A 56605-nucleotide genomic window follows, 5' to 3' on the forward strand; every position below is an offset into this window, starting at 1 on the left:
TGATCAACTTCTTCTCCGAGGCCCTCGGCAACGCCGCGCGGTCGATCGTCAACAACGGCAGCCTCATCAAGAAGATCTACCTGCCCCGGGAGCTCTTCCCGGTCGCGTCGGTGTGGGTCTCCGGGGTGCACCTTGTGCCCCAGCTCGTGATCCTCCTGGCGGCCTGCCTGATTGTCGGGTGGCGTCCGGACGTCATGCAGCTTGTCGCCGCCCTCTCGGGCTTCGTCATCGTGGCGCTGCTGGCCCTCGGCCTGGGGCTGCTGTTCGGCGCGGCCAACGTCTACTTCCGCGACGCCGAGAACTTCGTCGACATGCTCCTGATGATCGCCACGTGGGCTTCCCCTGTCATGTACTCGTGGCAGATGGTGCGCGAGCGGATGGGGGAGACGTTCTACTTCTTCTACCAGATGAACCCGATCAGCGTCGGGGTCGAGGCATTCCACTATGCCTTCTGGCTCCCGACCACTGACGGATCGTCGGCTGTGCCCGATCAACTGCTGACCCTCTGGGTCCCCATCGGGCTCGCCGTCTCGCTCGCCGTCGTCATTGTCGGCCAGCTGACCTTCAGCCGGCTCGAGGGCCGGTTCGCCCAGGAGCTCTGAATGTCCGTCGCCGTTGAAATCCGCGGAATCACCAAGAAGTTCGTGCTGCGCCACTCGCGTTCGATCAAGGAAGCCATCGTTTGGCTCGTCAAGGGGCGCAAAGGGGAGCTGACCGAGACCTTCGATGCGCTCAAGGACGTCAACCTGACGATCAGACAGGGTGAGACGGTAGCGCTCCTCGGCTTCAACGGCTCCGGAAAGTCCACCCTGCTGAAGCACATCTCTGGCGTCATGCTTCCGGACGAAGGCGTGGTGCTCACGAGAGGCCGCGTTGCCGGCCTCATCGAAGTCGGCGCCGGGTTCCACCACGACCTGACCGGGCGCGACAACGTCTACCTCAACGGGGCGATCCTCGGCATGGACGAGCAGCAGATCAAGGAGCGCTTCGACGACATCGTCGCCTTCTCCGAAATCGGGCAGTTCATCGACACCGAGGTGAAGTTCTACTCCTCGGGCATGTACCTGAGGCTGGCCTTCTCGGTTGCCGTCCACACGGACCCCGAAGTTTTCCTCGTGGACGAGATCCTTGCCGTGGGTGACGAGCCCTTCCAACGCAAATGCCTGGAGAAGATCCATGACCTCGCGGCCCAGGGCAAGACCCTCGTGGTCGTCAGCCATGACCTCGACCTTGTCTCCCGGGTCTGCGACAGGGGCGTGGTCCTCGAGCACGGACGCGTCATCTTCGACGGTCCGATCTCCGAGGCCGTGGCGGTGCAGCGGGCCCGGTAGGTGCCGCGCGCGTCGCCTTCCGGCGGATTGAACCCCGTCTGAGAAGGACGGCGTGGCCCCCCGCCGGCGGCGGGGGGCCACGCTCCGGTCTAGCGGCAGGCCGTGATCTCGTACAGCCGTGCCTCGGGGCCTTCCTCGTCGAGCAGTTCCAGCCCGGGGTTCCGATCCAGATCCTTGAGGCCACTCGGCTGGTGCGCCCCGCCGTGGACTTCCCGGGTTCCGAAGTCAAGGACGTAGAACGCGTTGAGCGAACGCACGGCCTCGCACACGGCTGGGTCGGTGTTCACCGCGTCCAGATGGTCGTAGATCTCGGACAATTTCGGCGGCACAGGGCTGAGGATATGGAGCTGGACGTTCTCGCGGTCGCCCAGCGCATAGGACAGGGGGCTGCCGTTGTAGGTGTTGCCCACGATCTTCGCGCCGTCGGGAACCTCTGCGCTCAGCCGGCGCAGCAGCTGGTACTCGTCAGAGCTGACCAAGGGCGCGTCATCCGTCAGCGCGTACGTGGTCTTGCCCGCATCGACAGCAGCCCCCACGTTGGAGCGCTGCGTGGCTCCGGTGAGCAACAGCAGCAGCACGATCAGCCCGATGGCCTGGACGCGGCCGCCGGACGCGAGGAGATCCAGCTTGGGGGTTCGGTTCCATCGGCGCGCCTTGTCTCCGATCCATCGGACAGAAGCGTCGAGGCCTGCGGGGACGAGGAGGAGAGCTCCGAGGGGAAGCAATGCGGCGATGCGGTAGCTGTCGTTGTACCAGACGCCGGTGAGGATCGATCGGAAGTCTCCCCGGGGGAAGCCTGCGACAACGACGTACAAGGCCGCGAGCAGGGCGAAGATCAGGAGATAGGTCCTCGGATACCGGCCCAGGAAGCAGCTGACCGCCCCGAGAACCAGCAGGAGGCCCAGAACCCACGCTGACGGGAGGTTGAGAGGGGCCAGCATGACGGCCTCGCCGACGGCCTGGGCCGAGGTGCTGTAGGGGCCCCAGAACGCCGCCGCCGGGTCCGGGCGAAGGGCCCGCCACGTGACGGCGAGGACCACAGCCACGATGAGCGCCTCTGCCAACAGGATCATGGCCGGCCGGAGGCGATGGCCGCTTGAGGCCCTCAGGACCTGCACGCGCCGGAGGACATGGGGGAGCCATACGGCGAAGCCGCAGGCAAGCGCCACGACGAAGACCGATGGGTGCGCGCCCAGAACGGCTCCGGATGCCAGCAGCAGTGCGGGGACGACAGTCCAGAGCTGCTGCTTGCGCACGCTCCCCCTGACGGCCCGTGAGGCATGGATGGCCAGCGCGAGGACGATGGGCAGAAGCGAGATGGCGAAGAAGTTGGGGTACAGCACCCCGAAGTCCATGAGCCGATAGGGGAAGGCCCCCAATCCGCACGCCACGGCCGCGGCGGCGACGGGGGCCACGGCGCTCTCGGGGAAGGCGGTTCTCGAGAGGTAGATCGCCCCGAGAGGCCAGACGACGGAGGCGATCACCAAGGTGACCACGTTGGTGGCCTCGGGAACGGAGAGCTGGAAGGTCCCGACGACCAGGCTGCCGAGGGCGTGCCATGCGGCTGGGTAGTACGGGAGGCCGGCGATCTTCCCGACGGTGAGCGAGGACGCTTGCCCGGTCTCAGTGGCGTATTTCAGTGCATTGAGATGGAAGACATTGTCGTATGTCTGCGAGATGTTCTCGGGGGAGCCGATCATGTCGCAGCTGCGCCACAGCAGCACCGCACCGGAAACGACCGCGGCGACGACAGTTGCCATGCGTATGGCAGGCACTGCCCGGTGGGCCTTCGACGACTCCAGTTCCCCGCCCAAGGTGAACCGCCGGACGAAGTACGCCGCAGCCGCCACGACTGCGGCAGCAACGAGATAGGCGATCAGGGACCAGGGAACGCCAATGAAGGGCGTGGCGGTGGAGGCCAGCACCACTGACGCCGTGGCGAATGCGGGTGCTGTCCCCCACATCGCCAGTCCACGGAACCCGAGGCACCAGCCGATGCCAGCACCGGGGATCAGCAGGGCAGCAGCGGTGGCCAGCGCAGCGGGCGCGACCGACATCCAGGTCAATACTGTTCCTCTAGCTAGGTCGAGCGGTGTCCCTCGGATGCGGACCCGCGGGCATGAGCATTCAGGCCATGTGGGGGAGACCCTTGCCGGGGGAACGGCGAATGCGTCCCGCCCGTCCTCGGGGCCATGCGGCCGGGCCTGCTGGGCAAGGTCGTCGGCGGCTCCGCTCGAGCGGTCGTCTCACCCCTGCTGATCTTATACGAGGTCCGGCTGGGCCCGGGCCCAGCCGGCTCCCGGCAGCACTCGCACGTCGATCCCGGAAGCGCCCCCGAAGGCGCGAAATGGAGGGTTTGGTAGCTTGTTGTGGAGGCCAATCAGGAGGTAACACGGTGACTGTCGCGGCGATCGTCGTTTCGTACAACCGCAAGGACCTGCTGCGGCGGTGCCTCGCATCCTTGGAGGCACAGGGCGATGTCCTGGACGAGATCATCCTGGTCGAGAATGGGTCGACTGATGGCAGCCCGGACATGGTTCGCGAGGAATTCCCTTCGGTCACCCTGTGTGAGACGGGGGCGAACCTCGGCGGTGCCGGCGGCTTTGCCTTCGGCCTCCAGCTCGCGATCGAACGCGGGCACGCTTTCGGGTGGCTCATGGACGACGACGCCGACCCCGCCCCCGGAAGCCTCGCCCGACTCGTTGAGGTGGCACAGGACAGCGAACTGCGGCCGGGCTTCATCGCCGCAAGTGTCACTGACGACACAGGAACGGCACCGAACCCCGGGCATCCCGCCATCTTCGACCCCGATGCCGAGAAGCAGGTGCGGGCTACAGCGGTGGGCGGCGTTGCGGTCACTCAGGCCACGTTCGTCGGCGTCCTCGTGGACCTTGGGCTCGCCCGGACGATGCCGCTTCCCTACGCCGACTTCTTCATTTGGCTCGACGACGCCGAGTACACCCGCCGTCTCGCCAGTCGCTCGATCGGCGTCTACGTCCCGACAAGCATCGTCCGACATCCGGCCAAGCCCGCCAGCGCCGCCAACCCCGACATGGCGGGCCGCCTGTTCTACTACGTCCGCAACCACATCTGGCTCAGCAAGCTCTATGAGGGAGCAGGGGCCTGGGAGGGCAGCGCGGTGGTCAAGGCGCTTCGCGTGATCGGCTTCGCACTCAGGATGTTCCCGGACTCCCGGTCCAAGAAGACATGGGCCTCTGCCCTCGTCCGCGGGCTGTGGGAGGGGCTGGCCCGGAACCCGCGGCCGGTCATGCCAGGCGAGTTCACCCCAACGGGGTCAATCTCCGGACGCGGCTGATTCCCGGGGCGGCCGATGGCCGCGGCTGAGACTGCCCTGGCCCTGCCTGCCTGCTGCCCTATGGGAGAGGATCTTCACCTGATAGGCGAGGACAACGACCTCCGACACCACGACTGCCCAGGCAACGCTCCATACATCGAGGAACAGTGCGGCGCCCACGATGAGCGGGACGCCTGCGACGGCCCCCATGACCGTCGAGACTGCCAGCGCCTTGGACGCATTCATCGCGACGAGGCAGGCGAGCCCGATGATCTGCGTGCAGGCGACGACGGTGAACATGAGGCCGAAGGGAAGTGCCTGCAGAAGGGACAGACGGATCTCGCCATGCGAGAGCACGTCCGCGATCCTCGGAGATGCCACGGTGATGCCCGCTCCACCCGCAAGGCCGAAGAGGGGCCCGAAGAGGGCCGCGCGACGCACGCGATGCGTGATGAACTCTGCTCCTCCTTCGGGAACCCAGCTTTGGATCGCCTGGAGAACCGGGGAGAAGGCGACAAGGCCGAATCTGAAGAGCTTGTCCCCCATGGCGTACAGCGGGGTCGACGCTGGGATGGCCGCCGAGACGGCAAGAAGTGGAAGTGAGACATACAGGCTCGTCGTGGCGGCAGTGATGACGCCATGCCGCTGTGCTGCGAGGCGTCTCCATGCTGCGCCCAGACTGAGATCGACGCGGTCCCCCGGACGGAGTCCTCGCAGGATCACGCGGCCCGAGACGCCCACGCCAACGAGCGTCATGACGGCCAGGAGTAGCAGGAAGTGTGTGAGGTCCCCCGTCTGATTGAGGACGAGGAAGCCCATGAGAACGCCGATCATCTGCGGGAGGGCGTCGAAGAAGAAGAGCCGGGCTGGCCTCGCTTCACCGATGAAGTACCAGGAGGCGCCCGCATACGGGAGCAGATAGGCGATCGACCCGGTCACGACGACGCCGGGATTCGCCGGCGAGACGACGAGCATGACCCCGATCATGACGGGAAGCGTGAAAGCGAAGAGGTAGCCGCGGGTCACGAGCGATTCGACGTAGAGCCGAGGCCTGCTGGCTGCGGGCGTGCCTGCCACTGTGGCTGCTCCAGTGGTACCCCAGCCGAAGGCCACGAGAACCCCGAAGAGGATCGCCCCAGTCTGCACGACGGCAAGTTCGCCCCACGCCTGCGCGCTGGTCCTTCCGATGATCAGCGGGACGGTCACCAAGCTGACGACGGTTGAAGCGCCGACCGTGGCCGCGAAGCTAGCGAGACGGCGGGCGAGAGCTGATCCTGCTCGTATCGACACGGCACTCCTCTTCTGGCGTCCCCCAGATTCTAGTGGACCGGGAGGACGGGTCATGGTCCTATAGACTGGCCGAACTGCCCCGCACCAAGGAGTTGCATTGTCATTTGCGGCCGTCGTCGTGTCCTACAACAGACTGGACTTCCTCAAGAAGTGTCTGACGGCACTCGAGTCCCAGACTGAGCCCCTTGACGAGATCATCGTCGTTGAGAACGGATCAACGGACGGGAGCCCGGACTACATCCGCGACAACCATCCGAACATCACCCTCTTCGAGACGGGCAAGAACCTGGGAGGGGCCGGCGGATTCGCCTGGGGCCTGGACATCGCGATGGCCAAGGGCCACGAGGCTGCTTGGCTGATGGACGACGACGCGGAGCCCGAGCTGGACGCGTTCGCCCCCCTCAAGGAGGCGTACCTGCGCATCGAGCCCAAGCCGTCTGTCCTGGCCTCCCTCGTCACGCACGGCCGCGACGTCTTCAACACGAGGAATCCTCCCGTCATCACGGCGGACGCCAAGCGGCACATGGATGCGAACGCCCTGGGCGGCGTGGCCATCGACACTGCGACGTTCGTCGGCGTCCTGGTCAACCTCGACCTTGCCCGCCAGACGCATCTTCCGTTTGTGGACTTCTTCATCTGGATCGATGACTCCGAGTACACGCACCGGCTGTCCCGCAAGGCACTGGCCATGACGGTTCCGGCCAGCATGGTCAACCATCCGGTGGCCAAGGGGACGACGGCGGACATGGGGGCCCGACTGTACTACCACATCCGCAATAGCCTGTGGTATCTGCGCGAGAAGGACGTTGACCGCAACGCCAAGCTCATCGGACTCGCTGGCCTGGCTGTTCAGACGCTCGAGCAGGCCGTCAAAGCCGAGAACAAGGCCGGATGGGTCTCAGCATCGTCTCGCGGGTGGCTTCACGGGCTCGTTCGCCGGCCCACTCGGATCATGCCCGGCGGTCTCGTCGCCACCCTGCCGGCCGAGCAGCTCAAGGCCATAGGCCTCTGAGCCAGACCGACCCGAAAGGATGAGGGCGTGGACTGCCGTGCAGTCCACGCCCTCATGTGGCACTCGGCACCCGAAGCTGGGCTCTGACGTCCTCGGGAATCCGTCCTGTCCGGCCGAGGATGCCGTCGCGCGTGCCCAGGATGAAGGCCTTGAGGAAGGTCAGCCGGTGAGGGCCGAACGTGAAGCGGATCAGGTGGAAGATCGTTTCCAAGGCCACCCGCTTCCCAATCCACGCGGGCTGGCCCAGCACGTACTTCCGGGTGAGCCTGATGCTGTTCCGTGCCATGTAGTACACGCGGAACGGGGCGTGGTAGTACACATTGAGCTCGCGCCCCGCAAGCTTCACCCTCCACCCGAGAATTGTCATCGGCCGCGCCTGCCCGAGGGTGTGGGAGAGGTCGCACCCCTCTCCGGCGATCACCCGGTACCCTCGCTGGCGCAGCCGGGCGGTGTATTCGGAGTCGACGGCATCGATGAAGAGCCCCTCATCGAGGAGCCCGGCCTCGTCGAGTGCGGCGGCGGAGATCAGGGTCCCCGACTGCATGGGATCGAAGCCCTCCCGGAAGCCATCGTGGGGCCGCATCATGTCGATCGGGAATCCGTTGTGGGATTCCGGGGTCACCGCTCCGACCCTGATCCCGGATCCGGAGGCCCGACGCGCGGTCGCGAGGGCCCTGACCACGAAGTCGCTGCCGATCTCCGAGTCCTGGTCGAGCGTCAGGAGCCAGGCAGGATCGGATGTCCGGCGGGCGTGGACGATGCCCGCGTTGAGGGCCGCGGCAATCCCCTTGTTCTCGCGCAGGCGCACGACGTCGGCAACCTCGCCCAGGGCAACGAGGACGCCCTCGTCGGGCGCTGGAGAGCCGTCGTCGACGACGACGACAGCGTCGACGTGGGGACGGAGGCGGCGCACGCGGTCGACGACACCCGGAGGCGGATTGAACAGCGACAGTACGGCAATCACCGAGTCTTGCTCGGGCAACGGTGTTCCTTCCCACGGATCCTCAGGGGTGGCATGGCCCAGTCTATCCACGAGGAATGCACGCCGGGCGTCCGGTAGCATCGAGGGGACAGTGCCATCCGGTGCAATACGTTGGTTGGAGGATCTCCCTATGGCCGTAGTCGATGTCATGCTGCCCTACTACGGGGACGTCGAGCAGATGAAGGCGGCTGCCCGTAGCGTGATGGCCCAGCACTTCCAGGACTGGCGCCTCAGGGTTTTCGACGACGGCTACCCGAGCCCAGAGCCGGAGCAGTTCTTCGCCGGCATCGACGATCCCCGTGTGTCGTACCAGAAGAACGAGCAGAACCTGGGTGCGAACGGGAACTACCGCAAGGCCCTCGCGCAGGCCGAGGCCCCCTTCGTCGTCATCATGGGCGCTGACGACATCATGCTGCCAAACTACCTCGACGTCGTCGTCCGGTCCTTCGAGGCCCGCCCCCAGGCCGTCATCGTCCAGCCCGGCGTCCAGGTGATCGACGAGAACGGCGCGGCAGTGACTCCTCTCGTCGACCGCGTGAAGAAGGCCTGCGCTCCCCGCTCGTCCGCCCCGGTCGTCCTCTCCCACGAGGCCATGGCCGCGAGCCTCCTGCGGGCCAACTGGACCTACTTCCCGTCCCTCGCGTGGCGCACGGAGACTGTGCAGCAGATCGGCTTCACCGAGGGCCTCGACGTCGTTCAGGATCTCGCGATGCTCCTCGATGTCGCCGACCGCGGCGGCGAGCTCGTCGTCGACCCCGAGCTCGCGTTCCTCTACAGGCGCCACTCAGCGTCGGACTCCTCGGTCCGTGCCCTCGACGGCCGCCGTTTCGAGGAGGAGCGCCGCTTCTTCGAGACCCAGGCGAACCGCTTCCGGGCTCGCGGCTGGGAGAAGGCGGCGCGCGCCGCGAGCACTCACCTCATGAGCCGGCTCAACGCCGGCTCCCTCGTGGTCAAGGCGATCACGTCCGGCCAGGGCGCCTCGGTGCAGAAGCTCCTCAAGCACGTCGTGGGCTGACCCCTGCGGGGGCCCGAAGCGAAGGGGCAGGCCGGTCCGACCGGCCTGCCCCTTCGCGTTCGCGAGTCCGCTAGGCGCTGCGGCGGCGCAGCGCCACGACGAACGCCTTCGCGAGCATCCAGCGGGACTTGAGGATCGCCGGGAAGCCGCGGAACGTCTTCGGCGTCGTGTTGTTCGCGTGCAGGCGGCGGCTGAGCGTCTCGCGCTCGAGGTGTGCCATGCCTCCGCGGACGTTGGCGAGCATCGCGAGCCACTGGTCGTGCGTCTCGAAGAGGAAGGACGGGAACGGCAGGCTCGCCTCGACGAACGAGCGGCGGAAGGCCATCGAGCATCCGTAGTACGGGATGATGCCGATCCACAGCTGCAGCAGGTTCCGGACGGTGTGGCCGCCTGTGCCCTCCTTGAGGCGGAGCTGCTCGATCCTGCGCGGGGTGCCCTCGAAGTAGCTGAAGTTCGAGGCGACGGCCTCGGCGCCGCCGAGCGCCGCGACGAGCGCGTCCACGCGGCCGGGCAGCCACAGGTCGTCCTGGTCCGAGAGCATGACGACGTCCCCTCGGCTGAGGCGCAGCGCCTTCTCGAAGTTGCGGACGTATCCGAGGTTCGACTCATTGAAGTGGGCCTTCACGCGCGGGTCCTCGAGGGACGCGAGCCATTCGCGCGTGCCGTCGGTTGAGCCGTCGTCGACGATGACAACCTCGTCGCCCTCCGAGAGCTGGGCGAGGATGGATTCCAGCTGCTCCTGGATGTGCTGGGCGCCGTTGTAGGCGGCCATGCAGACGGAGACGGCCGGGCGTGCGGGCATGGGGAATCCTCCGGCGGTTGGCGGGTGGCGGCCCCCACAGCATACCAACCGCGGCGGGACACGCCGGACGATTGAACGGTGCCCGCGGCCTCCCGATAGCCTGAGGGCATGAGGATCATGGTTACGGGCGGCGCGGGCTACATCGGCTCGCACACCGTCCTGCAGCTGCTCGAGAACGGGCATGACGTGGCGGTCTACGACAACCTGAGGAACTCGAGTCCCGTCTCGATCGAGCGCGTGCAGGAGCTCGCGGGCCGCACCGTGGAGACCTGCTGGGCGGACCTGTTGGACGTCGACGCCCTCGAGGGATTCATCGCAGACTTCCGGCCTGACGCCGTCATCCACTTCGCCGGCCTCAAGGCCGTCGGGGAATCGGCGGAGATCCCGCACGAGTACTACGTCAACAATGTCGTGGGCACGCTCAACCTGCTCGGCGCCATGAAGAAGCACGGCGTGGCCCCCCTCGTCTTCAGCTCCTCCGCGACCGTCTATGACCCGGAGAACCCGCTCCCGCTGCTCGAGGACATGCGCCGCGGCGCGACGAACCCGTACGGGCGGACCAAGCAGCAGGTCGAGGAGATCCTCGAGGACATCGGCGCCTCGGATCCGTCGTGGCGCATCGCGATCCTGCGCTATTTCAACCCCGTGGGCGCGCACGAGTCCGGCGCCATCGGCGAGGACCCGGTCGGCACGCCCAACAACCTGCTGCCATTCGTTGCCCAGGTCGCCGTCGGGCTCCGCCCGATGGTCCGCGTCTTCGGCGACGACTACGACACCCCGGACGGGACCGGCGTGCGGGACTACATCCACGTCGTCGACCTCGCGGCGGGCCACCTCGCAGCGCTGAGCTACCTCGAGGCGAATGACGGCGTCTTCACGTGGAACCTCGGCACCGGCCAGGGCACGTCGGTGCTCGAGGTGATCAAGGCCTTCGAGAACGCCTCCGGCCGCCCGGTTCCCTACGAGATCGTCGGACGCCGGCCCGGGGACGTCGCGGTGAGCCTCGCCGACCCGTCCAAGGCGCTCCGGGAGCTCGGCTGGAAGGCCGAGCGCTCCTTCGACGTCATGTGCGCCGACCACTGGCGGTGGCAGGCGTCCAACCCGGAGGGTTACCCGCCGGCGGGCTGAGCTCCGCAGGGCGGAAAGGCAGGGGAGGCTCCCGCAGGGATTCTGCGGGAGCCTCCGTTTGTCTCCGCTCTGGCTAGGTGCTGCCTGCCTACGCGTCCCGCCCGGTCTCGGCCGAGACCGGCGGGGCGGGCGGAGCCACGCGCGCTCGCCCATCCCCGAGCCAAGGACGCGGCGCCTCGTCGAGGGCGATGCGCCTGGCAAGCCGCGTGACGGACGATTCCGACTGGCGGAACCGCTGGTATGTCGTCGACATGAAGATGAAGAAGGAGATGATGAGGGCGTAGAGCACGAGGTCCGTGCCACGGCCGATCCCGAGGAATTGCGCGACACGGGTCAGGATCTCCGGGATGAAGATCGAGACGGCCGCGGCCAGGGCGAAGACCACGAGCATGAGCCGGCGGATGGCCAGGTGCCTCGCGTTCGACCCGCCCCGCATGAGGGCCAGCGAGACGAGGATCACCGCGACGACGAGGACGAGCTGGACGATGAAGATCACGTCAGGGGTCTCCTACTTGAAGAACAGATCGGCGATGATGTTCACCGAGTTGAGCAGGGACTGGCCCTTGGCCTTGGAGTAGTCGGTGTAGATGATGTGCACCGGGTGCTCGGCATAGCGTGCGTTGAGCGACGCGAGCTGGTGGACGAGCTCGGACGCGTGGGCCATGCGGTTCTGGGTCAGGTTGATCCTGCTCGCGAGGTCGCGTCCGAGGACCCGAAGGCCGTTGTGGGCGTCCGTGAGGTCGAGCCCGGTCGAGAGCTTCATCTGCACGGCGGCGGTCTTGAGCACAAGCCGCTTGAGCGCCGTGAGCTCGGTCCGGCTGTCGAGGAAGCGGGAGCCGAGGACCACATCGAGGGATTCGGCCCGCAGCCGGTCCACCATCGCGGCGGCATCCTCGACGCGGTGCTGCCCGTCGGCGTCGAACGTTACGATCGAATCCGTCTCCGGATCCTGCAGCGCATATTCGATGCCCGTCTGGAGGGCAGCTCCCTGACCGAGGTTCACGGGGTGCTCGACGACGACGGCACCGGCCTTGCGCGCGACCGCGACGGAGCCGTCACGGCTCCCGTCGTCGACGCAGACGACGTTCGGAAAGGTCCCGAGAAGTCCCTCGACGACCCGTCCGACGACGGTCGCCTCGTTGTACATCGGGATGACAACCCAAGTCTTAGTCACCGGAACATTCTCTCATAGGCATAGTGGCGGACACCGTCAGAGGGGTGGGGCGCGGGGGTCACCGATGGCCCGCCGGGACGGTCGCCATGGGCCCGAGCCGCTCGTCCTGACCGGCTGCCCTGAACCCGGTCGAGCGCAGCTTGTCCAGCGCCAGAGTGCTCGTGAGCGGCCGTGGCGCTGCCTCCGGCTTGTCCGCGAAGTACTCTGCGGTCGACACCGACGAGACGTCGCCGGCGGGCCGGCCCGCGTGCTCGTAGACCGTGCGGGCGACGTCGGCCCACGAGCGGGGATCGCCGTCGTTCGTGAGGTTGTACGTGCCATACGGCGCCCCGGAATCAAGGAGGTGCCGGATGCCAGCGGCAATGTCCTCGGTGAAGGAGAGCCGGCCGACCTGGTCGTCGACGACCGCGGGCTTGACGCCCCTGGCCGCGAGGTTCGCCATGGTGCGCACGAAGTTGTTCCCGTCGCCGATCACCCACGAGGTCCGCACGATGTAGTGCTGCGGGACCACGGAGACGACGGCGTCGCCGGCCGCCTTGGTCTGGCCGTAGACCCCGAGCGGGCACACGGCGTCGTCTTCGGTGTAGGGGGAGTCCTTCGTCCCGTCGAACACGTAGTCGCTCGAGACGTGCACGAGGGTGAGCCGGTGCTCGACGGCGATGCGCGCCAAGGCTGCCACGGCGGTGACGTTGGCGGCCCACGCGTCGCGGCGGCCCTCCGGGGTCTCGGCCCTGTCGACGGCGGTGTACGCGGCGGCGTTGATGATCGCCCCGTACTGGCTCCAGTTCCGCGAGCCGTACGCGGCCGGGTCGGCGAGGTCGAACTCGGCGCGGGTCGCGAACTCGACGGGGGCGCCGTCGGGGTCCGCCTCGTACGCCGCCCGGAGCGCGCGGCCGAGCTGTCCGTTCGCGCCGAGGAGAAGCGTCTTCTTCGGCCGCATGGGGGTGACGTCCGCCAGGCGCGGGTGCATGCGGTCCTTGTCGGAGAGCTCGGCCCGCCCGAGGGGGATCGGCCACGGGATCGAGACCGTCTCGTCGGCGAGGTTGAGGAACGTGTACTGGCCCTGGGCGTCCGCCGACCAGTGGTCGTTCACGAGGTACGTGTAGGCGGTGCCGTCCTCGAGCGTCTGGAACGCGTTGCCCACGCCGCGGGGGATGAAGATGGCCTTCGACGGGTCGAGCTCGGCCGTGAAGACCGCGCCGAAGCTCGGGCCCTCGCGCAGGTCGACCCACGCCCCGAAGATCCGGCCCGTCGCGACGGAGACGTACTTGTCCCACGGCTCGGCGTGGATGCCGCGCGTCGTGCCGGCCGTCTCGTTGAAGGAGATGTTGTTCTGCACCGGCCCGAAGTCGGGCAGGCCGAGCGCGAGCATCTTCTCGCGCTGCCAGTTCTCCTTGAACCAGCCGCGGTTGTCGCCGTGGACGGGGAGGTCGTAGAGGACGACGCCGGGGATGGGCGTCTCGGTCGCTGCGAGGAGCTTCGAAAACTCGATGCTCACTGGCCGAGCTCCTTGTACTTCGCCTCCGTGGCGGCCTTCTGCGGGCGCCACCAGGCCTCGTTCTCGCGGTACCACTGGATCGTCGCGGCGAGGCCGGCCTCGAAGTCCGAGTACTCGGGCTTCCAGCCGAGCTCGGTGCGCAGCTTCGTCGAGTCGATCGCGTAGCGCAGGTCATGGCCCGCGCGGTCCACGACGTGGTCGTAGGCGTCGGCGGCCTGGCCCATCTCGGTGAGGATGAGTTCGACGACGTCCTTGTTGTTCTTCTCGCCGTCGGCGCCGATGAGGTAGGTCTCGCCGATCGCGCCCTTCTCGAGGATCGTCAGGACCGCGGAGGAGTGGTCGTTGGCGTGGATCCAGTCGCGCACGTTCTCGCCCTTGCCGTAGAGCTTGGGGCGGACGCCGTCGATCACGTTGGTGATCTGGCGCGGGATGAACTTCTCGACGTGCTGGTACGGGCCGTAGTTGTTCGAGCAGTTGCTGATCGTCGCCTGCAGACCGAACGAGCGGACCCAGGCGCGCACGAGCAGGTCGGAGCCGGCCTTCGTCGAGGAGTAGGGGCTCGAGGGGTTGTACGGCGTCTGCTCGGTGAAGCGCTCGGGGTCGTCGAGCTCGAGGTCGCCGTAGACCTCGTCCGTCGAGATGTGGTGGAAGCGCTTCCCCTGCTTCCGCGCGGCCTCGATGAGCGTGTACGTGCCGATGATGTTCGTGTCGAGGAACGGGCGCGGGTCGTGCAGCGAGTTGTCGTTGTGGCTCTCGGCCGCGTAGTGGACGACGGCGTCGGCCTCCGCCACGAGCGGCTCGACCGTGGCGGGGTCCGCGATGTCGCCCTGGACGAAGGCGAAGCGGTCGGCCGGCAGGCCCTCGAGCGAGGCGCGGTTCCCGGCGTAGGTCAACTTGTCCAGTACCGTCACGTGGTAGTCGGTGTTGTCCAGCGCGTAGTGGACGAAGTTGGAACCGATGAACCCGGCTCCGCCGGTCACGAGGAGTCGTTGCATGATTCCACAGCCTAGCCGATAGGCTTGCTGAGGTGCCGGATGAAAGGCTAACTCGTTGACGATCGGGTCTGGGTCTTCTGCTGTGCCCCGTCCTGAGGCGGGGAGCGCCCCGGGGGCCGGTGGGCTGCGGGGGTCGCTCTGACGTCCCCGCGGGACCGCGTCCGTGCCCAGCTCGCGGTCGTCGGCGCGAGCCTGCTGGCCGCCGTCGGCATCGCGGCCCTCGCCCTCCTGCGGCTGCCCGCACGCACCGTCGAGACCGTTTGGGCCGAGGACGGCGCCATCTTCCTCCGCCAGGCCCTCTCGTCGCCGTTCCTGGCGGGCATCTTCGACCCGTACGACGGATACCTCCATGTCGTGCCCCGGGCCATCGCGCACGTGGCCCTGCGACTGGGCCCTCTCGACGACTACGCGGTGCGCGTCGCCTGGATCTCGTGCCTCTGCGTGGGGATCATCTCGGTGGCGGTCTATCACCTGAGCTCGTCGCTCATTCCGTCGAGGGTGACGCGGATCCTTCTCGCCGCGATCCCCGCGCTCCTGCCCGCCGCTCCCTTTGAAGTCCTCGGCAACACCGCGAACCTTCACTGGTACATGCTGTGGCTGGCCCCCTGGCTCCTGCTTCGTCGTCCGCACGGCTGGCCTGCGGCCGTTGGGCTGGCCGTGGCCGCTTTCGTCGCAGCGACGACTGAGATCCAGACGGCTGCCTTCCTCCCGGTCGCCGTCTGGGCCGCCGTGCGGGACCGCCGGCGCATCGCAGCGGGGATTGGCCTCACGGCCGGGGTCTCCCTGCAGTTCGCGACATTCGTCATCTTCCCGCGCACGACGTCGCCGGATGTCGTGCCGTGGGACCCCTGGAGCGTGGTCATAGGCTGGCTCCTCCAGGGCGGCATGTCACTCGTCCAGCCGTCCTCGGTTGCCGTCGGAGCAATCTGGAACTTCTTCGGCGGGTGGGTGCTCGTGGTTCCGGCGCTGGTCGTCGTGACGGTTCTGGCCGTGGCCTGGCGAGCGGGCCGGGAATACCGCTGGGGCGCGCTCGGCTGTGTCGTCGCCTCGGGCGTCTTCTGGGCCGCCGCACAGATCCTGAACAACAGGGCTTTCCTGAACTTTTCGCTCCTGACCTCCGAGGAGTGGTCCCGCTTCGGCTACGTGCGCTACGCAGTGGTTCCGGGGATGTTCCTCCTCGGTGCTGCGGCATTCGCGGCAGGCGGCGCGGCGCCGGGCCGGCCGTCCTCGGAGGATGCCGTGGGTACCCGAGCACTCCGCTCTGCGGCGGTCACCGGGGCCGCGGCTGTTGTCATGCTCGCGCATTATTTCCCCACCTACAGCGCGAGGTCCGATGGGCCCGTCTGGTCCTCCCAGATCGCCGTCGCGAGGGCTCTTTGCGAGGCGGAACCCGGCCGCGAATTCGCGAGCGCACTGGTGGCTCCGGCAGGATGGGATCTCGAGGAAGTCCCCCTTCCCTGTTTCCGTCTCTGACGGACAAGAAGCTATTAGGAGCGTGACCATGCGTGGAATCATCCTGGCGGGCGGAACCGGCTCGCGCCTGCACCCGATTACCCTCGGGGTGAGCAAGCAGCTGGTTCCGGTCTATGACAAGCCGATGATCTACTACCCCCTGTCGACCCTCATCCTGGCCGGCATCCGGGACATCCTCATCATCACGACGCCCCACGACGCCGAACAGTTCCAGCGGCTCCTTGGCGACGGCTCGCGCTTCGGCATCAGCCTCACCTACGTCCAGCAGCCCTCGCCGGACGGCCTGGCCCAGGCGTTCATCCTCGGCGAGGAGCATGTGGGCAGCGACACCGTCGCGCTGGTCCTCGGCGACAACATCTTCTACGGGCAGGGGATGGGCACCCAGCTCCGAAAGCACCAGGACATCGACGGCGCCGCCGTGTTCGGGTACTGGGTCAAGGACCCGTCTGCCTATGGCGTCGTCGAGTTCGACGCCGCCGGCCGCGCCATCTCGCTCGAGGAGAAGCCAGCCAAGCCGAAGAGCCACTACGCCGTGCCCGGTCTGTACTTCTACGACAACGACGTCGTGGAGATCGCCAAGTCGCTCAAGCCGTCGGCACGGGGGGAACTCGAGATCACGGACGTGAACCGCACGTACCTCGAGGCCGGCACCCTTCAGGTCGAGGTGCTGCCCAGGGGCACGGCGTGGCTCGACACGGGGACGTTCTCCGACCTGAACGACGCCTCGAACTTCATCCGAACGGTCGAGAACCGCCAGGGCCTCAAGATCGGCGCCCCGGAGGAGATCGCCTGGCGGCAGGGCTTCCTCAGCGACGACGAGCTGCGCGAACGCGCCGAGCCGCTGGTCAAGAGCGGATACGGACAGTACCTGCTCGAACTCCTCACCTGAGCAGCCTCACCGCCTACGACACACCCCCGTTGCTCGTCCAGGTGAGGATGCCCCCCTGGAACGCCTGGGAGCACGAAGTCTGCGTGCTGTTGCAGGTGTGGCCCGAGATTGGATAGCCGTAGCGACCGCCCTCGGCTCCGGAGGCGAGCCACGCGGTCCGGATCGGTCCATTCGGGGAGAGCTGGGCTCCGGTGGACGGTGACCAGACAATCGCGCCCTTCTGGAAGTTCTGGTACGCGCCGCCGTTGATGAGCCCCGTCACGACACCGGACGTAGGATAGGCGAGCGGGCCGTTCTCGGCGCCCGAGGTGAGCCACGCGGTGCGGATCGGGCCGCTCGGCGAGACGAACGTGCCGGCTGGCGAGGACACGATGGCGCCGCCCTGGAAGTTCTGATAACAGCCGCTCTCCCGGAGCCCGCATACGACGCCCGAGGTGGGATAGCCCAGGGGGCCCCTCTCTGCGCCGGACGTGAGCCATGCGGCGCGGATCGGGCCGGTGGGCGAGATGAATGTTCCGGCCGTCGAGGAGATGACGGCCCCGTTCTGGAAGTTCTGGTAGGAGCCGCCGTTGGCCAGGCCGGTGACGACGCCGCTGGTCGGGTAGCCCAGGGGGCCCCTCTCTGCGCCGGAGGTGAGCCATGCGGTGCGGATCGGGCCGGTGGGCGAGATGAATGTTCCGGCCGTCGAGGAGATGACGGCCCCGTTCTGGAAGTTCTGGTAGGAGCCGCCGTTGGCCAGGCCGGTGACGACGCCGCTGGTCGGGTAGGCGAGGATGCCCGTCTCGAACCCGGACGCCTTCCACGCGTCCCGGATCGGGCCGTTCGGGGAAGCCTGGGCGCCGGACGCCGGGGACCAGATGATGGCTCCGTTCTGGAAGTTCTGGTAGGAGCCGCCGTTGACGAGCCCTGTGACGACGCCGCTGGTCGGGTAGGCGAGGATGCCCGTCTCGAACCCGGACGCCTTCCACGCGTCGCGGATGGGACCGTTGGGCGAGGTCTGGGCGCCCGTCGCCGGCGACCAGATGATGGCCCCGCGCTGGAAGTTCTGGTACGAGCCGCCGTTGACGAGCCCTGTGACGACGCCGCTGGTCGGGTAGGCGAGGACGCCCGTCTCGAACCCGGACGCCTTCCACGCGTCGCGGATGGGACCGTTGGGCGAGATCTGGGCTCCGGACGCCGGGGACCAGACGATGGCGCCCCGCTGGAAGTTCTGGTAGCAGCCGCCGTCCTTGAGGCCGCACACTTGAGTGCTCACCGGGTACCGGAGTGGACCACCCTCGAAGCCGGAGGCCTTGTAGGCATCGCGCAGCGGCCCGGCGAAGCTCGGATGGCCACCCGTGGCTGGGGACCAGAGGACGGCCCCGCGCTCGAAGTTCTGGTAGCACCCGCCGTCGATCAGTCCGCAGGTGATGCCGCCCATCGGGCCACCGAGTGCTGAGGAGTTGTCGGCGGCGACCCTGCCGATCGACCAGCTGGGGTTCCGCTCGCCGTACGTTGCGAACCGCTGGAGGCTGCTGTAGTCGCCGTTCCACGTGTTCGAGTCGCCGGCGAAGGGCCCCGTCGAGCTGTACTGCCACATGCTGAAGGTGTCCCAGCCGGCGGGCAGCGTGCCCGGGCCCGACTCGTTGTACGCGGCGATCCACAGGGGGTTCGCGCCGAAGGCTCCCGAGTTGCCGGTACACCGCGTCCACCAGTCGGTGGTCGTGTAGATGACCGGGTTGCGCCCGGTCAGGTTCAGCACCGTGTTGCTGAATTCCGCGATCCATGCCGTCATCCGGCTGCCCGCCATGCCGTAGCACGTGTCCCCCATGTAGACCCCGCTGATGGTCCTGCCAGCGTAGGGGTTGTACTCGATGTCGAGCACGGGCGGCAGGGTCACGCCGTCGGGCGACCACCCACCCCCGTTGGCGACGAAATAGTGCGCCTGATCCGCCGCGGAGGACCAATTCGGAATCGCAAAGTGGTAGGCGCCGCGAATCATCCCCACACGGCGCGAATTGTCGTACTGCTGGCCGAATGCCTGATTCGTGTAGTAATTGCCTTCGCTTGCTTTGACGTAGGCGAACCGGGCCCCCATATTCCATTGGGCCCGCCAGTCGACGGCGTCGGCGTACTGGTTGCTCCCCGCCGGCGACTCGATGGCCTGCCACGCGCTCACGTCGAGCCCGGCGATACCCCACCCGGGTTGCCACGAGCCGAAGAGGGGGACGTGCACAGCCTTCCCGCGGGCGGGTCCGAAGGCCTGGCTCACGATCGCCTTCGGGTTCGCTTGGCCCATCTTCGCGCCGCGGCCGACGGCGAGCCGCATCGCCTCGTTGAGTGCGGCGTCGTCGCCGGGCTCGGCGGGCAGGTTCACGGGCGCGGCGGGCGCCGCGGACGGGGCAATCGGTGCAGGCGACGCCGGAGACGAGATACCGCCGTCCCCCGCGCCAGGACCGGGAGAGACGGCGGTGAGAAGCGGAGCCGAAAGGGCCAAGAGGGCGGACGCCGCGATCCACGCGATGGGATTCCTCGTGCCGTCCGTGCGGCGTCGGATGTGATTCAGCAGCGTCATAAAGGGCTCCGCAACGAAGGTCTGGCCGGGCTCGAAAAGAGTAACAGTTGACTACTCCTGTTCCCAGAGTGCACAGAGTTGAAAACAACATCCAGAGTTGTCATCGTGGCGTCCGAGGAAGAGTCTGGAGGCCATTGCCCGTAGGCTGTGTCTATGCCACAGACTGCACGAATCACGAAGGCCGTCATTCCCGCCGCAGGCCTCGGCACCCGTTTTCTGCCCGCCACGAAGGCCATGCCGAAGGAAATGCTCCCGGTCGTGGACGAGCCAGCCATCCAATATGTTGTCGCTGAAGCCGCCAAAGCCGGCCTCGACAATGTCCTCATGATCACGGGCCGCAGCAAGCGGGCCCTCGAGGACCATTTCGACCGGGTCCCCCACCTCGAGGCCGTCCTCGAGGCGAAGGGCGACGAGCGCCGCCTCGCGGCGGTGCAGGAGTCCAACAACCTCGGCGACATCCACTACGTCCGCCAGAGCGATCCCCAGGGGCTCGGCCATGCCGTCCTCTGCGCCAAGCGGCATGTCGGCAACGAGCCGTTCGCCGTCCTCCTCGGCGACGACCTCATCGACGCGCGGGATGAGCTCCTCAGCGAGATGATCCGCGTGCAGCAGGCAGTCGGGGGATCCGTCATCGCGCTCATGGAGGTCGACCCCGCGCAGGTCTCCGCCTACGGCTGCGCCGACGTCGAGGCCGTCGAGGGCGAGGATTTCGTCCGCGTCCGCGGCCTCGTCGAGAAGCCCGCGCCGGAGGATGCGCCGTCGAACCTCGCCGTGATCGGCCGCTACGTGCTGCATCCCGCCGTCTTCGACGTCCTCGAGCGGACGGCCCCGGGCCGCGGCGGGGAGATCCAGCTCACGGACGCCCTCGAGACCCTCGCGGGCGCTGAGGGGGAGGGAAGCGGGGTCCACGCCGTCGTCTTCCGCGGTCGCCGCTACGACACCGGTGACAAGGTCAGCTATCTCAAGGCGGTCGTCTCGCTCGCCGTGGAGCGCGAGGACCTCGGCGACGAGCTCCGCCCCTGGCTCAAGGAGTTCGCCGCCGGGCTGTAGGGGCTGTCGGCGGGGTCGCGCCGCGTCCGGGGGAGACTCGTGACGGAGTTATCCACAGCATGACCCCCGCGGCCGCACGGCTTTACTGAATCCGTTAGTCTTTCCAGTGCTGCCGGGCGAAGGCCCGGGCACCGGGGCGATTCGGGGGAAAGCTGTGGAGGCAGTGCGCATTGTCGAGGGGGAGGTCCGCGAGCTCATCAGGCTTCGCGGCCTCGACCCGCTGAGGCAGTCGGCGGAGGTCAGGCGCCTCGTGGAGGCCGCTGTCGTCGACTACGACGAGCGCGCGCTCCTCGGCGCGGTCCCGCCCCTCGGCGCCCTCGAGGCCGCGCGCAGGAGCGTCTTCGACGCGGTGGCCGGTTTCGGGCCGCTCCAGCCCTTCCTCGACGATCCGACGATCGAGGAGATCTGGCTCAACGCGCCGCACGAGGTCTTCGTGGCGCGCAACGGCGAGTCCGAGCTCACGGGGGTGACCCTGACGGAGCAGCAGGTGCGCGACCTCGTGGAGCGCATGCTCAAGTCGTCGGGCCGCCGGCTCGACCTCTCGAGCCCCTTCGTCGACGCCGCCCTCCCGGACGGCTCTCGCCTGCACGTCGTCATCCCCGATGTCACGCGCCGCCACTGGGCCGTGAATATCCGCAAGTTCGTCGTCAAGGCCAGCAGGCTCGAGCACCTCGTCGAGCTCGGCTCCCTGTCGCCGCAGGCCGCCCGCTTCCTCGCCGGGGCCGTCGCCGGCGGGCTCAACATTCTCGTCTCCGGCGCCACGCAGGCAGGCAAGACGACGATGCTCAACTGCCTGGGCGCGTCGATCGGCTCGCGGGAGCGCGTCGTGACGGTCGAGGAGATCTTCGAGCTCCAGTTGCCGCTGCGCGACGTCGTCGGCCTCCAGTGCCGCCAGCCCAACCTCGAGGGCACGGGCGAGATCCCGCTCCGCCGCCTCGTCAAGGAGGCGCTGCGCATGCGGCCGGACCGGCTCGTGGTCGGTGAGGTCCGAGAGGCCGAGAGCCTCGACATGCTCATCGCCCTCAACAGCGGCCTCCCCGGCATGTGCACGATCCACGCGAACTCGGCACAGGATGCGATCACGAAGCTCTGCACCCTGCCGCTGTTGGCGGGGGCGAACATCTCCTCGGCCTTCGTCGTGCCGACCGTCGCCGCCTGCATCGACCTCGTCGTGCACTGCACGCGCCAACCCAACGGCCGCCGGCAGGTCAGCGAGATCCTCGCCCTCGGCCAGCGCGTGGAGAACGGCGTCATCGAGACCTCGACAGTGTTCGCCCTCGAGCCCGACGGCGTGCTGCGACCCGGCGCGACTGGCCTGCCCGCTGTCGAGAAGTTCGCACGGGCCGGGATCGACGTGGCCCTCCTCCTCGAGGCCGCCTGATGGCCGCGGCTCTGGGCCTGGCCGGAGGGATCGGGCTGTTCCTCGTCTGGTGGTCCTTCTGGCCACTGCCCGCGCGGCGCCCGCCAGCGAAGCGCCCCGGCCGCCTGCATACGCTCATCCAGCAGGCGGGCATCCAGCGCGTCACGCCCGCGGGGCTCGTCGCCTCGAGCCTCGCACTCGGTCTGTTCATCGCGCTGCTCTTCTACGTCGTCACCGCCGCCGCCCCGGTCGGGCTGTGCTTCGGGCTGTTCGCGTCCGCGCTCCCCGTGACCCTCGTCCGCTGGCAGGCGGCGCGCCGGGCCGCCGTCCTCCGCGAGCTCTGGCCCGACGTCGTCGACCACCTCCGCTCGGCCATCCGCGCCGGGCTGTCGCTGCCAGAGGCGCTCATGCAGCTCGGCTACAAGGGTCCCGAGCCGCTGCGCGGGGTCTTCCTCGACTTCGCGGCCGACTATCGCTCGGGCGGGAGTTTCGGCGTCGCCCTCGACCGGCTCAAGGAGCGGCTCGCGGACCCCGTCGGGGACCGCATCGTCGAGGCCCTCCGGCTGACCCGGGACGTCGGCGGCACGGACCTCGGCCGGCTCCTCGGCACGCTCGCCGACTTCCTGCGGGAGAGCGCACGCACGCGACGGGAGCTCGAGGCGCGCCAGTCCTGGACTGTCAACGCGGCACGCCTCGCCGTCGCGGCGCCGTGGATCGTGCTCCTGCTCATGTCCACGCGGCCCGAGGCGATGGCAGCCTACGCGAGCCCGACCGGGCTCGCCGTCCTCGTCGTGGGGCTCGTCGTCTCCGTCTTCTGCTACCGCCTCATGCTGCGCATCGGCGCGCTGCCCCAGGAAGAGCGGGTCCTGCGGTGACCGGCACCACGGCGCTCGCGGTCCTCGCGGGGACGGTGCTCGGCGTCGGGCTCTGGATAACTTTCGTCCGCCTGCCGGCCATGCGCCGGATGACGTTCACCGAGCGGGTGGCGCCGCAGCTGCGCTCCGCGGACCGCCGCTCCCGGCTCCTGCGCGATGAGCCGGCCAGCCTCACCCCGTTCGGCCCCCTGGAGCAGGTCCTCCGCCCGCTCCTGCTCGACGCCGTCGGCTCGCTGTCCCGGCTCAACCTCGGCAACGCCGCGCTCGCCCGGCGGCTGGCCCAGGCTGGGTCGGCCAGGTCCCCGGTGGACTTCAGGGCCGAGCAGCTGCTCTGGGCCGGTGCCGCTTTTGTCGTGGCGACGGTCGGGGCCGTCCTCACCGCCCTGTCCGGGAGGGTCAACGCGGTCTTCGCGGTCCTCATGGTCGTCGCGGCGACGGCCGCGGGCTTCATGGCGCGCGAGTACGTCCTGGGCTCGGCCATCGCGAAGCGCCAGCAGCGCATCCTGCGCGAGTTTCCGTCGATCGCTGACATGATGGCCCTCGCCGTCGGGGCGGGGGAGACGGCCGCGGGTGCCCTGGACCGTACGGCCAAGGCCTCGACCGGCGAGCTCGCGCGGGAATTCGGGACCGTGCTCGCCCACACCCGCTCGGGAACGCCGCTCGTCGAGGCCCTGCACGGCATGGCGGACCGCATCGACCTCGCGCCCATCACCCGCTTCGTCGACGGCCTCGTCGTCGCGATCGAGCGTGGGACGCCGCTCGGTGACGTGCTGCGCGCCCAGGCGCAGGACGTCCGGGACGTCGCCAAGCGCGAGCTCATGGAGGCCGCCGGCAAGAAGGAGATCGGCATGATGGTCCCGCTCGTCTTCGGCGTGCTCCCGCTCACCGTCGTCTTTGCCGTGTATCCGGGTGTCGCCGCCGTGACCCTGGGATTCTGACCGACCACTGCACGAGAGAACCACCCACTGGGGGAAGGGGAACCATGAATACGATCATCAGGGCAGGCATCCTGCTCGCGATGCTCCCTGCCCTGCTCACGGACCGCGCGCCGCGGGCCGGGGCGGGGGAGAACGAACGCGGCGACGTCCCCGGCTGGGTCATGATCACGCTCATGTCGGCCGTTCTGGTCATGGGCCTCCTCGCGCTTGCGGGCCCCGCGCTCGAGGGCCTGTTCCAGCAGGCGATCAACAAGGTCAGCAAGTAGAGGCGTGGGGGCCCACCGCAGCCCCGGCGCCCGCCCGCCGGAGCGCGGCTCCGCCGTCGCGGACTTCGTCATGGTCGGCGGACTCATGGCCGTCCTCGCGCTCGCGGTCATCCAGCTCACGCTCGTGCTGCACGTGCGCAACGTCCTCGTTGACGCGGCGGCCTCGGGGGCGCGGTACGGCTCGCTCGCGGACAGGACTCCCCAGGACGCGCAGCAGCGGGCGCGCGAGCTCATTGCGGGCGCCGTCGGCGCTGACTACGCGGGCGACGTCCGCGTCGGCGAAGCCGAGGTCGCCGGTGTCCGCAGCCTCGAGGTCCGCGTCGTCGCCCCGATCCCCGTCGTCGGGCTCATCGGGCCCTCGGGAGCCATGGAGGTCGCAGGGCATGCGCCGCTCCCATGACCGGCTCCGGGCGCAGGTCTCCCGCCTGGCCGCGGCCCGCCGCAGCGCCGGATGCGCGACGGCGGGGGAGGAGGGGAGCGCCGTGGTCGAGTTCGTGGCCCTCGGGCTCCTGGTGCTCGTCCCCGTCGTCTACTTCGTCCTGACCGTCGGCTCGCTCCAGGGCGCCTCCTTCGCCGCCGTGGGCGCCGCAGACCATGCGGCCAAGTCCTTCGCGCAGGCCGCCGACGAGGAAGCGGCGCACTCCGCCGCGGAGGCGTCGGTGCGCGTGGCCATGGCCGACTTCGGCATCGTGGAGCACAGCGCCCGCCTCGAGCTCGCCTGCGACCGCGACCCGTGCCTCCAGGCCGGGGCCGCCGTTTCGGCCCGGGTCCACGTCGAGGTGCCGCTTCCGCTGATCCCCTCCGGCCAAGGGTTCGGGCTCACCGTCGGCCGCGTGGACGCATCGGCGACCCAGTTCGTCGGGAGGTTCAGGTGAGGCATGGCCACGTCGTCGCTGCCGCCGTCGTCCGCCGCCTGCGCGGGTGCGCGCGAGGCGACGAGTCCGGCCAGATCCTCGTCCTCACCGTCGGGTTCGCCGTGCTGTGCCTGCTCGTGGCGACGACGGTCATGGGTGTCTCGGCGGTCCACATCGAGCACAAGAAGCTCCTCTCCGCCGCCGACGGCGCGGCGGCCGCTGCCGCCGACAGCTTCACCCTCGCGGACACCGCGTCGGGGGAGGCGCCGCCAGCCGCCCTGCTGTCCGAGGACCGCGTTCGGGGCGTCGTGGCGACCTATCTGGAGCGCGCCGGCGCCGGGGCGCGCTTCGAGCGGCTCGCCGTCGCCTCGGCGACGGGCACTCCCGATGGCCGCACGGCGACGGTCAGCCTCACCGCGTTCGCGCGGGTCCCCCTCGTGAGCATCGTGCTCCCAGACGGCGTCCCGATCCAGGCCACGGCCAGCGCGCGGGCCCGGCTGGTGCGCTGAGCGAGGCCGGCGACGGCCGCGCACGCATGGCGTAATCTTGAATGGATATGGCTGAGATCGACTTCCCCACAGAAATCCGCGCGCTCCGCGGCACCCACGCGTCCATCGAGCAGGTGACGGATGTCGAGTCTCTGCGAGCTGAAATAGCCGAGCTCAGCGAGGCGGCCGGCGCCCCGGACCTGTGGGACGACCCGTCGTCGGCACAGCAGGTGACGTCGCGCCTCTCGCACCGGCAGTCCGAGCTCGAGCGGGTCGAGAAGCTCGGCGAGCGCATCGACGACCTGGAGGTGCTCGTCGAGCTCGCCCAGGACGAGAGCGACGCCGATTCCCTCGCCGAGGCCGCCAAGGAGCTCGAGTCGATCCGCAGGGCCCTCGAGGACCTCGAGGTCGTGACGCTCCTCAACGGCGACTACGACGAGCGCGAGGCCGTCGTGACGATCCGCGCGGGCGCAGGCGGCGTGGACGCCGCCGACTTCGCGGAGATGCTCATGCGCATGTACCTGCGCTGGGCCGAGCGCCACGGCTACGCGACCAAGGTCATGGACACCTCCTACGCGGAGGAGGCCGGGCTCAAGTCGGCGACCTTCGAGGTCAACGCGCCCTACGCCTTCGGCACGCTGTCGGTCGAGGCCGGCACGCACCGCCTCGTCCGGATCAGCCCGTTCGACAACCAGGGCCGTCGGCAGACGTCGTTCGCCGCCGTCGAGGTCATCCCGCTCATCGAGCAGACGGACCACATCGACATCCCCGACAACGAGATCCGCGTGGACGTGTTCCGCTCCTCGGGCCCGGGCGGCCAGTCGGTCAACACGACGGACTCCGCCGTGCGCCTGACGCACCTCCCGACCGGCATCGTCGTCTCGATGCAGAACGAGAAGTCCCAGCTGCAGAACCGCGCAGCCGCGATGCGCGTTCTCCAGTCCCGCCTGCTCCTGCTCAAGAAGGAGCAGGAGGACGCCGAGAAGAAGGCGCTCGCAGGCGACGTCAAGGCCTCGTGGGGCGACCAGATGCGCTCCTACGTCCTCAACCCGTACCAGATGGTCAAGGACCTGCGCACGGAGCACGAGGTGGGCAACACGTCCGCGGTGCTCGACGGCGACATCGACGACTTCATCGACGCCGGCATCCGCTGGCGCGCGGGGCAGCGCCAGGGCGCCGCCAGCTGAACCCCAGGCGCGGCTGAGGCCCGCGGACTCCCCCCAGCTGCCTCAGCCCGCGAGCCGCAGCCCGTTCAGCGCTGGCCCGAGTTCCCGGGCCGGGCCGAGGGACCCAGCGGCGAGCGGTGCGTAGAACGAGGTGCCGTCCGTGCGCACGGCCACGATCCCCGTCTTGCCGGCCTCGAAGCCGGTGACGACGCGCCAGGTCGAGACCGAGCCCCAGCCTGTGGCCAGAGTCCGCGGAGCCTCGGCGAGCAGGGCCAGCTGACCCCCGGAGCGGCGGAACGTGAGGACCCCGCCGTCGAGCAGGAGGGCATCCTGGAGGCCGTCTCCGTCGGCGTCCGCCATCGCGAGCCGCGCCGTCGCCGCCGTCGTGCCGACGGCGGCCCGGGCAGCGAGGTCGCCGAGCCCGCGGTTGGGGTAGAGGAAGAGGCCGCCGGCCGCGTCCCGTGCGAGGATCTGCGGCAGCCGGTTCGTGGCGCACCACTCGCCGACCGCGAGGCCGTAGGGGCTCCAGCCCGAGGCGCCAAGCGTGGCCTGGGGCCCGAAGCCGCCGGCTGGCCGCCCGGGCAGGAGCGTGATCCGCCCGTCGGTCCATTGCACGAGAAGGTCGAAGACGCCGTCGCGGTCCCAGTCGGGCGTGAACACGCGGGAGGCGCCCGCGAGGCCCGAGGCGATGGCGGTGGGCGCGCCCAGCGCCCCGGTGCCGGCCGAGGGCCGGTTCCAGACCGTCCCTCCGGCATCGAGCGCGACGACGTCGCCCGCCGAGCGGATCGAGGCCTGCCTCAGGTCGAGGGTCGGGGGCATGTGGCGCACGCTCGGGTCGCACAGTGTGACAGGCTGGGGGAGCGAGCCCGTGATGGGCCCGGTCCCGGGCGGTGCCGGCGGGGGCGTGGGCATGCTCGTCCCCGGCGAGCTCGTCGTGCCCGCCGGGAGCCGGGAGTAGCCGAAGAGGTTGACGACTCCCCACATGGCGTACCGGGTCGGCGTCGTCTGCCACGTGCCGTCGGTGAACGTGACCCCGGCGCCCATGACGTTCAGGCGCGGATCCGTGAGGATCGCGTTGTGCGCGGGGGAGGTCTTCCACCAGGCCACCATCTCCGCCGCGCTGCGGTCCCAGCGGACCGCGATGACCTCACCGGCCCCACGGTCGGGCGAGAGAGCCCGGGGGTCCGTCCAGAACGAGGGCCGGTGCTCGATGACCTCCCGCGAGGCGATGTAGTCCGACCACTCCTGGGCCATGCCGGCGACGGTCGCGTGGTACTGGACTCTGCCGAGGCCGAGGGAGGCCCGGTAGCTGTTGATCGCGTCGAAGACGGCGCGGATCTGGGCGGAGTTGTCGTCCCGCACGAGGTGGTCGGCCGAGACCTGCAGCAGCGGCTGCACCGAGGTCACGCTCGGGGCCACGCCCAGGTCCGTGATGTGGACGGGCTCCGGTTCCGGGAGGGGCGGCGGGCCCGCCGGCGCCTGGTCCGTCTCGGCGAGGGGCGTGGTCCGCTCCGGTTCGCCGAGGACGACGTCGAGCGGCCGGGACTGCGGTGCCTCGGCCGGCGCGGGGGCCGGCTCAGCGGGTGTGCTGGCCGCCGAGGGGGCGGGCCGGGGGACAGTGCCTCCCGGCACCGAGAGGGCTGTGAGCAGTGCGAGGCAGAGCGCGGCAGTCTTCTTCAAGGTCCCCCCTCTCCCCAGGCATCTCCCCACGAAGCCTCTGGACAGGCTAGGCCCTCAGGCGGTGCCATCCAAGGGGACGCCACACGATCCGTCCCACGTCGCTGACCGGCGCCGAATGCCGACACGCCGCAGTCGGTGGCGCCTTGCGGCGCGCCCCTGTGCCTATAGTCGAGCCGCCGGCGGCCTTTCCCCCCATCGTGCCCGTGCGCCGGCGACGGATGCGCCGCGTCCCAACGGGCCCGGAAGAGCCATGATCCGCTTCGAGAATGTCACGAAGGTCTACGACAGGAAGGCCCGCCCGGCGCTGGACTCTGTCTCCCTGGAGATCCAACGGGGCGAGTTCGCCTTCCTCGTGGGCGCGTCCGGCTCGGGCAAGTCCACCTTCCTGCGCCTCGTCCTGCGCGAGGACCGGGCCACGAGCGGAGGAGTCTTCGTCGCGGGCCAGAACGTCGCCTCGCTCTCGAGCTGGCGGGTCCCGCGTCTGAGGCGCGGGATCGGCGTCGTGTTCCAGGACTTCCGTCTCCTGCCGCAGAAGACCGTCTTCGCGAACGTGGCGTTCGCGATGCAGGTGATCGGCCGCAACCGCAGCATCATCCGGGATGCGGTCCCGGAGGTCCTCAAGACGGTCGGCCTCGAGGGCAAGGAGCACCGCATGCCCCACGAGCTCTCCGGCGGCGAGCAGCAGCGCGTGGCGATCGCGCGCGCCGTCGTCAACCGCCCGGGCATCCTCCTCGCGGACGAGCCCACGGGAAACCTCGACCCCTCGACGTCGCAGGGCATCATGGCCGTCCTCGACAAGATCAACCAGAACGGCACGACCGTGGTCATGGCCACGCACGACACCGACATCGTCAACTCAATGCGCAAACGGGTCATCGAGCTCCAGGACGGCCACGTCATCCGGGACGAGGCTCGCGCCCTCTACACGTCCCTCATCCCGTCTGTGCCGCCCGCCGAACGGCGCGACGGGGAGGGAGGCCGAGCATGAGGGTCACCTTCATCCTCGGGGAGATCGCCTCGGGCCTGCGCCGCAACGTCTCGATGGTCGTCTCGGTCATCCTCGTGACCTTCGTCTCGCTCACGTTCGTCGGGGCCGCCGGCATGCTTCAGCTCCAGATCACGCAGATGAAGGGCTACTGGTACGACCGCGTCCAGGTGGCCATCTTCCTGTGCGGTGAGGGCTCGACGGCGCCTGGCTGCGTCAGTGGGCCCGTCACCGGGGAGCAGCAGGCGGCGCTCGCGGACCTGCTCGAGTCCCCGGCCGTGGCCCAGTACGTCAACGACTACCACTACGAGACGCGCGAGGAGGCGTACGAGCACTTCAAGGAGCAGTTCGCGAACTCGCCAATCGTGGACTCGGTGACGCCGGACCAGCTCCCCTCCTCCTTCCGGATCAACCTCAAGGACCCGGAGAAGTACCAGATCATCAGCGAGACGTTCTCGTCGCAGCCCGGGGTCGAGACCGTCGTCGACCAGCGCCAGCTGCTCGAACGGCTCTTCTCCGTGATGAACGGCGCGTCGCTCGTGGCGATCGTGATCGCGGGGATCATGATCGTGTGCGCGATCCTGCTCATCGCGACCACGATCCGGCTCTCGGCCTTCAGCCGCCGCCGGGAGACCGCGATCATGAGGCTCGTCGGCGCGTCGAAGATCATGATCCAGCTGCCTTTCGTGCTCGAGGGCGTGATCGCAGCAGCCGTGGGGGCCGTTCTCGCGTCGGCGACGCTCTGGGGCGTCTCCCAGTTCTTCCTGGGGGACGTTCTGGCGAAGCAGTATCCGGACACGGCGTTCATCTCGCCGTCCCAGACGCTCGTGCTTGCGCCGCTGCTCATCGCCCTGGGGATTTTGCTCGCTGGTGTATCCTCGATAGTGACCCTCCGTCGCTATCTCAAGGTCTAGCCAGGCAGGAGGGGAGGGGGGATCACATGAGCGCACGGAGGCGTGACGAACACGCAGCGGACCGACGGGCCCGCCGCCGCCGAATGGCAGGCACCGCGGCAGCACTCGCGCTCGTCGCTGCACTCTGCGCCTCCGGCCCGGCGGCGACGGCGGACGAGCTCGACGACCAGAAGGCACGGCTCGCGCAGCAGGCCCAGGACGTCCAGCACTCCCTCGAGTTCCTCGACGGCCGCATCGCGCAGGCCGCCGCGGACCTCGCGACCTACCAGGCACAGCTCCCCGGGGCGCAGCAGGCCCTCCTCGAGGCCCAGGACCGCGTGGCGGCTGCGACCGCCGAGGTCAACGCCCTCGCCGTCCGGGTCGACGCCGCCCAGCAGTCCAAGGCCAAGATCACGGCCCAGCTCGAGGCCGACCGCAGCAAGATGGACGAGACGAAGAAGCTCATCGGCCAGATCGCGAGCCAGGCCTACAAGACCGGCGGCGTCCCCTCGAACCTGAGCCTCATCTTCGGCTCGGCCGAGGGCGGGAGCCTCACCGGCTCGATCGACCTCGCCGACCAGGCCATGCGCAGCCAGAACACCGCGCTCGAGAAGCTGTCCCAGCAAAGCGCCGCGAACGTGAACGCCGAGGCGCGCCTCGCCGCCGTCGAGGAGGAGATCCGGGACCTCAAGGCCAAGGCTGACGAGGCCCTGCGCAAGGAGCAGGCAGCCCGCGACGAGGCAGCGGCCAGGAAGGCCGAGGTCGACAGGCTCATCGAGGAGACGGCCAGGCTCAACGCCGAGCTCGAGGCCGCCCGCCCGGCCATCCAGCGGCAGATATCCGACCTCAAGGCGCAGCAGGACCAGGTCGCCGCGCAGATCGTCGAGCGCGACCGGCGCCTGCGCGAGGCGTGGGAGGCCGAGCAGCGGCGCATCGCCGAGCAGCGAGCCGCCGAGGCCAGGGCCGCCGCGCTGGCCGCCGGGCAGGCTGCCGCCGCCGCGGAGGCCGCGGCGCAGGCCGCGCGCAACGCCGCGGTCCAAGTCGGCTCGCCGTCGGCCTTCGGGCTCATGAACCCGTTCCCCGGCGTCCCGATCACCTCCGGCTTCGGCTGGCGCGCCACCCCGCCCGGCTCCATCGACTTCTACGGCAGCGGCGGCTACATGCACACGGGCATCGACTTCGGTGCGGCCTGCGGCACGCCCGTCTATGCCCCGGCCGCGGGGACGATCACGACGGCGGGCTGGCTCAGCAACGGCGGCGGCAATTCGGTCATGATCTCCCACGGCGTCGTCCAGGGGAACTCGCTGACCACGGTCTTCTACCACAATTCCTCGGTGACGGTCAGGGTGGGCCAGTACGTGAGCCAGGGCCAGCTCATCGCCTACTCGGGCACGTCGGGCAACTCGACGGGCTGCCACTCGCACTTCGAGACGTGGCTCAATGGCTCGCCTGTCGACCCGATGGGCCTGCTGTAGACTGGATTGCCCCGCGCCGCACATCCGGCGCGCCCCCCGATGACGGATCCGGCGGCCCGCGCCGCTGACGAAGGACAAGGAGTCAGGCCGTGCCCAGAGAGAGTGGCCGGAAGGCTGTGGCCACCAACCGCAAGGCCCGGCACGACTACCACATCCTCGACACCTGGGAGGCTGGCCTCGTGCTCATGGGCACCGAGGTGAAATCCCTGCGCGAGGGGCACATCTCGCTCGGGGAGGGCTTCTGCCAGTTCACCAACGGCGAGCTCTGGCTTGAGGCCGTGAACATCCCCGAGTACTCGCAGGGCAGCTGGACGAACCACCCGTCCAAGCGGCGCCGCAAGCTCCTGCTGCATCGCGAGGAGCTGGCCAAGATCGAGCACAAGGTCAACGAGTCCGGGCTCACCGTCGTGCCCCTGCAGGTGTACTTCCACGACGGCCGCGCCAAGGTGGAGATCGCGCTCGCCCGAGGCAAGAAGGACTACGACAAGCGCCAGGCTTTGCGCGAGTCCCAGGACAAGCGCGAGGCCCTGCGCGAGATGCGGGAGCGCAACCGGCGCCGCTGACCTCCGACAGCGTCACGGGCACCGATGCGGGAAGGACGTTCCATGCCCAGAGCTGGCGCCATGGCGAGACTCGCCATCGCCGCGGGGGCCCTTGCCGTGCTGACCCTCGTGGCTATCGTCCTCCCGCGCCTCTGGGGGCCTCCCGCCCCTGCGGGCTCCCCGTCGGCGTCTCCCACCGAGCCCACGCCATCGGCGCGGACGACCGCGGCGGCGGCCACGCCGTCGTCCGCCGCCCCTGAAGGCCCGCCGCCGCCCCCGCCCAGCCGCGCGCAGTACGTCCTCGGCGGGCTGAGCCTCGAGCAGCGCGCGGGGCAGGTCATGATGGTCGGCTCGCCCGTCGCGGGGCCGGACGCCGTCACGCTCGATGCGCTCGGCCGCACGGGGATCGGCAACGTCTTCCTGCGCGGGCGCACGACGGCGGGCGCGGCGGCCGTCGCGGGCGCCGTCGCGGCCGTGCGCGCCCCGGCGACAGTGCCGATGCCCGCCGGCCCCGTGGCCCCCTTCGTCGCGACCGACCAGGAGGGCGGGCACGTGCAGATCATGCGTGGCCCGGGTTTCAGCAACATCCCCTCGGCCCGTACCCAGGGGACGATGGACCCGGCCGACCTCCGGGCCGCGGCGGCGGCGTGGGGCCGCGAACTCGCGGCAGTCGGCGTCAACGTCAACTTCGGCCCCGTGCTCGACACCGTGCCCTCGCCCGCGTTCGCGCCGTACAACGCACCCATCGGGCGCTGGGAGCGCGAGTACGGGTACACGCCGGAGGCGGTCTCGACGAGCGGGCTCGCGTTCGCCCAGGGCATGGCGGATGCCGGCGTCGCAGCGACCCCCAAGCACTTCCCCGGGCTCGGCCGGGCGACGGCCAACACCGACACGAGCGCGGACGTCGCGGATCCCGAGGCGACGCGCAGCGATCCGTATCTCGTCCCGTTCCGGGACGCCGTCCGCGCAGGTGCCTGGTGGGTCATGCTCTCGAATGCGCTCTATCCCGGCATCGATCCCGGCAGTCTCGCCGTCTTCTCCCCGACGGTCATCCAGGGCATGCTGCGCGGCGACCTGGGCTTCACCGGGGTTGTCGTGTCCGACGACGTGTGCGACGCGGTGCAGCTCTCGGCCGTCCCGCCCGAGCGGCGCGGCGCCGACTTCATCGCGGCGGGAGGGTCGATGGCGCTGTGCACCAATGCGGGCATGGCGCCGAGGCTCTGGCAGGGGATCGTGGATCGGGCCCGCGCGGACCCCGCGTTCGCGCAGGCGCTCGACGCCGCGGCGCTCGCCGTGCTCGAGGCGAAGGAGCGCGCTGGGCTGCTCCCTGGCTGAGGGCTCTCGGGGGCTCGGCGGTGCACGGGAATGCCATCGCCCGGGAATATCTGTGCGGACCGAGACGCTATACTGGATGTTCCGGCGGCCGAGAGGCTGGCCGGTCAGTGTCACAGCTGAGTCAGTTTGACAACTGAAAAGGGGATGATCGGTTTCGACGATGTAGGTCGCGACAGGTGAAGCGGGCCGAGGATGCAGAGTCATCTCGTCAACGCTCTCTGCAAACCAATAAGTGCCAACTCTAAGCGCACTGACTTCGCCCTCGCTGCCTAAGTAGCGAGCAAGTCCGTCAGCCCGGGATTGCTATCGTCCCGGATCCTGGCGTCGATTAGATAGCCACTGCTGGCAGTCCTCGTCATCGGGGCTGTCGGGACTCTTAGATGACTGGGCCCGGGTCAGCCACTGGCGTGCATGATGGCTGGGGCCGAGAAATCCCGACGCACGCTGCGCCCGGAGAATCCCTGGCAAAGCCGCATCGGACGGGGGTTCAATTCCCCCCATCTCCACTGTGAACACAGGAACGCCCCCGGTCTTCGGACCGGGGGCGTTCCTGCGTCCGCGATGCTGTGGCGGCCCTCGGCTGGCTAGCGCCCGAGCGTGCAGCCGGGGTGGCTGTGCTCGCTGTGGACCCACAGCGAGTCGGCGACCTCGTCGGCAACGTCGAAATCGCGCTCCTCGCCGCCCTGCCGGATCCGCACGACGAGCGGCCCGCCGAAGGGCTTGCGGCGCACGATCTGCACGTCGGCGTCGAGCACGATGTGCTCGGTCGCGAGGTAGCGCAGGAGATCTGGGTTGTCGTCGCTGATGCGTGTGATCCTGCCCTCGTGGCCGGGGTCCAAGTCGCTGAGCCGGTGCGCGTCGGGGCGGCTGACCTGGCCCGACGCGCTGGGGATCGGGTCCCCGTGCGGATCCCGGTCGGGATGCCCCAGCTTGGCCGCGAGCCGCGAGACGAAGAGGTCCGAGACCGCGTGCTCGAGCTGCTCGGCCTCGTCGTGGACCTCGTCCCACCGGTAGCCGAGCTCGTTGACGAGGAACGTCTCGAGGAGCCGGTGGCGGCGCACCATGGTCAGGGCGAGGTCCCGGCCGGCGTCCGTGAGCCGCACGGCCCCGTAGGGGCGGTGGTCGACGAGGCCCTGGTCCTTGAGCTTGCGGACCATCTCGGAGACGGATGAGTTCGCGACGCCGAGGCGCGCCGCGAGCTGTGAGGACGTGATGGGCTTGTCCTGCCACTCCGTGAAGGAGTAGATGACCTTCACGTAGTCCTCGATCGAGGATGAGGGGGCGCTCTTCACGACACCAGCCTACCCAAGCGCCCGGGGCACGGCCCGCCAGGCCTGCGTCAAGTAGGGGAGGGCGAGGGCCTCGCCGGGCATGTGGCCGAGGTGCTCGAGGAGGTACCACGCCAGGTTGTCTTCGACCGTGGCGCGGTGCCGGGCCGAGGCCCTGAGGTAGTAGCTGCGGGACTTGGCGAGCTCGACGATCCCCTCCGGCGTGATGGCGTCCTCCCAGCGGAAGAGCGCCGACTCCCAGCCGGCGAGCTCGGGGCCCGACGGCGGGTGGTAGTCGGGCTTGTGGACGTCGCCCGCGTGCATGATGCGAGAGAGCCGGTGCACCCAGGCCACGGTCGTGTCCAGCTGGTTCCACACGAGCCCCGCCCGCCCTCCCGGGCGCAGGAGACGCGTGGCCTCCCTGGTCGCGGCCCGGGTGTCGAACCAGTGCCAGGCCTGGGCCGCGACCACGAGGTCGGCGCTCGCATCGGGAAGGCCCGTCGATTCGGCTGGGGCCACGACGCACCGAGCGCCGGGATGGAGCCGCTCGAGTTGGGCGAGCATGTCCGCGCTCGGATCGACGGCAGTGACCTCGAGCCCGCGGGCGATCAGGAGGGCGGTGAACTTGCCGGTGCCGGCGCCGAGGTCGACGGCGGTGCGGGCGCCCGCGGGGATGAGCCAGTCCGCCGCGTCCTCGGGGTAGCCCGGCCTGACGCGCTCGTAATGCTCACCGCCGGCCTCGAAGGCCGCGGCGAGCTCGCGCCGTCGTGTCGCGCCGAGCTTCGGCCCGCCCCGTCCCATCGTTCCTCCTGACGTCCCCCAGCAATCTACCCCAGCACGCTGGGACCGGGCCGGGAGCGGCGCGGGTGCGGAGCCTACGTCAGTCGGTGCTGCAGGGCGCCGCGCCCGCGGTGCCCGGGGTGTTGGGCGCCCAGTCGGGGAAGACGCGGGTGTCGCGGGCAGGGACCCAGCGGCCCGCGTCCACGACGTAGTCGAGCCCGAGGCCCTTCTCGACGAGCTGGCGGACGCCCCCGACGAGCCGCTCGACGTCCTCGAGCCGCGAGCCGACGCCGAAGCTGGCTCGGAGCGAGCCCGAGGCGAGGCCCAGGCGGCGCAGGACGGGGTGGGCGCAGAACCGGCCGTCCCGCACGCCCACGCCGTGCTCGGCCGAGAGGTACGCGGCCGTGAGGCCGGAATCGTGCCCCGCGACGGAGAAGTTGACGACGCCGATGGCTCCGCCGGCGGAGGGTTCAGACGAGGCGTCGGCCTCCGAGTCGGCGAAGAGCCGGTGCACGGTCACGCCGTCGATGTCGGACAGCCCGTCGATGAGCGCGGCCCGCAGCTGCTGCTCGTGACGGTGCCAGAGGCCCTCGTCGAGGCCGCCGAGGACCTGGGCAGCGCGCGCGAGCGTCGCCGCGCCGAGCACGTTCGGGGAGCCGCCCTCGTGCCGGGCCGGGCCCTCGGCCCACGTGACGGCGTCGAGCCGGACCTCGCGCACGGCCCCGCCGCCGGCGAGGTGAGGCCGGCCGGCGTCGAGCCAGTCGGGCCGGCCGAGGAGCACGCCGCTGCCGAACGGCGCATAGAGCTTGTGGCCCGAGAACGCGAGGTAGTCGATGCCGGTTCCGGCGACGTCGATGCGGCGGTGCGGGGCGAGCTGCGCGGCGTCGACGGCGATGCGTGCGCCGTGCTCGTGGGCGAGCTCGGCGAGCGTCGCGAGCGGCAGGACCTCGCCGGTGACGTTCGAGGCGCCCGTGACGGCGAGGAGGCTCACGCCCCCGTCGGAGAGCTGGAGCCGGACGAGCTCGAGGGTCTCGGCGATCGTGCCGGCAGCGATGACGCTGCGGTGCGGCCGCGCCTGCCACGGGAGGAGGTTCGCGTGGTGCTCGACGTCGAGGTACAGGACGTCGCCGCGCGCGGGGAGGCAACCCGCGAGGAGGTTGAGCGACTCGGTCGTGTTGCGCGTGAAGATGACGGCGTCGTCGTCGCGGCCGCCGACGAAGCTCCGCACGATCGCGCGGGCGTTCTCATACACGCTCGTGCTGATCTGGGACGCGTACCCGGCGCCGCGGTGCACGCTCGCGTAGTAGGGGAGGACCTCGTTCAGGTGGGAGGCAACGTCCGCGAGGGCCGGGGCCGACGCCGCGTAGTCGAGGTTTGCGTACCGGACCTCGCCGCCACCGACGAGCGGCGCGCGGAGTTCGGAGCCGACGACCTCGGCGAGCGGGGCGAGGGCATCGGGGTAGGCATCGCGGGACAGGACAGGGGCGTGGGAGAGGGCAGTGCTCACGGGGCATACCTCGCATGAGTGAGGGACCGCAGGGTCCGCGCTTGCCGCATCCGCTCCGGACCGGCCTGGTCGTCACCCGGGGCACCCCACCGCGGTTGGAGGGTTGCCGGCCAGCAAACCGGGGTTTCGCGCTGGCACTCGTGACCTGTCCACGACAGTAGGGCACGGGCGCGCCCCCGCGCACCCGCGCCGCCTGTGTGACGCGATTGTGACGCGAGTGCGTCACACAGCCGCCGCGTCAGAGCAGGTCGTCGTACCCGGGGTTGAGGCGGCTCAGCGCCTCGGAGTGCAGGATGCCGTTGGTCGCGAGGGCGTTGCCGCCCCACGGGCCCTCCTTGCCCTCGAGCGACGTGAACCGGCCGCCGGCCTCGGTGACGATCGGCACGAGCGCTGCCATGTCGTAGAGCGCGAGCTCGGGCTCCGTTGCGATGTCCACGGCACCCTCGGCGACGAGGCAGTACGACCAGAAGTCGCCGTAGGCGCGCGTCCGCCACACGTCCTCGGTGAGCCCGAGGAAGTCGTCGAGGTTCCCGCGCTCCTTCCAGCCCGAGAGGCTCGAGTACGAGAGCGAGGCATCGCCGAGCTTGGCGACGTTGCTCACGCGCAGCCGGGTCGCGGAGGCGAGCGAGCGGCCCGTGTACGCGCCCGCGCCCCTCGCCGCCCACCACCTCCGGCCGAGGGCGGGGGCGCTCACGACGCCGACGACGATCTCGTCCCCGTCGGCGAGGGCGATGAGCGTGGCCCACACGGGCACCCCCCGCACGAAGTTCTTCGTGCCGTCGATCGGGTCGATGATCCAGCGCCGGGACCCGTGGCCCGTCGTGCCGAACTCCTCGCCGACGACGGCGTCGCGCGGGCGGGAGCGCGAGAGCTGGCCACGGATGGCCTCCTCGGCGGCGCGGTCCGCGTCCGTGACGGGCGTGAGGTCGGGCTTCGTCTCGACCTTGAGGTCGAGGGCCTTGAACCGCTCCATCGTCTGGGCGTCGACGGAGTCCGCCAGCACGTGGGCCAGGCGGAGGTCGTCGTTGTAGGTCTCGGGCTCGTGGTTCATGGACCCCACGCTATCGCCTCGGCGCGCCTCGCGGCCGCAGGCGCGAAGGGGCGGTTAGGCTCCGAGCTCCTTGGATTCCTGCGCCTCCTCGCGGGGATCCGCGCCGAGCAGGCGGCGCAGGGACGCGAGGCGGGCGGGGCCGGCGTCGCCCGCGTGCCCCTCGGCGACCCACGCGTCGAGGCCGCAGCCCACGGCTGCGGCATCGTGCCGGCAGCCCCGCTCGCAGGCCTCGGTCCCCGGCTCGAGGTCGCCGAACGCATGCAGGATGCGGTCCGGGTCCACGTGCGCGAGCCCGAACGAGCGGATGCCGGGGGTGTCGATGATCCAGCTGCCCGGCGCGGCGTCCTCGAGCCGCAGCGCGAGGGCGGACGACGACGTGTGGCGCCCGCGCCCGGTCACGGCGTTGACGCCGCCGGTCGCCCGGTCGGCGCCCGTGAGCGCGTTGACCATGGTCGACTTGCCCACGCCCGAGTGGCCGAGCAGCACCGTGACGCGCCCCTCGAGCTCGGCGCGCAGGGCGCGGACGGCGTCCTCGTCGAGCCGGGCCGAGGAGCCGTCCGCGCCGCGGGCATCGATGCCCTGTGCCTCGACGCCGCGCGCCTCCCGGGCGTGCTCGCCGCCAGCCACATCGCCGCCGTCCTCGGGCTCCTCCGGCCCTGCCGCTGTCCGGCTCACGACGACGGCGAGCGGCAGCTGCTCGTAGGTCGCCAGGAGCGGGGCCGGGTCTCGCAGGTCCGCCTTGGTCACGAGCAGAAGCGGCTCGATGCCGGCGTCGTAGGCGGCGACGAGCGCCCGGTCGATGAAGCCCGTGCGCGGCTCGGGGTTCGCGGCCGCGACGACGATCACGAGCTGGTCGGCGTTGGCGACGACGACGCGCTCGACCGGGTCCGTGTCGTCGGCGCTGCGCCGCAGCAGTGTGCGGCGCTCCTCGACGCGCACGAGCCGCGCGAGGGTGTCCGGCCGCCCGGACACGTCCCCGACGAGGGCCACGAAGTCCCCGGGGACGACGGGGGTGCGGCGCAGCTCGCGGGCGCGGGCCGCGATGACGATCCTCTCCTGGGGGGTGTCCTCGGCGACCACGGCCGTGTACCGGCCGCGGTCCACGGTCACGATCCGGCCGACGACCGCGTCCTCGTGGCTCGGCCGGTCCTTCGTGCGGGGGCGGCTGCCGCGCTTGTTCGGCCGGACGCGGACGTCGCTCTCGTCCCACTCCCGGGGCATGTCAGGCGCCGGCTCCCTGCGTGCTCGGAGCGACCTGGGCCAGCATGCGCGCCCACATCTGCGGGAACTCGGGCATGGTCTTGGACGTCGTGGCGATGTCCTCGACCTCGACGCCCTCGACCGCGAGGCCCCAGATCGCCCCCGCCGTGGCCATGCGGTGGTCCGCGTAGGAGCGCACGACGGCGCCGTGCAGCGGGGCGGGGCGGATCACGAGCCCGTCCTCGGTCTCCTCGGCGTCGCCGCCGAGGCGCGTGATCTCGTTCACGAGCGCGGCCAGCCGGTCCGTCTCGTGGCCGCGCAGGTGGGCGATGCCCGTGAGCCGCGAGGGCGTGTCGGCGAGGGCGCACAGGGCCGCGACGGTCGGGGCGAGCTCGCTCGTGTCCGCGAGATCCGCGCCGGTGATGCGCTCGCCCCCGCGCACAGTGAGGGTCCCGCCGTCGAGCGTCACGTCGGCGCCGAGCTTCGGCAGGATGGTGCGCCACGCATCGCCGACCTGGGTCGTGCCGGCGGGCCAGTTGGGCACGCGGACGGTGCCGCGGGTCGCGAGGGCTGCCGCGAGGAAGGGGCCCGCGTTGGAGAGGTCCTGCTCGATGCGCACGTCGAAGGCGCGGATCGGGCCCGGGGCGACGACCCAGTGGTTCGGCACGGAGTCGTCGACCTCGACGCCGAGCTCGCGCAGGACCGAGACGGTCATGGCGATGTGGTCGAGGCTGGGCACCGGCCGGCCCACGTGCTCGAGGTGCAGGCCCTGCTCGAAGCGGGCGCCGGCGAGGAGGAGCGCCGAGACGAACTGGCTCGAGCCGGAGGCGTCGAGCACGACGTGCCCGCCGGGCACCGAGCCCGTGCCGTGGAGCGTGAAGGGGAGCGAGGACGGCCGGCTGCCGTCGGGGGAGGCGAGCCCGATCCCGAGGGCCTCGAGCGCGTCGATGACGGGGCCCATGGGGCGCACTCGGGCGTGCGGGTCGCCGTCGAACGCGACGCTCCCGCGGTAGAGCGCGGCGATCGGCGGCACGAAGCGCATGACGGTGCCCGCGAGTCCGCAGTCGACCTGTGCCGTGCCTGCGGCCTCCCCGGCTGGCAGGGGGGTGACCTCGAGGTCGGGGCCGAAGTCGCCGTCGCCCGGGACTTCCGTCACGGTCGCGCCGAGGGCGCGCAGGGCACCCACCATGAGGGCCGAGTCCCGCGAGTGCAGGGGCGCGCGCAGGCGGCATGGGCCGTCGGCGAGGGCCGCGAGGATGAGGTAGCGGTTGGTGAGCGACTTGGAGCCCGGCACCGTGACGGTCGCGTCGACGGGGCGCGTAGCGAAGGGCGCCGGCCAGGATGCCGTCACGGGAGCACGCCCGCCGCGGTGTCCACGGCCTCGCGGGCGGCGGAACGGACTGCCCGCTCGGCGCGGCGTCCCGCCTTCTCCGCTGCGTGGAGCTGGCGCCGGCCGGCCTTCGCCGTGTCCGCCGCGAGGTGCTGCGCGCGCCACACGAGCGAGGGACGGCCCGCGGTGTCGACGGCGGCGAGCAGGACGCCCCCGCCGAGGGAGAGGTTCTTGAGCAGGCCAGCGCGCCGCGCGGCGCGGCCCTCGGGGGAGCTGATGTCCGCCGTGCGCCACTCGACGAAGGCGTTGAGGGCGCTCGTGACCGCGAGGACCGTCGCCGAGAGCCGCGGTGCCTTGCCGAGCGCGTACAGCACGCCGGCACCGAACTGCGCCGCGCCGAGCGTGCGTGCGAGGACGCGCTCGTCGACGCGGATGGGCAGCGCGTCCGCGGCGCGCCGGAGCACGGGGGAAAGCTGTTCCGCTGTGTCGTCCGCGTTCTTCAGCTTGTCCGCCCCGGCCACGATGAACGACGAGGCGAGGAGCGGGCGGGCGATGAATCGGACTGCGGTCATGAGGCCTCCTGGAGGTTCTGCGGGCGTGCTCCGACGGTCCCCAGTCTCGCACCTTTGGGGAATATTTTCCTGCGAGCGCGGCGTTGTGCCGGGCAGAGAAAGCCCGCAGACCAGGAGGGAGGCCGAGTGCTGGTCCTCGACCGTGCCACCCTGGCCCCGACAGTAGACTGGTCGGCAATGACCAGTGCCCAGCCCCGCGAGCCCGAGACCGACCTGGACGATCCAATCGTCGCGGACGACATCGCGCGCGCCGGTGACCCGCGCGCCTCGGACGACGGCGCCGCAGCGGGTGGGCCTGGGGAGACGGCCGACGAGCGCCGCGCCCGCTTCGAGCGGGATGCGATGCAGTACGTCGACCAGCTGTACTCCGCGGCGATGCGCATGGCCCGCAACCCGGCCGACGCCGAGGACCTGGTCCAGGAGGCCTACGCGAAGGCGTTCGCGGCCTTCCACCAGTACCGCCCGGGGACGAATCTCAAGGCGTGGCTCTACCGGATCCTGACGAACACGTACATCAACCTGTACCGCAAGCGGCAGCGCGAGCCGCAGCAGGCCGGGACGGACACGGTCGAGGACTGGCAGCTGGCCCGCGCCGAATCGCACACGTCAACCGGCCTGCGCTCCGCCGAGGCGGAGGCGCTCGACCGCCTCCCGGACTCCGACGTCAAGGAGGCCCTCGCCTCGATCCCCGAGGAGTTCCGCCTCGCCGTCTACTTCGCCGACGTGGAGGGGTTCGCGTACAAGGAGATCTCCGAGATCATGAGCACACCCATCGGCACGGTCATGAGCCGGCTGCACCGCGGGCGGAAGATGCTCCGCGACCGGCTCGCCGACTACGCCGCAGAGCGCGGGTTCGCGGGCGCCCGCGCCGTCGCAGCGCAGAACAGTGCGCCGAACGCAACGCAGCACACAGCGCAGACCACGGCCCAGGAGAAGGAACGATGAACGACTGCCAGGGACTGGGCGACTGCGACGACAGCCGCCTCCAGCGGCTCTACGAGTACCTCGACGGTGCGCTCCCGGCCCATGACGTGGCCGAGATCCGCGCGCACCTCGAGACATGCTCCGAGTGCCTCGAGGAGCACAACCTCGAGTGCATGATCCGCTCCGCCATGAAGCGCAGCTGCCACGAGCAGGCGCCGGACAAGCTCAAGGTCTCCATCCTGGACAAGATCCACGCGCTGCGCGCCGAGGCGTGATGCCCGGCGCCCGCCGGACGTGACGGCCGCAGACACAGCAGGAGGCCCCTGACCAGACGGTCCGGGGCCTCCTGCATGCTCGGCGCGCGCTCAGGTGTTGGGGCGCTTGCCGTGGTTCGCGCCGCCGCGCTTGCGGTCACGGCGCTTGCGTGCACGCTTGCTCATAGCTGGCCTCCTTCGACGTAGTTGGACTTCCTGGCCGAGAAGGCCGCCCCCCAGTCTCCCACACGCGTCGGGCAGAGCCTAAACGCCCCGGCGCTGTCGCACGGGGCGCGGTAGGGGCACCTCAGCGGAGGGAGTTACGGATCGCGATGCGGGCCTGGCCGAGGACCGTGCGCAGCGTCTCGAGGGTCACCTCGCTGAGCGGGCGGGTCGCGGTGTGGGTGCGCAGCTCGACCCGGATGTCGTCCCGGAAGGCCTGGACGAGCATCTCCGCCTCGGCAAGCCGCCCGACGCCTTCTGCCCCCGCGGCCGCCCTCCTCGCCGTGTGCCGCGCGGTCTCGGCCGTCGCGGCGAGGTCCGCGCGGAGCCCGCGCATGGTGGCCTTGAGCTCGGTGCGCAGGGAGTCGGCGAGCCGGTGCACAGAGGCCGCGATGTCCTCCTCGACGTCGGCGAGGTCCCCCCGGCGCGCGTCGAGCTCGGCCAGGCCCGCCTCCGTGACCGAGTACAGCGTGCGGCGCCCCTCCGCCCGGGTCAGGACGAGGCCCTCCTCCTCGAGCTTGGACAGGCGAGGGTAGACCGTTCCGGGGCTGGGGGAGTAGGCCCCGCCGAAGCGGTCGCTCAGGGCCCGGATGAGCTCGTAGCCGTGCTTGGGCCCCTCCTCGAGCAGTGCGAGCAGGTACAGCCGCAGGGCCCCGTGGGCGAAGACGGGAGGGGCCATCAGCCCATCGCCCCCTCGGGCGCCGCCGGCGCCGTCGGGTCCTCGAGCCTGTGCACGACCGAGATGTTGCCCGAGACCGTATTGGCCCGCATCAGCATGAGCTTGGCGTCGGGGCCCAGGATCGCGGTGAGCTTGCCGCCCGTGGGGCTGAAGCGCTGGTCGTCGACGACGATCCTCCCCGAGGCCGTGTTCGCCGAGAGGTCCACGCCGACGTCGTGGGGCAGGCGGATGGTCAGGTCGCCGCTGACGGTGTTGGCCCCGAGATCCTCGCAGAAGCCCGAGGAGTCGAAGGCGAGATCGCCCGAGACGGAGTTCGCGCGGACGTGGCGGAGGTCCCCTGACGCCGTGACCTCGCCCGAGACGGTCCTGGACGTGAGCACGCCCTCATGGCCCCGCGCGATGACCTCCCCCGACACGGTGCTGATATGGAGCTGGCCCGACGTGCCGTCCGCCATGATCGACCCCGAGACGGTGTTGAGACGCGTGAGCGGGCGCGCCCCGGAGACGAGCCCGTCCGCGCTCACCGTCCCCATCTCGACGGCGGTCCCGGCGGGGACGGAGATGCTCACGACGGCGTGGTTCTCGCTCGTCCCGGCCACGGTGCCCATGAGGTTCTTGAACCAGCCCTGGGCGCCGTGGCGCTGATGGCGGACCTCGAGCCTCCCGCCCTCGAGGCTCACGCTGATCGGGTCCCCGCTGACCTCGGTGACCTCGATCCGGGCCGCCGTGCCGGAAGCGTCGGCGGCGTCCTCCTGGACGAGGACATCGAGGCGGCCGGCGACGATCCCCGCCTTGAGCGAGGAGACCCCCTCGAGGTCGATGGTCTGGGGCCCGGTGACGGACCAGCTCTCCGCGGACATTTTCCCTCCTGGTGCAGAACCCGGTGCTGACGCCAAACGCGATATATCGCATCTGGCTATCTCACGATATATCGCGTTTTCGGGCGGGGCAAGACCCGGCGGAGCCGGGCCGGGGCCCCATGTCCGGGCGCCTACTGCGGCTGGGGCAGCCGGAGCCAGGGGAACCAGCCCCGGTGGAGGACCAGCCACGCGATGAGCCCGTAGCCCGCCTGGCCCGGGGCGCCGGCATTCGCCGCGAGGTCGCCGCGCCACTGCTCGTGGTTCAGCAGCGGGGAGAACGTGTCGACGTAGTAGTGGTTGCGGCGCGTCGTGACGTCGGCGAAGGCCGTGTTGAGCTCCGCGAGCCGCCGGTTCTGCACCGGGTCGAGCGTGGGCGGCGGGCCGACGACGAAGACCTCGGTGCTGTTCTGCTGGGCCGAGTCGAGGATGTTCGCGACGTTGAGCCTGCTGCGGGCGGGCGTGATGCCGAACGCGATGTCGCGGCCGGAGAGGCCGATCACGAGCCTGTTCTCGAAGCCGTCGCCGAACCGGCGCAGGGCCTCGTCCTCCCAGCGGGCCGCGAGCCCTTCCGTGCCTTCCTCCGGGGCCGCGAGCACGTAGCTCTCGAGGGTCAGTTCTTCGCGCGGCGTGCGGGCCAGGACCCTGCCGATCCATCCGAGGGCCCGTGGATCACCGTTGCCCGCCAGCAGCTCGTCGCCGATCGCCGCGAGGCGAAGCTTCCTCTCGTGCGCCATCCACAATCCCCTCGTCATGGGCTACCGGCCCTGCTCTCGGCTTCCGAGTCTAGCGAAGGAAGGAGTCGCCGCTGCGCCGCCGTGCGCGCACGCCCGCACGGACGACGGCGGCCGGTTCCCTCGGAGTCGAGGGGACCGGCCGCCGTCGTGGATCAACCTGACGCTACGCGCGGTCGAAGGCGTCGCGGAGGAGGATCTCCTGCTCCGCCGTGTGCCGCTTCATCGAGCCCGCGCTCGTGGACGCCGACGCCGGGCGCGAGGCGACGCGGATCCGCTTGTCGAGGGCCGGGGCCAGGCTCACGGCCATGTACGGCCACGGGCCCTGGTTCGCGGGCTCGTCCTGGGCCCAGACGACCTTGGCGTTCGGGTACTTCGCGAGCTCGGCCTCGATCTCCGCCTGGGGCAGCGGGTACAGCTGCTCGACGCGGATGATCGCGGTCTTCGTGTCCTTCGCCTTGGCACGCGACGTGAGCAGGTCGTAGTACAGGCGCCCCGAGACGAGGATCACCTGCTCGACGGCCGCGCCGTCGAGCTGCTCGTGCTCGCCGATGACCGGCCGGAACGAGTCCGTGGTGAAGTCCTCGACCGAGGAGGCCGCACCCTTGAGGCGCAGGAGCTGCTTCGGCGTGAACACGACGAGCGGCTTGCGCGGGCGGCTGTACGCCTGGCGGCGCAGCAGGTGGAAGTGCGACGCCGGCGTGCTCGGCTGCGCGACGACCATGTTGTCCTCCGCGCACAGCTGCAGGAAGCGCTCGATCCTCGCGGACGAGTGGTCCGGGCCCTGGCCCTCGTAGCCGTGCGGCAGGAGCATGACGAGCGAGGAGCGCTGGCCCCACTTCTGCTCAGCCGAGGAGATGAACTCGTCGATGACGGTCTGGGCGCCGTTGACGAAGTCGCCGAACTGGGCCTCCCACAGCACGAGCGCGTCCGGGCGCTCGACGGAGTAGCCGTACTCGAAGCCGAGGGCGGCGTACTCGGAGAGCGACGAGTCGTAGATCGAGAGCTTCGCCTGATCCTCGGAGAGGTTCGCCAGCGGAGTCCACTCGGCGCCCGTCGTGCGGTCGTGGAAGACGGCGTGGCGCTGGACGAATGTGCCGCGGCGCGAGTCCTGGCCCGCAAGGCGGACGGGGACGCCCTCGGTGATGAGGGAGCCGAACGCAGCGACTTCGCCGAAGCCCCAGTCAATGCCGCCCTCGCGGGACATCTGCTCGCGCCGCTCGAGGAGCTGCTTGAGCTTGGCGTGGACCGTGAAGTCCTCGGGCACTTGGACGTGCGCCTGGCCGATGCGGGCGAGCAGCTCGGGGCTGATCGACGTCGAGCGCGGCGTGCGGACGGCGTCGTCGTCCTGCTGCTGGGCGATCGGGCGCTCGAGGTCCGCGACGGCCCGGGCGTCCGCCGTGACCACCGGGATCGGCGACGTCTGCGCGGCATGCGTCTCCGCGAAGACGCGCTCGAGGCGCTCCTGGTAGTCGCGGAGGAGCTGCTCGGCCTCGTCCTGCGTGATGTCGCCACGGCCGATGAGGCTCTCGGTGTAGAGCTTGCGCACCGAGCGCTTGGCCTCGATGAGGTTGTACATGAGCGGCTGCGTCATCGACGGGTCGTCGCCCTCGTTGTGGCCGCGGCGGCGGTAGCACACGAGGTCGATGACGACGTCCTTGTGGAACCGGTCGCGGAAGCGGTACGCGAGCTGCGCGACGCGGGCGACAGCCTCGGGGTCGTCGCCGTTGACGTGGAAGACGGGCGCCTGGACCATCTTGGCCACGTCCGTCGAGTACACCGACGAGCGCGACGCGGACGGCGAGGTCGTGAAGCCGACCTGGTTGTTCACGATGATGTGGATCGTGCCACCGGTGCGGTAGCCGCGCAGCTGCGAGAGGTTGAGCGTCTCCGCGACGACGCCCTGGCCCGCGAAGGCCGCGTCGCCATGGACCAGGATCGGCAGAACGGGGAAGGCCTCGCCCTGGTCGAGTCGGTCCTGCTTCGCGCGGACGATGCCCTCGAGCACGGAGTCGACGGCCTCGAGGTGCGAGGGGTTCGCAGCGAGGTAGACCTTGGTCTGCTTGCCGTTCTCGGCCGTGAAGGTGCCCTCGGTGCCGAGGTGGTACTTGACGTCGCCCGAGCCCTGGACGCTGCGCGGGTCCTGGGTGCCCTCGAACTCGCGGAAGACCTGCGCGTAGGTCTTGCCGGCGATGTTCGTGAGGACGTTGAGGCGGCCGCGGTGCGCCATGCCGATCGCGACCTCGTCGAGGCCGTCCTCGGCCGCCTCGGAGAGCACCGCGTCGAGCAGCGGGATGAGCGACTCGCCGCCCTCGAGGGAGAAGCGCTTCTGGCCGACGAACTTGGTCTGCAGGAACGTCTCGAAGGCCTCCGCCGCGTTGAGGCGCGACACGATGCGCAGCTGCTCCTCGCGGCTGGGCTTCCTGTAGGGGTGCTCGATCTCGTCCTGGAACCACTGGCGCTCGGCCGGCTCCTGGAGGTGCATGTACTCCGTGCCGGTCGTGCGGCAGTACGCGTCGCGGAGCACGCCGAGGATGTCGCGGAACTTCATCTTCGGCCGGCCGCCGAAGCCGCCCGTGGGCCACTCGCGGTCGAGGTCCCACAGGGTCAGGCCGTAGGTGAGCACGTCGAGGTCGGGGTGCTTGCGCTGGACGTACTCGAGCGGGTTGGTGTCCGCCATGAGGTGCCCGCGCACGCGGAACGCGTGGATGAGCTGCTGGATCCGGGCCACCTTGTTGATGGCGTCCTCGGGGTTGACCTGGAGGTCGGGGCTCCAGCGCACCGGCTCGTACGGGATGCGCAGGGACTCGAAGATCTCGTCGTAGAAGCCCTGATCGCCGAGGAGCAGCTGGTGCACGATCCGGAGGAACTCGCCCGAGCCGGCGCCCTGGATGACGCGGTGGTCGTAGGTCGAGGTCAGGGTGATGACCTTGCCGACGGCGTTCTGCGCGAGGATCTTCTCCGAGGAGCCCTGGAACTCGGCCGGGTACTCGAGGGCGCCGACGCCCACGATCGCGGCCTGGCCCTTGGACAGGCGCGGCACGGAGTGAACGGTGCCGATGCCGCCGGGGTTCGTCAGCGAGACCGTCGTGCCCGCGTAGTCGTCCGCCGTGAGCTTGCCGTTGCGGGCGCGCTTGATGAGGTCCTCGTACGTGTGCCAGAAGTCCGAGAAGTTCATCGTCTCGGCCTTCTTGACGTTCGGCACGACGAGCAGGCGCGTGCCGTCGTCCTTCGGCAGGTCGATCGCGATGCCGAAGTTCACGTGTGCGTGCTGGATCGCGACCGGCTTGCCGTCGACCTCGTCGTAGGAGACGTTCATCGAGGGCATGAGCTTGAGCGCCCGGATCACGGCGAAGCCGATGAGGTGCGTGAAGGAGACCTTGCCGCCGCGCACGCGCGTGAGGTGGTTGTTGATCACGACGCGGTTGTCCATGAGCAGCTTCGCCGGGACGGCGCGCACCGTGGTCGCGGTCGGGACCTCGAGGCTCGTGACCATGTTGGTCGCGATGGCCTTCGCCGGCCCGCGCAGCGGGGAGACGATGTCTTCCTCGATCGTCTCGTCCTTGGCCGTCTTCGGCAGCTGGGCGGGGATGAGGCCTGTCGACGAGGGCTTGGCGCCGTCGCGGACGACGGCGGCCGCGCCCTTCTTCGGCGCGCCCGCCGGAGCGGCAGCCGGCTGGGCCGCGGGAGCGGGCTGCGCCGGGGCGGGAGCGGGCTGCGCCGGGGCGGCCTGCGCGGCGGGGGCCGCGGGGGCAGGAGCGGCGGGGGCCGCGGGGGCGGGAGCGGCGGGGCCCGCGGAGCCCTGGGCCTGGGGCGTGGCCGGTCGCGTGGCCTCCTGCGTGGTCACGTCCACGGCTGGCGCCTTCCCCGAGCCATTGGACGTGTGGCCGCTGTCCGAGTCGAAGGACTCGAACAGCGGCCACCACTTGGAGTCCACGGAGTTCTTGTTCTGCTGGTACTGCTCGTAGAGCTCGTCCACAAGCCACTCATTGCCGCCGAATTCCTCGGGCAGGCGGTGGGTTGGCAGTTCTGGCACTGGAGATACGCCTCTTCCATCGATACGTTGGCCCGCCGTCCGCGGCTCCGCGCCTGGCGCCCGGGCGCATGGCCGCTAGGGCCCACGCGCTGTCGTCCAGAGGCTGGCCGGATCCGCCGACCGCCGTGGCCCCCATCAAGGGGCACACGCTCCTGAATAGTGTAGTGACCCGACGTGCTAATGGGGCAATCTGAGTCCGGTATCACAGTCGGCTGCGCGGTGCGGTGGCGCGCTGGCGCAGTGCCCCCCGTCTCGCTGGCGCGGACGCCGCGCTGATACGCTGGAACCACTATGGACGGCACCTCTAGATGCCGGCCCGGACGTGGGCGCATTGGGCGCGCCCGCGGCCGTCGCGCCGGCAGACACCGTGTATTTGCCCCCTCCGACTCGCGCGGCCGAACCCCCGCCACGGACCTCAGGCCAGGTGCCTGAGCGTGGAATGGATTCTGCTGGCCGCCGGCCTGGCCCTCATCCTCGGCACCGGGTTCTTCGTCGCGGTCGAGTTCTCGCTCGTCGCGCTCGACCAGGCGACCGTCCAGCGCAGCATCGACGCCGGCGAGCCCGGCGCCGAGGCGCTCCTGCGCTGCCTCAAGACCCTCTCGACCCAGCTCTCGAGCTGCCAGCTGGGCATCACCCTCACGACACTCCTGACGGGCTACGTCATGGAGCCGTCCGTCGGGAGCCTCCTCGAGACTCCGCTCGCCGCGCTCGGCGTCCCGGCCGCCCCTGCCGTGTCGCTCACCGTCGCGATGGCTCTGGCCACGCTCCTGTCGATGCTCATCGGCGAGCTCGTGCCGAAGAACCTCGCGATCGCGCGGGCGCTCGGGATAGGGCGCGCCGTCGCCCCCGCCCAGCTCGTGTTCACGGCCGTCTTCAAGCCCGCGATCATCGTCCTCAACGGCTTCTCCAACCGCGTCCTGCACTCGATGGGGATCGAGGCCAAGGAAGAGATCTCGGGCGCGCGCTCGCCCGCCGAGCTCGCGTCCCTCGTCCGGCGCTCGGCCGAGCTCGGCACCCTCGATGAGGGCACCGCGCGCTTCGTCGCCCGCACGCTGAGCTTCTCCGAGCGCACGGCGGCCGACGTCATGACCCCGCGCATGCGCGTGACGACGGTCGAGGCGACCGAGCCCGTCGACGCCGTCGTGGACGCCGCCCGCCGCACGGGCCATTCGCGCTTCCCGGTCATCGGCGACTCGCCGGACGACATCCGCGGCGTCGTGCACGTCAAGAAGGCCGTGGCCGTCCCGCGCAAGCGGCGCGGCAAGGTCGAGTCGGGGGCCATCATGGCCGACGTCCTGCGCGTGCCCGAGACGATCCATCTCGACGCGCTCATCTCGCAGCTGCGCGACGGCAACCTCCAGCTCGCCGTCGTGCTCGACGAGTACGGCGGCACGGCGGGGATCGTGACCCTCGAGGACCTCGTCGAGGAGATCGTCGGAGAGGTCTCCGACGAGCACGACCGGCTCGCGCCCGGCGTCCTGCAGAGCGCCGCCGGGGACTGGTACTTCCCGGGGCTCATGCGGCCCGACGAGGTCTCCGAGCAGGTGCCCGGCCTCGTGGTCGAGGACAGCCCCGCCTACGAGACCGTCGGCGGGTTCGTCATGAGCTCGCTCGGGCGCATCGCGTCGACCGGCGACTCTGTCGACCTCGACGGCGGGCGCCTCGAGGTGGTCCGCATGGACGGACGGCGCGTCGACCGGCTCAAATTCGTGGCGGCGCGCGCTGGGGCTGCGGGCATGGAGCCCGCCGCGAACGACGGCGGGAGGGCCGCGTGATGGGGGACTGGGCCGGGATCGTGTGGCTCGCCGTGCTCCTGCTCGGCAACGCCTTCTTCGTCGGCGCCGAGTTCGCCATCATGAGCGCGCGGCGCAGCCAGATCGAGCCCCTCGCGGAGGGCGGCTCGGGACGCGCCCGGACGACGCTGCAGGCCATGGAGAGCGTCTCGCTCATGCTCGCGTGCGCGCAGCTGGGCATCACCGTGTGCTCCCTCCTGATCCTGCAGGTCGCCGAGCCGGCCATCCACCACCTCATCGGCGATCCGCTCCACGACCTCGGGCTCCCCGACGAGCTCGCGGACGGTGCCGGCTTCGCGTCGGCGCTCGCGATCGTCACGTTCCTGCACGTGACCTTCGGCGAGATGGTCCCGAAGAACATCTCGGTCTCGGCCGCCGACCGATCGGCGCTGCTCCTCGCCCCGGCGCTCATGGGCGTCGCGCGCGTCGTCAGGCCCGTCATCCACTTGCTCAACGGGAGTGCGAACGCGATCCTGCGGCTCCTGCGGGTCGAGCCCAAGGCCGAGGTGACCTCGAGCTTCACCCTCGAGGAGGTCCAGTCGATCGTCGAGGAGTCCACCCGTCGGGGACTCGTCGACGACGAGTCGGGCCTGCTCTCGGGCGCCCTCGAATTCTCCGACCTCACGGCGGCGAGCATCATGGTGCCCGTCGGCGAGCTCGTGTCGCTGCCCACCTCGACCACGCCCGCGGAGTTCGAGAAGGCCGTCGCGAAGACCGGCTTCTCGCGCTTCCCGATGGTCGACGACGCCGGCGACCTCGCGGGCTACCTCCACGTCAAGGACGTGCTGGCGATCTCGGCGGACGCCCGGGACCGCCCGATCGGCGAGGCAAGAGTCCGCTCCCTCGCGAACCTGGGGCTCGACGACGAGATCGAGGACGCGCTGTCCGCGATGCAGAAGTCAGGCCTCCACCTGGCCCGCGTGATCGGCCCGGGCGGCGCGACGCTCGGCGTGGTGTTCCTCGAGGACGTCATCGAGGAGCTCGTCGGGGAGATCCGGGACGCGACCCAGAGCCGCGGCGCCCGGCGGTACGAGAACGGGGCCGCGGGCCACTGAGCGCTGGCGCCCCGGGGCTGCAGACCTAAATGTGAATTGTTCCCAAGAAGCGGTACAGTGGACGGGAACTTGCGATCCGTTCTCATGTGGAGCGGGTCGGCCCGGCGCCGAGGCGCCGTCCAGCCACGATGAGAACCGAGGATCCTGTGCGCTCTCCCCTTCTCCGCCCTGCTACTGCCCGCGGCGCTGCCCTCCGTGCCGCTGCTCTTGGCGCCTCAGCCGTTGCCGCGGCGGCCTCCCTGCTCCTGACGGCGTGCACCCCGGCGCAGCCCGGAACGGGTGGCGGCGGCGACGCCGCCGGCCCGATCGCTGTCGTCGCGTCGACGAACGTCTACGGAGACCTCGTCGAGACGATCGGGGGCGACCGCGTTGCGGTGACCTCGATTGTGACCAAGCCGACCCAGGACCCGCACTCGTACGAGGCCACCGCGCAGGACCGCCTCGCCGTGTCCAAGGCCCGCCTCGTCGTCGAGAACGGCGGCGGCTTCGACCCGTTCCTCGGCCCGCTCGTGCAGGAGGCCAAGCTCGGTGACTCCGCGGTCATCACGGCCGTCCAGGTCGCGGGGCTCGAGGCGGGGGGCGCCCACACCGAGGGCGCCCACAGCGAGGGCACGCATACCGCGGAGACCTCCAGCGCCGCCGCGGACCCGCACGCCGGCCACAACCACGCCTTCAACGAGCACGTCTGGTACGACGTCCACGCCATGTCCAAGGTCGTGACCGAGATCGCCGAGCGTCTCGGCGCGCTCGAGCCCGCCTCGGCCGAGAAGTTCAGCGCCCGGGCAGTGGAGATCACTGCCAGGCTCGAGGCGGTCGAGGTCACGCTCGAGCAGGTCAAGGCGGCCCACGGCGGCAAGACCGTGGTCATGACCGAGCCCGTGCCGTTCTACCTGCTCGAGGCCGCTGGCCTGGAGAACGCGACTCCCGAGGCCTTCACCGAGGCTATCGAGGAGGAGCAGGACGTCCCGCCGGCCGCGCTCAAGGAGACCCTCGACCTCGTCTCGTCCAAGGGCGTCGCGCTGCTCGCGTACAACAAGCAGACCGAGGGCCCGCAGACGCAGGCCGTGCGCAAGGCGGCCGAGGACGCCGGGGTGAACGTCGTCGAGTTCACCGAGACCCTCCCCGAGGGCAGCGACTACGCGGCCTGGATGCAGGCCAACGCCGAGGCGGTCGCGAAAGCCCTCGCGTGATCGACGAACGCCTGATTGACGATCTCTGGCTGTCCCCCAGGCCGGGCCCGACTGCCCTAGACTCAGAGGTCATGACACGAGTGGCCGACGCCCCGGCCGTGCGGCTGCGCGGCGCGAGCCTCGCCTTCGGCGCGCGGCCGCTCTGGACGGGGCTCGACCTCGACGTCCGGCCAGGCGAGTTCTTCGCGGTCCTCGGGCCCAACGGCAGTGGCAAGACGAGCTTCCTCAAGGCGCTGCTCGGCGTCGTGCCGCTCACGGCGGGGACCGTCGAGGTCGCCGGCCGGCCGGTGGGCCGCGGCGAGGGCATCGGCTACATCCCGCAACAGCGCTCGTTCGCGGCTGACACGCCGCTGCGGGCGCGGGACCTCGTCGCGCTCGGCATCGACGGGCACCGCTGGGGCGTGCGCCTCAACCGTCGCTCCGTCGCGGCGCGTGTGGACGAGCTCCTCGCCACGGTGGGGGCGGGCAGCTACGCGAGGGTCCCCGTGGGGCAGCTCTCGGGCGGCGAGCAGCAGCGGCTGCGCGTGGCGCAGGCCATCGCGTCCCGGCCGCGCGTCCTGCTCTGCGACGAGCCGCTGCTCTCCCTCGACCTCAACCACCAGCAGGCCGTGAGCCGGCTCATCGACGCCCAGCGGCGCGAGCACGGCACGGCGGTCGTGTTCGTCACCCACGAGATCAACCCGATCCTCGACTACGTGGACCGCGTCCTCTACCTCGCGGACGGGAAGTTCCGGGTCGGCGAGCCCGAGGAGGTCATGACGACCGAGGTGCTCTCCGAGCTGTACGGCAGCCGGGTCGAGGTCTCACGCGTCAACGGGCGGATCGTCGTCGTCGGCCTGCCCGACGCGACCACCCACCACCACGAGCACCAGGACCCCCACGAGAAGGAGCCCGCGTGAGCCTCGGCGACATCCTCGGCGCGGTGTTCTCGTTCGAGAACTACGGGGAGATCCTCGCCCTCGTGCAGACCTCGGTCTGGGCGGGGGCCGTCCTCGGCCTGCTCGGCGGGCTTGTGGGCACGTTCGTCATGAAGCGGGACCTCGCCTTCGCGGTGCATGGGATCTCCGAGCTCTCCTTCGCCGGCGCGGCGTTCGCGCTGCTCGTGGGGACGGATGTCGTCGCCGGATCGCTCGTGGGATCGGTCGTCGCTTCCCTGCTCATCGCGTTCATGGGCGGCAGGGCGCGCGAGAAGAACTCCGTGATCGGGGTCCTCATGCCCTTCGGGCTCGGCCTCGGCATCCTCTTCCTCGCGCTCTACGAGGGCCGGGCCGCCAACAAGTTCGGCCTGCTCACGGGCCAGATCGTCGCCGTGGACACGGTCCAGCTCCAGCTGCTCGCGGTGACGGCGCTCGTCGTCGTCCTGGTCCTCGTGGCCGTGTGGCGCCCGCTGACGTTCTCGAGCGTGGACCCCGAGATGGCCGTCGCCGCGGGCGTCCCGGTGCGCGGCCTGTCGGTCCTCTTCCTGCTCGTGCTCGGCGTGAGCGTCGCGCTCTCGATCCAGGTCGTCGGCGCCCTGCTCGTCCTTGCCCTCCTCATCACCCCGGCCGCGGCCGCGCTCAAGGTCACGTCCTCGCCGCGTCTGACGCTCGTGCTGAGCATCGTGTTCGCGGTCGTCGCGACCGTCGGGGGGATCCTGCTCGCGCTCGGCGGCCGGCTGCCGATCAGCCCCTACATCACGACGCTCTCGTTCCTCATCTACGCCGTGTGCGCCGTCACCGGCCGGGTGCGGCGCCGGCGGGGGGCCAACGGCCGCGTCCTCGCCGCGGGGGAGAAGGAGCGCACGACGCCGGTCGCGGCCTGACGCTCAAAGCGCGGCCCGGCCCGCGGGCCGGGCCGCGCTCCGTCCTCAGGCCTCGGCGGCCTCGCGCGCCACGATCGCCGTGCACTCGGGGCACAGGCCGAAGATCTCGACGGTGTGCTCGATCGCCGTGTACCCGTGCTCGCGCGCCACGTGGCTCGCCCACGTCTCGACAGCGGGTGCCTCGATGTCCACGGCGCGGCCGCAGCGGCGGCACACGAGGTGGTGGTGGTGGCCAGTGGCCTCGCAGCGGCGGTACACGGCCTCGCCGTCGTCCGTGCGCAGGACGTCCACGAGGCCCTCATCGGCCATGGACTGGAGGATCCGGTACGTCGTGGCCAGGGAGACAGAGGCGCCCTCGTCATGCAGGAGCCGGTGCAGGTCCTGCGTGCTGACGAAGTCCTGGAGCCGGTCAAGGGCCGCCGAGACGGCGAGCCTCTGCTTCGTCACCCTCTGCTCGCGGCCCCCACGGCGCGCCGTGCCATGCGCCGTCGTCTCTGCCACGTGTCCTCCGTTCCTCTGCTGCTGGTCTTCCAGCCTAGCAAGCGTCCGGAACTAGACTGGCCGCCATGAAGCTGACGAAGTACACCCACTCCTGCGTCCGGCTCAGCAAGGCCAGCGAGAGCAGCGGGACCAGCGGCAGCAGTGCCGAGCGTGTGCTCGTCATCGATCCCGGGAACTTCTCCGAGGTCGAGGAGGCGCTCGACGGCGCGCATGCGCTCCTCGTCACGCACGAGCACCCGGACCACGTCGACATCCCGCGCGTCGCGCCCGTGCTCGCGGCGAACGCGGGGCTCGAGGCGTGGGCGCCCGACGGCGTCGCCCGCTCCCTGCGCGAGGCCGCGCCGGAGGCCGCGGGCCGGGTCCACACGGTCGAGCCAGGCGCGGAGTTCGAGGCCGGCAGCTTCCCGGTGCGGACCTTCGGGAGCCAGCACGCCCTCATCCACGCGAGCGTTCCCGTCGTCCCCAACATCGGCTACCTCGTCGACGGCACGGTGTTCCATCCCGGGGACTCCTTCACCGTGCCCCACGGCGTCGAGGTGCCCACGCTCCTCGTGCCGATCCACGCGCCGTGGAGTCGCGTCGGGGAGGTTCTCGACTTCCTCATCGCCGTGCGGCCCAAGCGGGCGCTGCCGATCCACAACGCGCTCCTCAACGAGCGCGGGCTCGGCGTCGTCGAGAAGCACGTGCAGCGCGTGAGCCGGCAGTACGGCACCGAGTACACCCCGCTCGCCCCCGGCGGGTCGACGGAGCTCTAGGCGTCAGCCCCCGCCGGCCCGTCAGCCCCGCCAGCGGCCCGTCGCGAAGAACTCCTCGATGACGCTCCCGAACGGCGCCGGGTCGAGGCCCCGCTCGGCGACCCATGCGTCGTCGCCGTAGGACTCGGCGTAGCGCGAGCCCGCGTCGCACATGAGGGTGACGATGCTCCCTCGCTCGCCCGCCGCAGCCATCTCGGCCACGAGCTGCCACACGCCCCACAGGTTCGTGCCCGTAGAAGGCCCGGCGTCGAGCCCGAGCCGCTCCCGCGCGTCGCGCATCGCGGCGACCGAGGCGCCGTCGGGGACCTGCAGCATGCGGTCCACGATCCGCGGATTGAAGCTCGGCTCGAGCCGGGGCCGGCCGATGCCCTCGATCCGGGACCCGGTTCCCGTTGCCGCGGTGCCCGAGGCCCAGCTCGGGTAGAAGGCCGAGCCCTCGGGGTCCACGACGGCGAGCCGGGTCGCGAGGCGGCGGTAGCGCACGTAGCGGCCGATCGTCGTGCTCGTGCCGCCCGTGCCTGCGCCGACGACGATCCAGCGCGGGACGGGGTGCGGCTCGAGGGCCAGCTGGTCGAAGATCGTCTCGGCGATGTTGTTGTTCCCGCGCCAGTCGGTGGCGCGCTCGGCGTACGTGAACTGGTCAAGGTAGTGGCCGCCGCACGCCTCGGCGAGCCGCGCGGCCTCGCCGTACACCTCGCCGGCCTGCTCGACGGTGTGGATGCGGCCTCCGTAGGACTCGATGAGGGCGAGC

General features: G+C 70.5%; 54 protein-coding genes, 1 other RNA gene and 1 riboswitch (2 of these 56 only partly in view). Of the genes, 31 read left to right on the forward strand and 24 right to left on the reverse strand.

Annotation, left to right across the window (positions count from 1 at the left end; genetic code table 11):
• Together BV907_RS12640 and BV907_RS12645 are read left to right on the forward strand one after the other, a co-directional pair.
• Positions 1-602, forward strand: partial view of an ABC transporter permease gene (locus BV907_RS12640; protein ID WP_077490236.1) — the 3' portion only. It extends 217 nt beyond the left edge of the window; the window shows 602 of its 819 coding nt (coding positions 218-819); its start codon lies beyond the left edge, outside the window; it ends in the stop codon at positions 600-602.
• Positions 603-1331 (forward strand): ABC transporter ATP-binding protein, encoded by a 729-nt coding sequence (locus BV907_RS12645; protein WP_077490069.1) that lies wholly within the window; start codon positions 603-605, stop codon positions 1329-1331.
• A gap of 89 nt (positions 1332-1420) precedes the next feature.
• On the opposite strand, the gene BV907_RS12650 is transcribed toward BV907_RS12645, so the two are convergent.
• The gene (locus BV907_RS12650) at positions 1421-3388 is read right to left on the reverse strand and encodes a DUF6541 family protein (RefSeq protein ID WP_077490070.1); all 1968 of its coding nucleotides are present in this window, start codon (positions 3386-3388) and stop codon (positions 1421-1423) included.
• A gap of 338 nt (positions 3389-3726) precedes the next feature.
• Here BV907_RS12650 and BV907_RS12655 point away from each other — a divergent pair, with 338 nt between their 5' ends.
• Entirely contained in the window at positions 3727-4647 is a 921-nt protein-coding gene (locus tag BV907_RS12655; RefSeq protein WP_175637454.1) for a glycosyltransferase, read from the forward strand.
• Here the strand turns inward: BV907_RS12655 and BV907_RS12660 are convergent.
• Positions 4627-5916, reverse strand: coding sequence for a hypothetical protein (locus BV907_RS12660; protein WP_077490072.1), 1290 nt, complete (start codon positions 5914-5916; stop codon positions 4627-4629). The genes BV907_RS12655 and BV907_RS12660 overlap by 21 nt on opposite strands.
• 97 nt (positions 5917-6013) lie before the next feature.
• On the opposite strand from BV907_RS12660, the gene BV907_RS12665 reads away from it, so the two are divergent.
• On the forward strand, positions 6014-6928 hold the full coding sequence (locus tag BV907_RS12665) for a glycosyltransferase family 2 protein (protein WP_077490073.1): 915 nt from the start codon (positions 6014-6016) through the stop codon (positions 6926-6928).
• Positions 6929-6980: 52 nt separating this feature from the next.
• On the opposite strand, the gene BV907_RS12670 is transcribed toward BV907_RS12665, so the two are convergent.
• A complete protein-coding gene (locus BV907_RS12670) occupies positions 6981-7910 on the reverse strand; it encodes a glycosyltransferase (protein ID WP_175637455.1) in 930 nt (309 codons plus the stop codon).
• Between the two features lie 130 nt (positions 7911-8040).
• On the opposite strand from BV907_RS12670, the gene BV907_RS12675 reads away from it, so the two are divergent.
• Positions 8041-8925 (forward strand): glycosyltransferase family 2 protein, encoded by an 885-nt coding sequence (locus tag BV907_RS12675; RefSeq protein ID WP_077490074.1) that lies wholly within the window; start codon positions 8041-8043, stop codon positions 8923-8925.
• A gap of 70 nt (positions 8926-8995) precedes the next feature.
• Here BV907_RS12675 and BV907_RS12680 read toward each other — a convergent pair whose 3' ends face one another.
• Positions 8996-9727 carry a glycosyltransferase gene (locus tag BV907_RS12680; protein WP_077490075.1) on the reverse strand — a complete coding sequence of 244 codons (732 nt, stop codon included), beginning with the start codon at positions 9725-9727 and terminating at the stop codon, positions 8996-8998.
• 108 nt (positions 9728-9835) lie between these two features.
• On the opposite strand from BV907_RS12680, the gene galE reads away from it, so the two are divergent.
• Positions 9836-10855: a UDP-glucose 4-epimerase GalE gene (gene galE, locus BV907_RS12685; RefSeq protein ID WP_077490076.1), complete on the forward strand. Its 1020-nt coding sequence runs from the start codon at positions 9836-9838 to the stop codon at positions 10853-10855.
• Between the two features lie 88 nt (positions 10856-10943).
• On the opposite strand, the gene BV907_RS12690 is transcribed toward galE, so the two are convergent.
• The 4 genes from BV907_RS12690 to rfbB are packed head-to-tail and all read right to left on the reverse strand — an operon-like array spanning position 10944 to position 14522.
• Positions 10944-11351, reverse strand: coding sequence for a DUF2304 domain-containing protein (locus tag BV907_RS12690; protein ID WP_077490077.1), 408 nt, complete (start codon positions 11349-11351; stop codon positions 10944-10946).
• A gap of 12 nt (positions 11352-11363) precedes the next feature.
• A complete protein-coding gene (locus tag BV907_RS12695) occupies positions 11364-12029 on the reverse strand; it encodes a glycosyltransferase family 2 protein (protein WP_245827949.1) in 666 nt (221 codons plus the stop codon).
• Between the two features lie 58 nt (positions 12030-12087).
• Positions 12088-13527, reverse strand: a complete 1440-nt coding sequence (locus tag BV907_RS12700; protein ID WP_077490079.1) for a sugar nucleotide-binding protein — start codon at positions 13525-13527, stop codon at positions 12088-12090.
• The gene (gene rfbB, locus BV907_RS12705; protein ID WP_077490080.1) at positions 13524-14522 is read right to left on the reverse strand and encodes a dTDP-glucose 4,6-dehydratase; all 999 of its coding nucleotides are present in this window, start codon (positions 14520-14522) and stop codon (positions 13524-13526) included. The genes BV907_RS12700 and rfbB overlap by 4 nt, the downstream gene beginning before the upstream one ends.
• 354 nt (positions 14523-14876) lie before the next feature.
• On the opposite strand from rfbB, the gene BV907_RS12710 reads away from it, so the two are divergent.
• Both BV907_RS12710 and rfbA read left to right on the forward strand, forming a co-directional pair.
• The gene (locus tag BV907_RS12710; RefSeq protein ID WP_077490081.1) at positions 14877-15995 is read left to right on the forward strand and encodes a hypothetical protein; all 1119 of its coding nucleotides are present in this window, start codon (positions 14877-14879) and stop codon (positions 15993-15995) included.
• A 28-nt stretch (positions 15996-16023) separates the two neighbouring features.
• Positions 16024-16884, forward strand: coding sequence for a glucose-1-phosphate thymidylyltransferase RfbA (gene rfbA, locus BV907_RS12715; RefSeq protein WP_077490082.1), 861 nt, complete (start codon positions 16024-16026; stop codon positions 16882-16884).
• 13 nt (positions 16885-16897) lie between these two features.
• Here the strand turns inward: rfbA and BV907_RS12720 are convergent, their stop codons facing one another.
• Positions 16898-19438 (reverse strand): GH25 family lysozyme, encoded by a 2541-nt coding sequence (locus tag BV907_RS12720; protein ID WP_077490083.1) that lies wholly within the window; start codon positions 19436-19438, stop codon positions 16898-16900.
• A gap of 153 nt (positions 19439-19591) precedes the next feature.
• Here BV907_RS12720 and galU point away from each other — a divergent pair, with 153 nt between their 5' ends.
• The 9 genes from galU to prfB all read left to right on the forward strand — a co-directional run bounded on the left by galU (position 19592) and on the right by prfB (position 26456).
• Entirely contained in the window at positions 19592-20488 is an 897-nt protein-coding gene (gene galU / locus BV907_RS12725) for a UTP--glucose-1-phosphate uridylyltransferase GalU (RefSeq protein WP_175637456.1), read from the forward strand.
• A gap of 154 nt (positions 20489-20642) precedes the next feature.
• A complete protein-coding gene (locus tag BV907_RS12730) occupies positions 20643-21869 on the forward strand; it encodes a TadA family conjugal transfer-associated ATPase (protein WP_077490085.1) in 1227 nt (408 codons plus the stop codon).
• Entirely contained in the window at positions 21869-22723 is an 855-nt protein-coding gene (locus BV907_RS12735; RefSeq protein WP_077490086.1) for a type II secretion system F family protein, read from the forward strand. Before BV907_RS12730 ends, BV907_RS12735 begins: the two co-directional genes overlap by 1 nt.
• Positions 22720-23661, forward strand: a complete 942-nt coding sequence (locus BV907_RS12740; protein WP_077490087.1) for a type II secretion system F family protein — start codon at positions 22720-22722, stop codon at positions 23659-23661. The genes BV907_RS12735 and BV907_RS12740 overlap by 4 nt, the downstream gene beginning before the upstream one ends.
• A gap of 44 nt (positions 23662-23705) precedes the next feature.
• On the forward strand, positions 23706-23927 hold the full coding sequence (locus BV907_RS12745; protein WP_077490088.1) for a hypothetical protein: 222 nt from the start codon (positions 23706-23708) through the stop codon (positions 23925-23927).
• 4 nt (positions 23928-23931) lie between these two features.
• Positions 23932-24327 carry a TadE/TadG family type IV pilus assembly protein gene (locus BV907_RS12750; RefSeq protein WP_077490089.1) on the forward strand — a complete coding sequence of 132 codons (396 nt, stop codon included), beginning with the start codon at positions 23932-23934 and terminating at the stop codon, positions 24325-24327.
• Positions 24311-24802 carry a hypothetical protein gene (locus BV907_RS12755; protein ID WP_245827950.1) on the forward strand — a complete coding sequence of 164 codons (492 nt, stop codon included), beginning with the start codon at positions 24311-24313 and terminating at the stop codon, positions 24800-24802. The genes BV907_RS12750 and BV907_RS12755 overlap by 17 nt, the downstream gene beginning before the upstream one ends.
• Positions 24799-25290: a pilus assembly protein TadG-related protein gene (locus tag BV907_RS12760; protein WP_245827951.1), complete on the forward strand. Its 492-nt coding sequence runs from the start codon at positions 24799-24801 to the stop codon at positions 25288-25290. Before BV907_RS12755 ends, BV907_RS12760 begins: the two co-directional genes overlap by 4 nt.
• A 47-nt stretch (positions 25291-25337) precedes the next feature.
• A complete protein-coding gene (gene prfB / locus BV907_RS12765) occupies positions 25338-26456 on the forward strand; it encodes a peptide chain release factor 2 (RefSeq protein WP_077490090.1) in 1119 nt (372 codons plus the stop codon).
• Positions 26457-26498: 42 nt separating this feature from the next.
• Here prfB and BV907_RS12770 read toward each other — a convergent pair whose 3' ends face one another.
• Positions 26499-28115: a CAP domain-containing protein gene (locus BV907_RS12770; RefSeq protein WP_077490091.1), complete on the reverse strand. Its 1617-nt coding sequence runs from the start codon at positions 28113-28115 to the stop codon at positions 26499-26501.
• A 250-nt stretch (positions 28116-28365) separates the two neighbouring features.
• Between BV907_RS12770 and ftsE the strand changes: the two genes are divergently transcribed.
• The 6 genes from ftsE (at position 28366) to ssrA (ending at position 33854) form a co-directional block, all read left to right on the forward strand.
• The gene (gene ftsE, locus BV907_RS12775; RefSeq protein WP_077490092.1) at positions 28366-29103 is read left to right on the forward strand and encodes a cell division ATP-binding protein FtsE; all 738 of its coding nucleotides are present in this window, start codon (positions 28366-28368) and stop codon (positions 29101-29103) included.
• The gene (gene ftsX / locus BV907_RS12780) at positions 29100-30014 is read left to right on the forward strand and encodes a permease-like cell division protein FtsX (RefSeq protein WP_077490093.1); all 915 of its coding nucleotides are present in this window, start codon (positions 29100-29102) and stop codon (positions 30012-30014) included. The genes ftsE and ftsX overlap by 4 nt, the downstream gene beginning before the upstream one ends.
• 26 nt (positions 30015-30040) lie before the next feature.
• The gene (locus tag BV907_RS12785; protein ID WP_077490094.1) at positions 30041-31468 is read left to right on the forward strand and encodes a peptidoglycan DD-metalloendopeptidase family protein; all 1428 of its coding nucleotides are present in this window, start codon (positions 30041-30043) and stop codon (positions 31466-31468) included.
• 89 nt (positions 31469-31557) lie between these two features.
• The gene (gene smpB / locus BV907_RS12790) at positions 31558-32031 is read left to right on the forward strand and encodes an SsrA-binding protein SmpB (RefSeq protein ID WP_077490095.1); all 474 of its coding nucleotides are present in this window, start codon (positions 31558-31560) and stop codon (positions 32029-32031) included.
• 60 nt (positions 32032-32091) lie between these two features.
• The gene (locus BV907_RS12795; RefSeq protein WP_077490096.1) at positions 32092-33345 is read left to right on the forward strand and encodes a glycoside hydrolase family 3 N-terminal domain-containing protein; all 1254 of its coding nucleotides are present in this window, start codon (positions 32092-32094) and stop codon (positions 33343-33345) included.
• A 140-nt stretch (positions 33346-33485) separates the two neighbouring features.
• Positions 33486-33854, forward strand: a transfer-messenger RNA (tmRNA) gene (gene ssrA / locus BV907_RS12800).
• A gap of 75 nt (positions 33855-33929) precedes the next feature.
• Here ssrA and BV907_RS12805 read toward each other — a convergent pair.
• The 7 genes from BV907_RS12805 to BV907_RS12835 form a co-directional block, all read right to left on the reverse strand.
• Positions 33930-34637 carry a metal-dependent transcriptional regulator gene (locus tag BV907_RS12805; protein ID WP_077490097.1) on the reverse strand — a complete coding sequence of 236 codons (708 nt, stop codon included), beginning with the start codon at positions 34635-34637 and terminating at the stop codon, positions 33930-33932.
• A 9-nt stretch (positions 34638-34646) separates the two neighbouring features.
• Positions 34647-35414, reverse strand: coding sequence for a class I SAM-dependent methyltransferase (locus BV907_RS12810; RefSeq protein WP_077490098.1), 768 nt, complete (start codon positions 35412-35414; stop codon positions 34647-34649).
• Positions 35415-35493: 79 nt separating this feature from the next.
• On the reverse strand, positions 35494-36900 hold the full coding sequence (locus BV907_RS12815; RefSeq protein WP_077490099.1) for an aminotransferase class V-fold PLP-dependent enzyme: 1407 nt from the start codon (positions 36898-36900) through the stop codon (positions 35494-35496).
• A 32-nt stretch (positions 36901-36932) separates the two neighbouring features.
• Positions 36933-37046, reverse strand: a riboswitch (SAM riboswitch).
• 92 nt (positions 37047-37138) lie between these two features.
• Positions 37139-37951, reverse strand: a complete 813-nt coding sequence (hisN, locus tag BV907_RS12820) for a histidinol-phosphatase (RefSeq protein ID WP_077490100.1) — start codon at positions 37949-37951, stop codon at positions 37139-37141.
• Positions 37952-38005: 54 nt separating this feature from the next.
• On the reverse strand, positions 38006-39172 hold the full coding sequence (gene rsgA / locus BV907_RS12825) for a ribosome small subunit-dependent GTPase A (RefSeq protein WP_077490101.1): 1167 nt from the start codon (positions 39170-39172) through the stop codon (positions 38006-38008).
• Position 39173: 1 nt separating this feature from the next.
• Positions 39174-40502, reverse strand: a complete 1329-nt coding sequence (gene aroA / locus BV907_RS12830; protein WP_077490102.1) for a 3-phosphoshikimate 1-carboxyvinyltransferase — start codon at positions 40500-40502, stop codon at positions 39174-39176.
• On the reverse strand, positions 40499-41053 hold the full coding sequence (locus BV907_RS12835) for a DoxX family protein (RefSeq protein ID WP_077490103.1): 555 nt from the start codon (positions 41051-41053) through the stop codon (positions 40499-40501). The genes aroA and BV907_RS12835 overlap by 4 nt, the downstream gene beginning before the upstream one ends.
• Positions 41054-41230: 177 nt before the next feature.
• Between BV907_RS12835 and BV907_RS12840 the strand changes: the two genes are divergently transcribed.
• Complete coding sequence (locus tag BV907_RS12840; protein ID WP_077490104.1) at positions 41231-41998, forward strand: sigma-70 family RNA polymerase sigma factor; 768 nt, start codon at positions 41231-41233, stop codon at positions 41996-41998.
• Positions 41995-42252 carry a mycothiol system anti-sigma-R factor gene (gene rsrA / locus BV907_RS12845; protein ID WP_077490105.1) on the forward strand — a complete coding sequence of 86 codons (258 nt, stop codon included), beginning with the start codon at positions 41995-41997 and terminating at the stop codon, positions 42250-42252. The genes BV907_RS12840 and rsrA overlap by 4 nt, the downstream gene beginning before the upstream one ends.
• Before the next feature lie 90 nt (positions 42253-42342).
• Here rsrA and BV907_RS19795 read toward each other — a convergent pair whose 3' ends face one another.
• From BV907_RS19795 to BV907_RS12865, 5 genes are all read right to left on the reverse strand, one after another.
• On the reverse strand, positions 42343-42417 hold the full coding sequence (locus BV907_RS19795) for a 50S ribosomal protein bL37 (protein WP_369299106.1): 75 nt from the start codon (positions 42415-42417) through the stop codon (positions 42343-42345).
• A 121-nt stretch (positions 42418-42538) separates the two neighbouring features.
• On the reverse strand, positions 42539-43132 hold the full coding sequence (locus BV907_RS12850) for a PadR family transcriptional regulator (protein WP_077490106.1): 594 nt from the start codon (positions 43130-43132) through the stop codon (positions 42539-42541).
• Positions 43132-43992 (reverse strand): DUF4097 family beta strand repeat-containing protein, encoded by an 861-nt coding sequence (locus BV907_RS12855; protein ID WP_077490107.1) that lies wholly within the window; start codon positions 43990-43992, stop codon positions 43132-43134. Before BV907_RS12855 ends, BV907_RS12850 begins: the two co-directional genes overlap by 1 nt.
• A 131-nt stretch (positions 43993-44123) precedes the next feature.
• On the reverse strand, positions 44124-44726 hold the full coding sequence (locus BV907_RS12860) for a GDSL-type esterase/lipase family protein (RefSeq protein ID WP_175637457.1): 603 nt from the start codon (positions 44724-44726) through the stop codon (positions 44124-44126).
• Positions 44727-44889: 163 nt separating this feature from the next.
• Complete coding sequence (locus tag BV907_RS12865) at positions 44890-48759, reverse strand: multifunctional oxoglutarate decarboxylase/oxoglutarate dehydrogenase thiamine pyrophosphate-binding subunit/dihydrolipoyllysine-residue succinyltransferase subunit (RefSeq protein WP_077490109.1); 3870 nt, start codon at positions 48757-48759, stop codon at positions 44890-44892.
• Between the two features lie 434 nt (positions 48760-49193).
• On the opposite strand from BV907_RS12865, the gene BV907_RS12870 reads away from it, so the two are divergent.
• From BV907_RS12870 to BV907_RS12890, 5 genes are all read left to right on the forward strand, one after another.
• Entirely contained in the window at positions 49194-50534 is a 1341-nt protein-coding gene (locus tag BV907_RS12870) for a hemolysin family protein (protein WP_077490110.1), read from the forward strand.
• Positions 50534-51607, forward strand: a complete 1074-nt coding sequence (locus BV907_RS12875) for a hemolysin family protein (RefSeq protein WP_077490111.1) — start codon at positions 50534-50536, stop codon at positions 51605-51607. Before BV907_RS12870 ends, BV907_RS12875 begins: the two co-directional genes overlap by 1 nt.
• Positions 51608-51753: 146 nt before the next feature.
• Positions 51754-52797 (forward strand): metal ABC transporter solute-binding protein, Zn/Mn family, encoded by a 1044-nt coding sequence (locus tag BV907_RS12880; RefSeq protein WP_245827952.1) that lies wholly within the window; start codon positions 51754-51756, stop codon positions 52795-52797.
• Positions 52798-52868: 71 nt separating this feature from the next.
• The gene (locus BV907_RS12885; protein ID WP_175637458.1) at positions 52869-53696 is read left to right on the forward strand and encodes a metal ABC transporter ATP-binding protein; all 828 of its coding nucleotides are present in this window, start codon (positions 52869-52871) and stop codon (positions 53694-53696) included.
• On the forward strand, positions 53693-54598 hold the full coding sequence (locus BV907_RS12890; protein ID WP_077490113.1) for a metal ABC transporter permease: 906 nt from the start codon (positions 53693-53695) through the stop codon (positions 54596-54598). The genes BV907_RS12885 and BV907_RS12890 overlap by 4 nt, the downstream gene beginning before the upstream one ends.
• A gap of 45 nt (positions 54599-54643) precedes the next feature.
• Here BV907_RS12890 and BV907_RS12895 read toward each other — a convergent pair whose 3' ends face one another.
• Positions 54644-55099 carry a Fur family transcriptional regulator gene (locus BV907_RS12895; protein WP_077490114.1) on the reverse strand — a complete coding sequence of 152 codons (456 nt, stop codon included), beginning with the start codon at positions 55097-55099 and terminating at the stop codon, positions 54644-54646.
• A gap of 65 nt (positions 55100-55164) precedes the next feature.
• On the opposite strand from BV907_RS12895, the gene BV907_RS12900 reads away from it, so the two are divergent.
• A complete protein-coding gene (locus BV907_RS12900) occupies positions 55165-55854 on the forward strand; it encodes an MBL fold metallo-hydrolase (RefSeq protein ID WP_077490115.1) in 690 nt (229 codons plus the stop codon).
• Between the two features lie 21 nt (positions 55855-55875).
• On the opposite strand, the gene BV907_RS12905 is transcribed toward BV907_RS12900, so the two are convergent.
• Positions 55876-56605: the 3' portion of a PLP-dependent cysteine synthase family protein gene (locus BV907_RS12905; protein WP_077490116.1), read on the reverse strand. It continues 371 nt past the right edge of the window; only the last 730 of its 1101 coding nucleotides appear in the window; its start codon lies beyond the right edge, outside the window; its stop codon occupies positions 55876-55878.

The sequence above is a fragment of the Sinomonas mesophila genome (assembly GCF_001999765.1).
In the GTDB taxonomy this organism is placed as follows: Bacteria; Actinomycetota; Actinomycetes; order Actinomycetales; family Micrococcaceae; genus Sinomonas; species Sinomonas mesophila.

Coding starts and splice junctions, on each gene's coding strand:
- BV907_RS12645 (WP_077490069.1), top strand. CDS start 603: ATGTCCGTCGCCGTTGAAATCCGCGGAATCACCAAGAAGTTCGTGCTG.
- BV907_RS12650 (WP_077490070.1), bottom strand. CDS start 3,388: ATGTCGGTCGCGCCCGCTGCGCTGGCCACCGCTGCTGCCCTGCTGATC.
- BV907_RS12675 (WP_077490074.1), top strand. CDS start 8,041: ATGGCCGTAGTCGATGTCATGCTGCCCTACTACGGGGACGTCGAGCAG.
- BV907_RS12680 (WP_077490075.1), bottom strand. CDS start 9,727: ATGCCCGCACGCCCGGCCGTCTCCGTCTGCATGGCCGCCTACAACGGC.
- galE (WP_077490076.1), top strand. CDS start 9,836: ATGAGGATCATGGTTACGGGCGGCGCGGGCTACATCGGCTCGCACACC.
- rfbB (WP_077490080.1), bottom strand. CDS start 14,522: ATGCAACGACTCCTCGTGACCGGCGGAGCCGGGTTCATCGGTTCCAAC.
- rfbA (WP_077490082.1), top strand. CDS start 16,024: ATGCGTGGAATCATCCTGGCGGGCGGAACCGGCTCGCGCCTGCACCCG.
- BV907_RS12720 (WP_077490083.1), bottom strand. CDS start 19,438: ATGACGCTGCTGAATCACATCCGACGCCGCACGGACGGCACGAGGAAT.
- galU (WP_175637456.1), top strand. CDS start 19,592: ATGCCACAGACTGCACGAATCACGAAGGCCGTCATTCCCGCCGCAGGC.
- BV907_RS12735 (WP_077490086.1), top strand. CDS start 21,869: ATGGCCGCGGCTCTGGGCCTGGCCGGAGGGATCGGGCTGTTCCTCGTC.
- BV907_RS12745 (WP_077490088.1), top strand. CDS start 23,706: ATGAATACGATCATCAGGGCAGGCATCCTGCTCGCGATGCTCCCTGCC.
- BV907_RS12755 (WP_245827950.1), top strand. CDS start 24,311: ATGCGCCGCTCCCATGACCGGCTCCGGGCGCAGGTCTCCCGCCTGGCC.
- prfB (WP_077490090.1), top strand. CDS start 25,338: ATGGCTGAGATCGACTTCCCCACAGAAATCCGCGCGCTCCGCGGCACC.
- ftsE (WP_077490092.1), top strand. CDS start 28,366: ATGATCCGCTTCGAGAATGTCACGAAGGTCTACGACAGGAAGGCCCGC.
- ftsX (WP_077490093.1), top strand. CDS start 29,100: ATGAGGGTCACCTTCATCCTCGGGGAGATCGCCTCGGGCCTGCGCCGC.
- BV907_RS12785 (WP_077490094.1), top strand. CDS start 30,041: ATGAGCGCACGGAGGCGTGACGAACACGCAGCGGACCGACGGGCCCGC.
- BV907_RS12795 (WP_077490096.1), top strand. CDS start 32,092: ATGGCGAGACTCGCCATCGCCGCGGGGGCCCTTGCCGTGCTGACCCTC.
- BV907_RS12810 (WP_077490098.1), bottom strand. CDS start 35,414: ATGGGACGGGGCGGGCCGAAGCTCGGCGCGACACGACGGCGCGAGCTC.
- hisN (WP_077490100.1), bottom strand. CDS start 37,951: ATGAACCACGAGCCCGAGACCTACAACGACGACCTCCGCCTGGCCCAC.
- rsgA (WP_077490101.1), bottom strand. CDS start 39,172: ATGCCCCGGGAGTGGGACGAGAGCGACGTCCGCGTCCGGCCGAACAAG.
- BV907_RS12835 (WP_077490103.1), bottom strand. CDS start 41,053: ATGACCGCAGTCCGATTCATCGCCCGCCCGCTCCTCGCCTCGTCGTTC.
- BV907_RS12840 (WP_077490104.1), top strand. CDS start 41,231: ATGACCAGTGCCCAGCCCCGCGAGCCCGAGACCGACCTGGACGATCCA.
- rsrA (WP_077490105.1), top strand. CDS start 41,995: ATGAACGACTGCCAGGGACTGGGCGACTGCGACGACAGCCGCCTCCAG.
- BV907_RS12850 (WP_077490106.1), bottom strand. CDS start 43,132: ATGGCCCCTCCCGTCTTCGCCCACGGGGCCCTGCGGCTGTACCTGCTC.
- BV907_RS12855 (WP_077490107.1), bottom strand. CDS start 43,992: ATGTCCGCGGAGAGCTGGTCCGTCACCGGGCCCCAGACCATCGACCTC.
- BV907_RS12860 (WP_175637457.1), bottom strand. CDS start 44,726: ATGGCGCACGAGAGGAAGCTTCGCCTCGCGGCGATCGGCGACGAGCTG.
- BV907_RS12875 (WP_077490111.1), top strand. CDS start 50,534: ATGGGGGACTGGGCCGGGATCGTGTGGCTCGCCGTGCTCCTGCTCGGC.
- BV907_RS12885 (WP_175637458.1), top strand. CDS start 52,869: ATGACACGAGTGGCCGACGCCCCGGCCGTGCGGCTGCGCGGCGCGAGC.
- BV907_RS12900 (WP_077490115.1), top strand. CDS start 55,165: ATGAAGCTGACGAAGTACACCCACTCCTGCGTCCGGCTCAGCAAGGCC.